Origin of the sequence: Neobacillus sp. DY30, from assembly GCF_030123065.1 — a bacterium.
In the GTDB taxonomy this organism is placed as follows: domain Bacteria; phylum Bacillota; class Bacilli; order Bacillales; family Cytobacillaceae; genus Neobacillus.
Map to the genome: position 1 here is coordinate 6096541 of NZ_CP126093.1, position 43171 is coordinate 6139711.

Annotated in this window: 41 protein-coding genes, 4 tRNA genes and 1 pseudogene (1 of these 46 cut by a window edge); 7 read left to right on the forward strand and 39 right to left on the reverse strand. The window is 38.1% G+C overall.

Translation table 11 applies throughout. The features are described 5' to 3' along the window. On the reverse strand, positions 1 to 487 hold the 5' portion of the coding sequence (locus QNH29_RS30050) for a helix-turn-helix transcriptional regulator (protein ID WP_283862887.1). Its footprint begins 476 nt before the window's first position; the window shows 487 of its 963 coding nt (coding positions 1-487); it begins with the start codon at positions 485 to 487; its stop codon lies beyond the left edge, outside the window. A 108-nt stretch (positions 488 to 595) separates the two neighbouring features. On the opposite strand from QNH29_RS30050, the gene QNH29_RS30055 reads away from it, so the two are divergent. From QNH29_RS30055 to QNH29_RS30075, 5 genes are all read left to right on the forward strand, one after another. After that, entirely contained in the window at positions 596 to 1075 is a 480-nt protein-coding gene (locus QNH29_RS30055) for a GyrI-like domain-containing protein (protein WP_283862888.1), read from the forward strand. A gap of 19 nt (positions 1076 to 1094) precedes the next feature. Beyond that, positions 1095 to 1562: a DUF8821 family protein gene (locus tag QNH29_RS30060; RefSeq protein WP_283862889.1), complete on the forward strand. Its 468-nt coding sequence runs from the start codon at positions 1095 to 1097 to the stop codon at positions 1560 to 1562. A gap of 241 nt (positions 1563 to 1803) precedes the next feature. Further along, positions 1804 to 2424: a DUF2238 domain-containing protein gene (locus QNH29_RS30065; RefSeq protein ID WP_283862890.1), complete on the forward strand. Its 621-nt coding sequence runs from the start codon at positions 1804 to 1806 to the stop codon at positions 2422 to 2424. A gap of 199 nt (positions 2425 to 2623) precedes the next feature. After that, positions 2624 to 3475, forward strand: coding sequence for an alpha/beta fold hydrolase (locus QNH29_RS30070; RefSeq protein WP_283862891.1), 852 nt, complete (start codon positions 2624 to 2626; stop codon positions 3473 to 3475). Then, positions 3475 to 4683 carry a SpoIIE family protein phosphatase gene (locus tag QNH29_RS30075; RefSeq protein WP_283862892.1) on the forward strand — a complete coding sequence of 403 codons (1209 nt, stop codon included), beginning with the start codon at positions 3475 to 3477 and terminating at the stop codon, positions 4681 to 4683. The genes QNH29_RS30070 and QNH29_RS30075 overlap by 1 nt, the downstream gene beginning before the upstream one ends. 179 nt (positions 4684 to 4862) lie before the next feature. Here the strand turns inward: QNH29_RS30075 and QNH29_RS30080 are convergent, their stop codons facing one another. The 16 genes and pseudogenes from QNH29_RS30080 to QNH29_RS30155 form a co-directional block, all read right to left on the reverse strand. After that, positions 4863 to 5666 carry a fumarylacetoacetate hydrolase family protein gene (locus tag QNH29_RS30080; protein WP_283862893.1) on the reverse strand — a complete coding sequence of 268 codons (804 nt, stop codon included), beginning with the start codon at positions 5664 to 5666 and terminating at the stop codon, positions 4863 to 4865. Between the two features lie 33 nt (positions 5667 to 5699). Next, positions 5700 to 6737 (reverse strand): annotated as a pseudogene (locus QNH29_RS30085) (CitMHS family transporter); the annotation flags it as partial. Positions 6738 to 7442: 705 nt separating this feature from the next. Next, positions 7443 to 7922: a 23S rRNA (pseudouridine(1915)-N(3))-methyltransferase RlmH gene (gene rlmH / locus QNH29_RS30090; RefSeq protein ID WP_283862894.1), complete on the reverse strand. Its 480-nt coding sequence runs from the start codon at positions 7920 to 7922 to the stop codon at positions 7443 to 7445. Positions 7923 to 8022: 100 nt separating this feature from the next. Further along, positions 8023 to 8181, reverse strand: coding sequence for a CxxH/CxxC protein (locus QNH29_RS30095; protein WP_283862895.1), 159 nt, complete (start codon positions 8179 to 8181; stop codon positions 8023 to 8025). 123 nt (positions 8182 to 8304) lie between these two features. Next, complete coding sequence (locus QNH29_RS30100; protein ID WP_283862896.1) at positions 8305 to 9537, reverse strand: S1C family serine protease; 1233 nt, start codon at positions 9535 to 9537, stop codon at positions 8305 to 8307. A gap of 162 nt (positions 9538 to 9699) precedes the next feature. Further along, positions 9700 to 10494, reverse strand: a complete 795-nt coding sequence (locus QNH29_RS30105; protein WP_283862897.1) for an MBL fold metallo-hydrolase — start codon at positions 10492 to 10494, stop codon at positions 9700 to 9702. A gap of 17 nt (positions 10495 to 10511) precedes the next feature. Further along, the gene (locus QNH29_RS30110) at positions 10512 to 11297 is read right to left on the reverse strand and encodes a two-component system regulatory protein YycI (RefSeq protein ID WP_283862898.1); all 786 of its coding nucleotides are present in this window, start codon (positions 11295 to 11297) and stop codon (positions 10512 to 10514) included. After that, complete coding sequence (locus QNH29_RS30115) at positions 11284 to 12606, reverse strand: YycH family regulatory protein (protein WP_283862899.1); 1323 nt, start codon at positions 12604 to 12606, stop codon at positions 11284 to 11286. The genes QNH29_RS30110 and QNH29_RS30115 overlap by 14 nt, the downstream gene beginning before the upstream one ends. Further along, positions 12603 to 14426, reverse strand: coding sequence for a cell wall metabolism sensor histidine kinase WalK (gene walK, locus QNH29_RS30120; RefSeq protein ID WP_283862900.1), 1824 nt, complete (start codon positions 14424 to 14426; stop codon positions 12603 to 12605). Before walK ends, QNH29_RS30115 begins: the two co-directional genes overlap by 4 nt. Before the next feature lie 8 nt (positions 14427 to 14434). Continuing rightward, the gene (gene yycF / locus QNH29_RS30125; protein ID WP_179598945.1) at positions 14435 to 15145 is read right to left on the reverse strand and encodes a response regulator YycF; all 711 of its coding nucleotides are present in this window, start codon (positions 15143 to 15145) and stop codon (positions 14435 to 14437) included. Between the two features lie 157 nt (positions 15146 to 15302). After that, positions 15303 to 16763, reverse strand: coding sequence for a M23 family metallopeptidase (locus QNH29_RS30130; protein WP_283862901.1), 1461 nt, complete (start codon positions 16761 to 16763; stop codon positions 15303 to 15305). A gap of 393 nt (positions 16764 to 17156) precedes the next feature. After that, a tRNA-Phe gene (locus QNH29_RS30135) sits at positions 17157 to 17229 on the reverse strand. Between the two features lie 7 nt (positions 17230 to 17236). Next, positions 17237 to 17313, reverse strand: a tRNA-Asp gene (locus QNH29_RS30140). Positions 17314 to 17379: 66 nt separating this feature from the next. Next, positions 17380 to 17451 (reverse strand) — tRNA-Glu (locus tag QNH29_RS30145). Positions 17452 to 17496: 45 nt separating this feature from the next. After that, positions 17497 to 17572: transfer RNA gene (locus QNH29_RS30150), tRNA-Lys, on the reverse strand. A 127-nt stretch (positions 17573 to 17699) separates the two neighbouring features. Further along, entirely contained in the window at positions 17700 to 18992 is a 1293-nt protein-coding gene (locus QNH29_RS30155; protein WP_283862902.1) for an adenylosuccinate synthase, read from the reverse strand. 213 nt (positions 18993 to 19205) lie between these two features. Between QNH29_RS30155 and QNH29_RS30160 the strand changes: the two genes are divergently transcribed. Then, entirely contained in the window at positions 19206 to 20114 is a 909-nt protein-coding gene (locus QNH29_RS30160; protein WP_283862903.1) for a nuclease-related domain-containing protein, read from the forward strand. Between the two features lie 225 nt (positions 20115 to 20339). Here the strand turns inward: QNH29_RS30160 and dnaB are convergent, their stop codons facing one another. The 11 genes from dnaB to QNH29_RS30215 all read right to left on the reverse strand — a co-directional run bounded on the left by dnaB (position 20340) and on the right by QNH29_RS30215 (position 31164). Further along, complete coding sequence (dnaB, locus tag QNH29_RS30165) at positions 20340 to 21689, reverse strand: replicative DNA helicase (RefSeq protein ID WP_283862904.1); 1350 nt, start codon at positions 21687 to 21689, stop codon at positions 20340 to 20342. A 173-nt stretch (positions 21690 to 21862) separates the two neighbouring features. Then, positions 21863 to 22312, reverse strand: coding sequence for a 50S ribosomal protein L9 (rplI, locus tag QNH29_RS30170; protein WP_283862905.1), 450 nt, complete (start codon positions 22310 to 22312; stop codon positions 21863 to 21865). Beyond that, positions 22309 to 24282 carry a DHH family phosphoesterase gene (locus tag QNH29_RS30175; protein WP_283862906.1) on the reverse strand — a complete coding sequence of 658 codons (1974 nt, stop codon included), beginning with the start codon at positions 24280 to 24282 and terminating at the stop codon, positions 22309 to 22311. The genes rplI and QNH29_RS30175 overlap by 4 nt, the downstream gene beginning before the upstream one ends. A 25-nt stretch (positions 24283 to 24307) precedes the next feature. After that, positions 24308 to 25252 carry a YybS family protein gene (locus QNH29_RS30180; RefSeq protein ID WP_283862907.1) on the reverse strand — a complete coding sequence of 315 codons (945 nt, stop codon included), beginning with the start codon at positions 25250 to 25252 and terminating at the stop codon, positions 24308 to 24310. A 164-nt stretch (positions 25253 to 25416) separates the two neighbouring features. Then, positions 25417 to 25659: a 30S ribosomal protein S18 gene (rpsR, locus tag QNH29_RS30185; protein WP_063255175.1), complete on the reverse strand. Its 243-nt coding sequence runs from the start codon at positions 25657 to 25659 to the stop codon at positions 25417 to 25419. A 46-nt stretch (positions 25660 to 25705) separates the two neighbouring features. After that, positions 25706 to 26233: a single-stranded DNA-binding protein gene (ssb, locus tag QNH29_RS30190; protein ID WP_283862908.1), complete on the reverse strand. Its 528-nt coding sequence runs from the start codon at positions 26231 to 26233 to the stop codon at positions 25706 to 25708. A gap of 66 nt (positions 26234 to 26299) precedes the next feature. Continuing rightward, the gene (gene rpsF, locus QNH29_RS30195) at positions 26300 to 26587 is read right to left on the reverse strand and encodes a 30S ribosomal protein S6 (protein ID WP_192654794.1); all 288 of its coding nucleotides are present in this window, start codon (positions 26585 to 26587) and stop codon (positions 26300 to 26302) included. Between the two features lie 179 nt (positions 26588 to 26766). Next, positions 26767 to 27867, reverse strand: coding sequence for a redox-regulated ATPase YchF (gene ychF / locus QNH29_RS30200; protein ID WP_283862909.1), 1101 nt, complete (start codon positions 27865 to 27867; stop codon positions 26767 to 26769). 131 nt (positions 27868 to 27998) lie between these two features. Continuing rightward, positions 27999 to 29996 (reverse strand): molybdopterin-dependent oxidoreductase, encoded by a 1998-nt coding sequence (locus QNH29_RS30205; protein ID WP_283862910.1) that lies wholly within the window; start codon positions 29994 to 29996, stop codon positions 27999 to 28001. 70 nt (positions 29997 to 30066) lie between these two features. Continuing rightward, entirely contained in the window at positions 30067 to 30264 is a 198-nt protein-coding gene (locus tag QNH29_RS30210; RefSeq protein WP_045519309.1) for a DUF951 domain-containing protein, read from the reverse strand. 15 nt (positions 30265 to 30279) lie between these two features. Continuing rightward, positions 30280 to 31164 carry a mechanosensitive ion channel family protein gene (locus QNH29_RS30215; RefSeq protein WP_283862911.1) on the reverse strand — a complete coding sequence of 295 codons (885 nt, stop codon included), beginning with the start codon at positions 31162 to 31164 and terminating at the stop codon, positions 30280 to 30282. 182 nt (positions 31165 to 31346) lie between these two features. On the opposite strand from QNH29_RS30215, the gene yyaC reads away from it, so the two are divergent. Continuing rightward, complete coding sequence (gene yyaC, locus QNH29_RS30220) at positions 31347 to 31964, forward strand: spore protease YyaC (protein WP_283862912.1); 618 nt, start codon at positions 31347 to 31349, stop codon at positions 31962 to 31964. A 57-nt stretch (positions 31965 to 32021) separates the two neighbouring features. On the opposite strand, the gene QNH29_RS30225 is transcribed toward yyaC, so the two are convergent. From QNH29_RS30225 to rpmH, 11 genes are all read right to left on the reverse strand, one after another. Further along, entirely contained in the window at positions 32022 to 32750 is a 729-nt protein-coding gene (locus QNH29_RS30225) for a DUF554 domain-containing protein (protein WP_283862913.1), read from the reverse strand. Between the two features lie 197 nt (positions 32751 to 32947). Next, on the reverse strand, positions 32948 to 33805 hold the full coding sequence (locus tag QNH29_RS30230; protein WP_283862914.1) for a ParB/RepB/Spo0J family partition protein: 858 nt from the start codon (positions 33803 to 33805) through the stop codon (positions 32948 to 32950). After that, positions 33798 to 34559 (reverse strand): ParA family protein, encoded by a 762-nt coding sequence (locus QNH29_RS30235; RefSeq protein ID WP_283862915.1) that lies wholly within the window; start codon positions 34557 to 34559, stop codon positions 33798 to 33800. The genes QNH29_RS30230 and QNH29_RS30235 overlap by 8 nt, the downstream gene beginning before the upstream one ends. A gap of 287 nt (positions 34560 to 34846) precedes the next feature. Continuing rightward, positions 34847 to 35731 (reverse strand): nucleoid occlusion protein, encoded by an 885-nt coding sequence (gene noc / locus QNH29_RS30240; RefSeq protein ID WP_283862916.1) that lies wholly within the window; start codon positions 35729 to 35731, stop codon positions 34847 to 34849. A gap of 100 nt (positions 35732 to 35831) precedes the next feature. Next, positions 35832 to 36548, reverse strand: coding sequence for a 16S rRNA (guanine(527)-N(7))-methyltransferase RsmG (gene rsmG / locus QNH29_RS30245; protein ID WP_283862917.1), 717 nt, complete (start codon positions 36546 to 36548; stop codon positions 35832 to 35834). Between the two features lie 126 nt (positions 36549 to 36674). Then, positions 36675 to 38564: a tRNA uridine-5-carboxymethylaminomethyl(34) synthesis enzyme MnmG gene (mnmG, locus tag QNH29_RS30250; RefSeq protein ID WP_283862918.1), complete on the reverse strand. Its 1890-nt coding sequence runs from the start codon at positions 38562 to 38564 to the stop codon at positions 36675 to 36677. 149 nt (positions 38565 to 38713) lie between these two features. Next, entirely contained in the window at positions 38714 to 40099 is a 1386-nt protein-coding gene (mnmE, locus tag QNH29_RS30255) for a tRNA uridine-5-carboxymethylaminomethyl(34) synthesis GTPase MnmE (RefSeq protein ID WP_283865786.1), read from the reverse strand. Between the two features lie 274 nt (positions 40100 to 40373). Then, positions 40374 to 40994 (reverse strand): RNA-binding cell elongation regulator Jag/EloR, encoded by a 621-nt coding sequence (gene jag / locus QNH29_RS30260; protein ID WP_283862919.1) that lies wholly within the window; start codon positions 40992 to 40994, stop codon positions 40374 to 40376. After that, positions 40991 to 41767 (reverse strand): YidC family membrane integrase SpoIIIJ, encoded by a 777-nt coding sequence (spoIIIJ, locus tag QNH29_RS30265; RefSeq protein WP_283862920.1) that lies wholly within the window; start codon positions 41765 to 41767, stop codon positions 40991 to 40993. The genes jag and spoIIIJ overlap by 4 nt, the downstream gene beginning before the upstream one ends. Positions 41768 to 41917: 150 nt before the next feature. After that, entirely contained in the window at positions 41918 to 42262 is a 345-nt protein-coding gene (rnpA, locus tag QNH29_RS30270; RefSeq protein ID WP_283862921.1) for a ribonuclease P protein component, read from the reverse strand. A 67-nt stretch (positions 42263 to 42329) separates the two neighbouring features. After that, positions 42330 to 42464, reverse strand: a complete 135-nt coding sequence (rpmH, locus tag QNH29_RS30275; protein ID WP_063255153.1) for a 50S ribosomal protein L34 — start codon at positions 42462 to 42464, stop codon at positions 42330 to 42332. Positions 42465 to 43171: the final 707 nt, after the last annotated feature.

A 43171-nucleotide genomic window follows, 5' to 3' on the forward strand; every position in this document is an offset into this window, starting at 1 on the left:
TTAATAAATAGCGGTCCACAAGAAGGAGTTCGATGAGTGTTTCTAACATGGGATGGGGGAGGTCTGAAAGCTCAAGAAGATCGGGATTATTGGGGTTGGTCCCTTCAAAAAGCAAGATTTGATTTAAAAGAACAAGGTCATCTTGCTGATTTTCTGAAATGAGGCCCAGTAATTTTTCAGCTAAAGACTGACGACTCTTTAGATAAGGGAGTTGTAGATTTCGTGTGGCCATAAACGCAATAAATAGAGCTTTGACTTCATTATCGGTAAAGCGAACAGTGGGCAGGACAGAGTTATTCATGACAAAATACCCCCCATCCCTTCCAACTTCAGCGACAAGCGGCATCCCCATTGCTTCAATTTCTCTGATATCTCTAATAGCAGTCGAACGAGAGATATTAAATTCCCGCATGATTTCAGTAATTGTAAAGTGGGCACGGTTGTTAATATACCGCATGATAGTATTAATCCGTTCAACTTTTTTCATCGGGACCTCCTAAACAGTATCACTTTTTGACATGATTTAAGGCTATTATAAACTCATCAAGTGAAAAAACAAATCATTTGATTAATTAAAAAAAGGATGGGATTGAATATGGCAGATTATTTACTGGAAGAAAAAGATAGCTTTACCGTTTTAGGTATTGGAACTGAGCTTATGAGTCATTACACAGACTATACTGGCATAAACAAGGAAAAGTCAGACTTTTGGGAAGCCGTTAAACAAGATGGAAGGCTTGACAAGTTAAAAGCCGTTGCCGCAAATGACTACATTTTTGTAGTGAATGAAGCAGTGAATAACAAGATGATGCATTATGCTGGCGTCATGACAGAGGCTTCATTACCAGAGGCATCCAGATTGATTCAATTTCCTAAGGGAGAATACCTAGTTGTAAAAGGGAAAGCAGAGACAGATGAAGCGTTGAGTAATCTGGTTACTGGCATTGCCTTTGGACAAGTACTGCCGGAAGCAAAGGATTTTGCCTATGTTGGCGGTCCAAATACAGCGGTTATAATGGGGCAACGAAACGGATTAGTATTTGGTGAAATGTGGATTCCTGTTGTTAGGAAGTAAATAGATAAGGGGGATGGAAATGTCCTATATCGTTGATTTCAAAAATGTATCTACGGTCGGTTTAGAATCCTCACCCGTAGCTGAAGCTCTTGCTGGGTTGCGTGCAAATGAAGCCCGTTACTTTATGAACAAATACAAGCATGAATTTACCGTTGTACCAGCAAGCGAGTCATGCGAGACCCTTGATTATGTGAAGCGAGTTTTAAAAGAAGAACGTGATATTGAGTTTGCGGCAAAACCTTTAGAAACATCGCGTTTTCAAGTGGAAAATATCAATTGGACTTACGTCTTTTATGAGGATGGCCTTTCAGTTAACGTCTTGTATACGCTTGATGGCCCTAAGCCGAAGCGCGCTGTTGGTTTTAAACTTTCTGAGGGGATGGAGGTACCAAAGGAGTTAGAAGGGAAATTTAAGTTTGCTAGGCAGAAGTCAAAGTTAGCTGGAACCATTCGAGGCTCATTTTTTGTAATTAAAGGTGAATATTAATAACAGAACAGCACCCCTTCACAAATTGGAGGTGCTGCTGATTTTTTGTAAACCTCATTTACTTAAGATACGGTTCACCGTGTCTAATTAAAATGAGGTTTTTTATTTAGTAGTAGGAAAGCTTATCATCATAATTTTCTGAAATTATTTGGCAAATGACACCCAAAAAAATCAGGTGGTCTATATTTTTTTAATATTAACAAATACTATATTCATCTTGTCTTCTGATGGAGTGATTTGAGTGATACGTAAAAAAGCTAATTCGATACATTTTTTCTTGTTAATTGTTGTTGTGCTTATTCTTATTTGGTCCCTGATTAAACCTGAGGAAGGTTATAAGGTCTGGTTGATGGAGGTTTCACCTTCATTATTAGTTTTAATAATTTTGATCTCAAGATACAATCATTTTCGCCTTACCACTGTTTCCTATTGTCTTATTACCCTTCTCGTCATTTTAACGTTTATAGGCGGGCATTATTCTTATTCCAAAGTTCCTCTCTTTACATGGATCAAAGATTATTTTGATTTAAAAAGAAACCACTATGATCGGTTCGGTCATTTCCTTAAGGGTTCTATGGTCATAGTTATACTAGAGATTTTATTAAGGAAAACAGCTTTATTGAAAAGTAAAACAACAAATTTTATTGCTCTATGTATAACACTAGCAATTGGGGCTTTCTACGAAATCACCGAGTGGGCAAGTACTAAAATAGGGAAAGAAGGGAAAGCGACAAAAGATTTTTTAGGCATGCAAGGAGACATATGGGACGCCCAGTTGGATATGACATTTTTATTGGCAGGATCCATTCTTTCGCTTTTTTTCACAAAGATTCTATATAAAGGATTGGAAAAGCCTAGATAATGAGTTGGTATCTAGGCTTTTTTATTAAAACTTTACCGGTTTTGTCTTGAGCCTTGTACTCTTTAAATTGGTATACAATTATTAAAATGCTAAGATAACACTTTTTTAAAGTGAGGTCATAAGTACTACAAGAGAAAACCCCATTTTTTGGATGTAAGTGATATGATAGATATATATAATAATAGAAAGGAGCATCAGGATGGATCAGGAAATTCTATTTCGGAATAATGTGAACATTAAAGGCAAAGGTAAACAATCAATCATTTTTGCTCCTGGCTTTGGCTGTGACCAAACTGTTTGGAAATCAGTTACGGAAGCATTCGAAAAAGATTACCAAGTCATTTTATTCGATTACGTAGGTTTGGGTCGTTCAGACATACATGCTTATGACTCAAAACGATACAGTAGTCTTGCAGGCTACGCACAAGATGTACTTGATGTTTGTAAAGCCCTAGATTTAAAAGATACTATATTTGTTGGCCACTCTGTGGGGAGCATGATTGGGATGCTAGCATCATTGAGTCATCCTGAGTACTTCTCTCGTCTCGTTATGATTGGCCCTTCTCCATGCTACCTAAATGATCCTCCGCATTATTACGGCGGCTTTGAAAAAGAGGAGCTTTTAGGCTTGATTGATATGATGGAGAAAAATTACATAGGCTGGGCAAATATTTTTGCTCAGGCGGCCACCAATAATCCGGAGATGCCAGAGGTTAAACTTCAACTGGAAGAACGTTTTTGTTCCACTGACCCTATTATTGCACGTGAATTTGCAGAGGCAGCTTTTTTCGCCGATAACCGCTCCGATTTAAAAAAAGTAACAGTACCAGCACTTATTTTACAGTGTTCTAATGATATTATTGCTCCATTAGCAGTAGGTGAGTATATGCATCAGTATCTTCCTACTAGTATGCTAAAAATAATGGAGGCAACGGGACATTGTCCTCATATGAGCCATCCCGAGGAAACTATTCGCCTAATCACCCAATATCTGAACGAAGCCTGTGTATCTGAAGAAGGCAGCCCAGTTGCTAGAGGAGCTAATCTTTAATGGACGAACAGTTAAATCATGCACCTTGTGGATTTCTCACGCTGTCAGAAGATGGTTTTATTTTAGAAATGAATCAAACGTTGCTCAAGATACTCAATTACAGCCATGATTCCTTAATAGGACAACATGTCAATTCTATCCTCACTGTCCCTGCCCGTCTGTTTTCACAGTTTTATTTTTTCCCGCTTGTAAAACTTGAACATCGGGTAGAGGAAATGTATATTTCACTAGAGACAAGTAAGGAAGAAGAGATTCCCGTTCTTATTAATGCTCTCCAAAAGAGGGTAAAAGAGAGTACGGTATTGGATTGTATTATTATCCCAATGCGTAAAAGAAATGAGTATGAAACTGAACTGCTTCTAGCAAAAAAGGAAACCGAAGAAGCGTTAAAAGCAAAACATAAAGCAATCGAGGAATTAGAGACTACCCTAAAAAAGCTGGAGATCCAAAAACAAGAATTACTTGAACTGAACCAACAAAATCAAAAATATAAAATAGAAACAAAGAAAGAGTTAGAACTGGCTAGAATCATTCAGGAAATATCCTTAACACACCCGATTAACAACGATAAAGTTCAAATGGAAGTTTTCTATAATGCCTCTGGTGAATTATCCGGTGATATCTACGGGATCTATCAAATTGACCAATATCGCTATGGAATCATTCTGCTTGATGTGATGGGTCATGGTATTTCTTCAGCGTTAATCACAATGACTCTTCATTCTCTGTTTCAAAGATTAATCTCAGCAGGATTTGCAGTTGAACTAGTAATGAGAGAATTGGATAGCCACCTTCACAAGTTGTTTCATAATAATGAGGAGGCTAGGCATTATTCCACCGCCATTTATCTTTTAATTGATACAGATAAACAAAAAATCGATTATATCAATGCAGGTCATCCACCTGCTATATGGCAGAACCCCGACGGAACACAATATGAATTATGTTCTACAGTCCCGCCACTTGGAACATTTGAGGGTATTGTATTTAAAACAAATACTTTTACCTACAAAAAGGGAGGCAGACTACTCCTTTATACAGATGGTGTTGATCCTCTTATTTCAAACTATCTAGCTCCGTTAGTAAGGAAAACCATTTCATTACCTTTATTTAAACTGAAAGAGGAAATTTTACAGTGCCTAAATTATGAAAAAAATTTAGACCATAAGAGTGATGATCAAACCTTTATTCTTATTGACATAAATTAATAATTACATATTTACTTAACCAAAAGAAAAGATTACGCGTGTGAAATATTCATACTTCTCACTCAGAACCAATGGGGTTTTTAAATAATAATAAAAAGCTAAAAAAACTACCTGAATACTCCAAAGGTAGGTTTTTTACGTTCTATAATATTTGGTTCAAGAACCTTTTCGTACGCACTCTATTTTACATAATTACGCAGTTTACCGATATTCTCAACTTCCACAGAAACCACGTCTCCTGACTTCATAGGACAACTGCCAGAAGGTGAACCAGTAGCTAAAACATCCCCTGGCTCTAATGTCATAACCTGTGAAATCCAACTGATCAGGTAAGGAATCGAAAGGGACATCTGATTCGTATTGCCATCTTGTACGACTTTACCGTTTAAAGTTGTAACGATTCTTAGATTAGTTGGATCTAAACCTGTCACAATCCATGGACCCAGTGGTCCAAATGTATCAAAACCTTTGCCCCGTGTAAATTGAGGATCAGTTTTTGTCAGATCTCTAGCCGTTACATCATTAAATATTGTACAGCCAAAAACATAATCCAATGCCTCTTTTTCCTTGATATTTTTCCCGCGTTTCCCAATAATAAGTGCCACTTCACCTTCCATTTCCACCTGATTCGTTAAACTAAGAGAGGGAAGAATGATTTTCCCCTCGTTAGGAATCAAGGAAGATGTAGGTTTTAAAAACAAAAAGGGTTCTTTGAGATTAGCCTTTCCCCCGGTCTCTTGTGCGTGTGCGGCATATGTCCAGCCAAAGTTAATCACTTTTTGTGGTCTTACAGGCTCCAATATTTTCACATCTTCAACTTTTGCTCTTATACCATCAAATTTTAACTCATCGTTTATAATTTCGTTAAAGGTACTGGTTAGTTGCAAAATTTCCCCATCTTCAACAATCCCGTAGTATACTTGACCGTTTTGATTTTGATACCGAACTATCGTTTGCGTTCTTTGCAATAACTTCACTGTCATACCAAACACACCCTCTTTATTCATTACACTTAGTTAAACATTTATTATCCCCATAAGTATAGCAATAGCTATTAAGACAAGACTTATTCCCCACAGCCAAAATAGAGAGTAGCGTATGTGACGTCCCATTTCCAAACCAGATAAACCTAGAGCCAGCCATACTGCCGGAGCCAAAGGACTGACAAATTTACCTACAATATTGCCAATAACCATTGAATAAGCTGTCGATACAGAATCGACTCCAAATCCTGCTGCTATTTGTTCGACAACGGGTAACAATGCAAAGTAATAAGCATCTGTACTTAATAGTAAATCAAATGGTACACCTAAAAATCCAACAATTATATGCAAATAAGGAGCAATCGTTCCCGGAAGGATACTTACGATATCATTTGCAATCGCAGTCAACATTCCTGTCCCTTCTAGGATTCCTAAAAACAGACCTGCTGCTAGGATAATAGATGCCATTGTTAAGGCATTTGGTGCATGTTCTCGAATTCTTCCCATCTGTTCCTTAACACTTGGATAATTTATTGGCAATGCTAGACTCACACCCATCATAAAGGCCAAGCCTGCGGGAATAATACCTGAAATAAGAACACCTATTACTGCTAAAGCGAGAATAGCATTTATCCATAGTAATTTGGGACGAACTAAGCTGTTATCCTTGTTAGTGGTTTCTAAATCTTTTATATCATTTTCAGTTAATGCATATTCGGCTGTAGCAGCAATTTCTAAAGAACCATATTCTTTAAAAATGCGGCGTTTTTCCCTCATACCAAGGAAAACGGCTAGAATTAACATGATAACTAACCCTATAATTTGAATTGGAATAAGAGGTTTCCATAATTCGGTTACATCCATTTCAAGAACAGAAGCTGTCCGCCCGAGAGGCCCAGCCCATGGAAGCATGTTAATCATACCTGCACTTCCAGCTACCAATAAAAGCAACAAATATGGATTCATTTTCAAACGATTATAAACTGGAAGAAGAGCTGGAATTGTTATTAAAAACGTAGAAGCGCCCGATCCATCTAATTGGGCAACAGCCGCTATAAGAACAGTTACTATACGATATCATTTTTAGCTTTAAGTTAAATTTCACTACTGGATATAATCCTAGTTTCCTTTTGTTTTGGAAAGTATTATCCATAATATTTTCTCACCTAACCCCTAGAATTAGAAAAACTGCTTCTATTTGTGATACGGGTTCAACGTATCAGTCTAAGTAGCAGTTTTGTAAAAACAATATGTTCTTCTGACTAAGAGAACCTTACAGTATGCCCAATTACAACAACTCACTATTTATCTCCAAAATATTCCATATAATAGTTTTTTATATGATAGTATATTTATTTTGCATTTTATTTATTTTCATTATTGCACTATGATTGGTCTGTAGCAATTGATAATTTCTTCCTTCAAACTTGGATTTAAAATTTGTGAAGCAAGCTTTGACGGAGAAAATTGATAGAAGTCTTGTCTGCAGGGCAGAATTTATTTAACAATAGGAAGAGGAATGAATTTTTATGTGGATTATAACTTGTTATTTAGATTCAAATATTTCTATGTTTGAATTTAATACAAAACAAGAAGCAAAAGATCAACTAAAAGACATGAAGGGCTATAAAATTCTTTCTGAAGTTGTATACTTCAATGATCCTTGTTTTCAGCAGGAATTGAGTTAAGATATACCATAACGAAAAAGCCAATGTTTTTCAACATTGGCTTTTTCGTTATAAAGGTGCTACCACCCGAATTTTGCCAAAACAGCTCCTATTTATGGTAAGGTTCACCCCTGTTAATTCGGTATGCCCGATAAATCTGCTCGACAAGAATCAACTTCATCAATTGATGCGGAAAGGTCATTTTTGAAAAAGAGAGCTGTTCGTTCGCTCGTTTTAATACTTCTTCACTTAACCCTAAAGACCCGCCGATCACAAAGGCAATTTTACTTTTTCCGTACGTTGCCAGTTTGTCTAATGTATCCGCGAGTTCCTCTGAAGACTGCATTTTTCCATTGATCGCCAGAGCAATTACATATGTATCCTGGCTAATCTTAGCTAAAATTCGTTCCCCTTCTTTTTGCTTGACCTGAACCATTTCAGACTCACTTAAAACTTCAGGTGCTTTTTCATCCGCCACCTCAATGACTTCAATTTTTGCATACGCATTTAACCGCTTTAAATATTCGTCAATTCCCATTTTTAAATATTTTTCTTTTAATTTGCCAACCGTAATAATTGAGATATTCACAATCCACAACCCTCTTTTTTATGTTACAAACAGTTTACAAACAACTTATCAACAGAAGTTATCCACATGTCCACATTTTTTATCCACATCTTGTATGGAATCATTTGTTCGCCACAATATATACAGCTCTATTTTGACAATATTCACAACCTGTTGATAAGTTATCCCCACCGACTTTCGATAAAACTGGAAAGGTTTCATACTCATCCACTACACTATCTAGTGCCAGGTCTACATGTTCCTCACAGCAATAAATCAATTTGGACACCTCCATCTCGTATAACTTTTACATTTATTATTTACTAACGAAACGGCTTCATTCAATCAACCACTATACCATAAAAAAGCAGAAAGGTGCGACCACACCTCTCTGCTTTCCCATTTAAGGCTTATCTTCCGCTAAAGTAATCTTGGTTGTTTGCAGCTTGCCTTCTCGATAATATTTAATCTCCATTTGGTCGCCAATTTTTGTTTCTTGATATAAATGCTTTCTCAGATCAATCACGTCATGAATCGTTTTGCCGTCCATTTCCACAATAACATCCAGCTCTCGTAATCCAGCCTGTGCAGCTGGTGAATTTGGTACAACTTGACGAAGAGCTACTCCATAGGTGATATCCCGTGGTAATTTTAAAGCTTCTTCTTGATAATAACCAGGGATTTCAGCAACTGATTTTAAGTCGACACCCATATAGGGCCGTTTGACTTCTCCAAATTGTTCTAGGTCATTAATAATTGGTCTCGCATAGTTAATCGGAATCGATAATCCAATCCCTTCGACGGCATTTTGAGCAATTTTCATCGAGTTAATCCCGATCAACTGTCCTGCTATATTAATTAAGGCACCACCGCTGTTACCAGGGTTAATTGCAGCGTCTGTTTGTAATACCTCTGCTTGCCAATCCATAATTCCATCTTGGTTGATATCAACAGGGATAGTTCGATTTATCCCTGAAATAATGCCTTGCGTTACAGAACCAGAGAAGGTAGCGCCTAATGGATTCCCAATGGCCATTACCGGTTCACCCATCTTTAAGGCATCTGAATTACCAAACTCGGCAATTTTTTTAATGTTGCCTGCATCAATTTCAAGAACAGCTAAGTCCGTCCAAACATCTCCACCAAGAAGTTTAGCAGGGATTTTCGTGCCGTCATTTAACGTTACCTCTAAATGTGTAGCACCTTCAACCACATGCTGATTTGTCACGACATACGCTTTATTTCCAGCCTTTTTATAAATGACGCCTGACCCTGTTCCCGCTGGTCCTTCGTCATCTCCACCTTCGTCGTACCAAAAGTTAGATGTTTGTATATTATTAATTCCAACTACCGCATCTGCTGCCTTATCAATTGCCTTTGTCGTATCCGTATTTACTTCGTATGATATCTGCTGCTGTACAAAATTCTCTTCATTATTGTCATCTGTTCCTGCTGGTTGAGTTTGATTAGGCTGTACGTTATAGGGGAGGAAGCCTTGATTCGATAATGCTGGAATCGAAATGACAACCAGCATTGCTCCGAGTATCGCACCTACTATGCTTGCAAGCAAAAAACTGCCTCTGTTCCTACTCGTCTTTTGGTTACGCCCTTGTGAATGATCATCATAGTAACCCATTTTCACCACGTCTCCCTTTCATAAGCAACTAATTTATATTTTGGCTTATAGTTACAATTATACTCTGTCCAAATCTATTTTATAAAAAAAAGAACAAAGATACCAAATACAAGGTATCTTTGTTCTTTGATTGGTCAAGCTTTAGTATCGAGGCGCTTTCTTTTAAACCGCTGTTAATATAGTTGGCACTTTAGGGTCAGTATCATAGAGATCAAACCCCTCACCAACAATTAGCCCCTGGCTTTGAAGTGTCTGTGCTACTGACATTCTTGCCAAGTCCTTCATATTGTTGTCGAGGCTTAAGTGAGCCAGGTATACTCGTTTTGTATTATCTCCAATCACTTCACTTAAAGCGACCGCTGCGTCTTCATTTGATACATGCCCAAGGTCGCTAAGAATCCTTCGTTTTATATTCCAAGGATATCTTCCCATTCTTAACATTTGCACATCGTGATTGGACTCAAAAATATAGGCATCGGCATTTGAGATAATGCCTTTCATCCTGTCGCTCACATACCCTGTATCAGTTATCAGGACCAATTTCTTACCTGAATGATGGAATACATAAAACATGGGTTCTGCTGCGTCGTGCGATACTCCAAAAGATTCAATATCTGTTGCTCCAAAGCTTTTTACACTTTCAGTACTAAAAATCATCTTTTGTTCGGCAGGTATCTCTCCAACTAACCGCTCCATAGCACGCCATGTATTTTCGTTTGCATAAACTGGCAGCTGATACTTACGAGCCAGCACGCCTATTCCTTTTATATGGTCGCTGTGTTCATGAGTGACAAAGATTCCTGATAACTTACTTATATCACGATCTATATGTTGAAAAAAGGCCTCCATTTGCTTGCCGCTGAATCCGGCATCTACTAGAAAGGAATGCTCGTCTGATTCAACATAAAGCGAATTCCCCGTACTTCCGCTCGCTAAAATGCTATAACGTAATGACATATGATTTCACTCCACATCTAATTTCCATCGCTGTTAAATTCTATAATCTGTCCTTCTAGCGCATTAACAAAAAGACTTTCATGATTATCCACCACAAAATGCCATGTCGGCGCTAACGCTTGCGAAGCAGACAACTGAATTAAAGATGAATAGCCGAGTTCAACTTTTGTAATTTTGCTTTTTGGCTTCAACATTCCTTTTTGGTGCAAGGTTTCAAGTGCTTTTAAAGGAGGGAGAATTTCCTCCTTTTCCGTCATTTTTTCAATACCTTCTAAATACGTTTGTTCATATGAAACAATTTGTTTTTTTTCGTCTATATGAAACGTAATCATGCCGCTTAAATTTTCATACAAAGTCATATTTTCATAATGTTGAGAGTAGGTGATGGTGTTTTTCTTATCATCTTTCTTCCAAAATTGATAATGGTCACCATAAAGAACATTATTCTTTATAAAATTAGTTATATCTGCGGCCTCAAATTTTTCGTTTAAAGGAATTGGTTTATCTAATTTAACCTGCAGAGAAGTGCTAGGTTCCTTTAAATCGGTTGTTTGTCCCTTTAGTTTTGTAATATCATCCTTCGTAAACATCTTTGGCTTAGCACTTAGATATTGATCCTTAAATGGACCCTTTGGCAGTTCTTTATAGCTGATTTCATCTATCTTCAGCATTTCTTGAATGGAGGTTGGTGCAATATATTCGTATTTATTAGCGTCCCGAATTTTCATAAATTGAAATAAGAGATAGACGTCTAAAATCAAAAACGTAATGATAAAAATTGTTTTTATTTTACTCCAATCCACGCAGCAAACCCCCTAGGTCTTCCTTCGTGATTTGTCCCCATGTCTGGTTATATCGATAAAACCATGCCGGCTCTAGGAGGATCAGTTTATTTTCGCTTATGTCCTTAGACATCCGATATCCTAAAACGAGTTGTTCCAATAATTCCGGTTTAAAATTCTTCCGGCTTTTGAGAAATTCTAATGCAGAAGTTCCTGATGGAAGAGTTACCTTTACCATTTCTGTTGTTAATGGGAGCTCTAAAGATATATTAGGTCTAACATATTTCGTTATTTCATCTCTGCCCCATACTTCTTGAATTTCTGACATACCCCCTTCATTAAAGACAGGATAGCCGTCGATACTATACAAGCGGAAATTAACAGATTTCCTTTTTTCACTCATCGCAACATAACGATAAGGGTCTGTCCAGCCTCCATGTCCGTTAATAAAATCAATACTTCTCTTCAATAAATCATAAGAGGTACCAACATAATTAGACTCTCCAGTAGGATTAACATAGAGCAGCATATTCGTATCATTATTAACCGTCATCTTACTTGAAACATCACTAAATTCTTCTACCCCTGCAACAGTGCCCCTTTGTACAAAGTTAGGATCACTAAACAATGCCGCTTTGAAGGCCTCTGAGTTCAGGACGACAGGTAAATATGTGAATTCCATCATTTCCAGCTTTCCATCAGGGATAAAGACCGTCCGCTGTTCTGTAGCCTCAAAGGAAAAATAAGGCTGATATTGAGCCGCATTTTTAAAAAAGTCCCGGTTAAATTCGTTTAATAAACTAGGTGAAATATGACTGATATAAACCTGCTGATAATCGGAGGAAACAAAGTAAACCGTACCGTTTCCCTTTTCCGAGTTCTCAACATTTATAACAATACGGTTAAAATTGAAAGCAGGAATTTTCTTCTCCTCAAATTTTAATACACTTCGGTAAATTTCGATAGGAACATCTGCTGGAAATACGAGTTCAGCATTACCATTTCCATGAACTAGATCTTTAATATCCTCTACATTTTCTGAATAATCTTTTATATCATAAATAGACCATTGCCTGATTTCAGTCATGATCTTATCAAGGTCAATTGCATTTGTCGTTCCAAAATGCTGACCATTTCGATGAAAAAGAATAAGGTCAGGACTAATAATCTGATGAAGTTCCCGTTTTTCTTTTAACGTTACTTCTTCAACATAATTACCATTTTCCATGATGTCAAAATTGGGCTGGTACGTCCAAAGATTCCAGGTTAAAACAATACTAACCAGAACGAGAAATGTTAAGATCGCTGATTTGATATTTTCATATTTCATGACCATTCATCCTCTTCCGTTTGCTCATATGGCAGTGAGAAAGAAATTTTTGTTCCTTTTCCCTCTTCACTTACAGCCCAAATCACACCGCCATGAACATTTACCATTTCTTTTGCAATGGCCAATCCTAATCCTGTACCGCCCAACTTCCTCGTCCTTGCTTTATCAACTCGGTAAAAACGGTCAAATATTTTGCCGATATTCTCCTTTGGAATCCCTACACCTTGATCAGAAACACTGACAATAATTTTTTCATCTTCCTCTTTTATTGAGAAAGTTATTAGACCGCCTTCTGGAGAATATTTCATTGCATTCGAGATGATATTGTAAAGAACCTGGGTCATTTTATCCTCATCAATTTCTACAAAGATAGGATGAACCGGCAGTTCCCTTTTGAAGCTAACATTTTGCTGCTTCGCCATTTCAAAACGATCAATAATTCGATCATAAAAATCAACAAAATTGACCCATTCTTTATTGAGTCGATAATCCGTGCTATCCAACTTGGAGAGTTGAAGAAGGTCATTGACTAACCGAATCATTCTTTCTGTTTCGGTTCTCGTTACTTCTAGGAAATTGGGAGCAATTTCTTCATCCTTCCATGCACCATCTGCCAGCGCTTCTAAATAACTTCTCATCGTTGTAAGCGGAGTTCGTAATTCATGTGATACATTAGCTACAAACTCTCTTCTCTCCGCATCGATTTTTTCCTGGTCCGTAATATCATGAAGAACTGCAATCAAACCGTTCACAAAACCAGTTTCTTTTTGAATGACTGAAAAATTGGCACGGAGGATGTAATGTTCCTTTTTCGTACTATAATCAAGAATTAATGATTCTTTTTCCTCTAATAAATCTTCGAATGTGTTGGTATCTGTTAAGCCTAATAAAGAAACGATTGGCTGCGAAAGAACTGTTTCACGTGAAACATTCAGCATCTCTGCCGCAGGATCGTTAATTAATATCACTCTGCCCTTACGATCTGTGGCAATAACTCCATCTGTCATATACGATAAAACAGAAGAAAGCTTTCTTCTTTCTCCTTCTGTCATCGCCTGTGCTTCCTGCAGCTTTTTCGTTAAGTTATTAAACGTAACGGCTAAAGTACCAATTTCATCCTGGCCATACACTCTAACTTTTCGTGAAAAGTTACCCTTCGCCATCGCCAATGCCTGCTTTCTCATATCAACAATTGGTCTGGTAATCGTCTGGGCTAGAAGTATCCCTAATATCGCTGTGATCGCTAAAGCAATCCCGGTACCTGTAGCAAATATCCCATTAATGGTTTTCATTTGGGTAAAAACATTTTCTATTTTTGCCACAAGATAGATGGCACCAATGACTTGATCCCCCGACTTAATTGGAGTAGATAGGACCCAAATGCGATGAAGATTATGCGGCTCAATTCGAATATTGCTTTGATCTTCCTCTAAATTAAGGGATTGTGTGATAAGGAGTTCCGTGGTCCGTTGTCCTACGACACCCTGATTCTGACCTGAGGTTCCGATAATCTTTCGAGTCTTCCCTTCAATTACACTAACTTCGGATATATCTGCTGATTCAAAATCGCGCAGTATTTTCCTAATTTCTTCTTCAAGGGTAGGGTCTTCAGGAGTTCTTTTCTTTTCCATCTCTTCGACCACATTATAGGCAAGTAAATTGACACGTTCCTTTAAGGAGTTTTGAAAATTCGTCCTTAATGTATCTTCCAGCTGCCTAACAAAATAAACGCCGATGATCTGCATTGCTACTAAGATAAGCAGAACATAAATAATGACGAATTTTACGTGTATAGAACGAAAAAAACTAACCTTGTTCATGTAGGGCATTACTCCTGATCAGGGTTACGCAAATAGTAGCCCACTCCTCTGCGGGTAACAATCCATGTAGGGTGGCTCGGATTATCTTCAATCTTCTCACGCAAACGGCGAACGGTTACGTCTACAGTTCGAACATCACCATAATAATCATAGCCCCAGACGGTTTGCAGAAGGTGTTCCCTTGTCATAACCTGTCCGATGTGTTTAGCCAAATAGTAGAGAAGTTCAAATTCACGGTGCGTGAGTTCAATTGTTTCACCACGTTTTGAAACTACATATGCATTTGGATGAATGGTAAGGGAACCAATTTCAATTTCATTTGTTTCCACTTCTTCATCTGCCTGAGAGACAACAACTTGATGACGGCGTAAATTTGCCTTTACCCTTGCAATCAATTCTCTTGTGCTGAATGGCTTTGTCACATAATCATCTGCGCCGAGTTCAAGACCTAATACTTTGTCGATTTCTGAATCTTTGGCCGTTAACATAATAATCGGCATATCGTATTTTTTACGTACTTCACGGCAAACTTCCATTCCATCCTTTAATGGAAGCATAATATCTAACAAAATTAAATCTGGCTGTACCTCTTCTACCATAACCAGAGCTTCATTTCCATCATAAGCACTATATACATCGTAACCTTCTTTTTTTAGGTTAAACTGCAATATATCCGCAATCGGTTTTTCATCATCAACTACGAGAATTTTCTTTTCCATACCCATTGCTCCTTTGTTTTTAAAATCTAGCGAATAAGTTAAATGGCATTTCTACTCTAGTTTACTTTACCATGGTTTTAGCAGTAATTCATCTATTAGTAGTATTTGACACCAAAAGAGCCTCTAGTACGCTAGAGACTCTTTTATGATAAATGCATTACTTTAAATAACTCATTGGATTTTGAAGTGCTCCATTTTTGTATACTTCAAAATGCAAATGTACTCCCGTTGAATTTCCAGTTGAACCCATTATGCCAATAGCTGAACCTTGTGAAACAGTTTGTCCTGCACTTACACTGATAGAGGCAAGATGAGCATAGACCGTACGCAGGCCATTTTGATGATCAATAACAATTTTGTTACCGTAGCCGCCGTTATCATAACCTGCTGATACAACCTTGCCATTATCAGCAGCCTTTATGGTTCGATCACTAGGTCTAGCAATATCAATACCTTTGTGAGCTCTGCCCCATCTTTGGCCTTGCTGGCTGGATACGTAGCCTCCAACTGTCGGCCATGCAAGATTTCCAGTACCGCGTGAAGGAATCACCTTAGTTCCTTTTACGACAATGTGAGGAACCGGGTCTGCAAGTACAGTCTCACTTGTGACCACACTGCTGATGACTGTTCCGTTTTGTGTTGAAACCCGATAGTTTACAGAGCGTTCTCCATTTTTACCTTCCTGCTGTACTTTTGTTTCACCTTTAGGCATGTTACCGTCTTCTACTACTTGATTTACAAATGGAATAGCTTCTTTTCGATTCTCTTCTTTCTCCACAATAATTTCAAGATATGGCTTTAAAACCGTCACATTAACCTCTTGGCCAATATTTACAACAGAATCCTCTGTAAGCCCTGGGTTTAATGCAAGAAAGTCAGCTAAAGTTAATCCATGATTATTGGCAATTGTTCCTAGAACATCACCCGGTTGAGCTGCATATTTCTTTTCTTCTAACGTACCCTTTTGTAAGAAGGTAACTGCTTCTTCAGCCGACATAATTTTGTCTGGCGTTACTTTTTGTGAATCAAATGAAACATCTTTCGATACTTTTACGTCTAGTATACGAGATTCATTTTCTTTCAATGCAGGAAGCTCAGGTATAGATGCAACTTTTTTAGCTTCTAATTCATCAAGTTGAGCTTGATTTACATATTTAAGTTTAAGTTGATTAATGACATCTTCTGCTGTTTCTTGATTTTCTAAAAATGCAACCGGCTGACCATCAATGACGATGACGGAGGCTTCAGCTTGAAGCTGGATCGCACTCTCAAGATTTTGAATGGTTTCTGTATCATTTGCTGTTGAATGAAAAACTTGTTCCTTTATGTACTCAATATCAGAATCAAACTCTACGGTTAAATCCTTAGTTGATTCTTGGAACAGATTTGCTTTTTCTTCGACAATTTTTTCAACAACCTCTTTATTTGAAACAGTGCCTATATATTCTTGATTATGATATACATGGTATACCGTTGTTAATTTAATTGATCCGGCAGCACTAGCAGAAAAGCTGCTAAACAATAATGTGGAAGCTGTAAACGCTGCCATTACAGCAGTTTTCAAGGATTGTTTTATCGCTAATTTACTTGATTTACTTCCTTTATTAAAAAATAACATTGGAATCCTCCTAAATCACGGAAACAACTCTCTTAATCTAGTACTTTATAACCACAAAAGAAATTTCCCTCTTTTTCTACTTTATAACTTTACCATAATTTTTTAGTAAATAACGATTAGTCTTTATAATGTAACAAAATTGTATAATAGCTGACATTTTACTACACGCATAGGAGTTGTAATAATAGGTTTTTATCAGTGTCATTTCTCCTATATTAGTAGGTAAAAGTTAATATACCAGCGTTTTGGTAAAGTATTATTGTATGACCATATTTTACAAATAGAGACAAACTTCGCTGAACCACTGGAAATATTTGGTCATTATATTACAAAAGCATTAAGATTATTACAAATAAAAAAGAAGCTTACAATTTGCAAGCTTCTCTCTTATAATGGCTCAGGACGGAATCGAACCGCCGACACAAGGATTTTCAGTCCTTTGCTCTACCGACTGAGCTACTGAGCCATATGTATGGCGGTCTGGACGGGACTCGAACCCGCGACCTCCTGCGTGACAGGCAGGCATTCTAACCAACTGAACTACCAAACCATTTTTTTAATTGATCGTCAGCAAGGTAACCGGACTTGCCAGTCGCTTGCCAACAATCAAATACCATGACCCCTACGGGATTCGAACCCGTGTTACCGCCGTGAAAGGGCGGTGTCTTAACCGCTTGACCAAGGGGCCATATTTTTAAAATAGAAAGTTATTTTCGCTTTCGCGAAAAAACTTTGGTGAGCCATGAAGGACTCGAACCTTCGACCCTCTGATTAAAAGTCAGATGCTCTACCAACTGAGCTAATGGCTCGTACTAATATGTCTCGTTCGTGACGACGCTTTTTATATTATCATGGTTTATACATATAGTGCAATACTTTTTCTAAAAAAGTTTTAAAAAAAATTAAAGCCCTCGAATGATGAGGGCTTTTTCAAGATTAAATTTGTCTCCAAGGGCTGCGAACAACATTTGTTTGATTGCGATCTGGTCCTACAGAGAAAGTTGTTAATGGTATACCAGTAAGCTGGGTTACACGCTCAACATAATGGCGCGCATTAACTGGCAATTCATCTAATGATTTTACACCCGTAATATCCTCAGGCCAGCCTGGAAGCTCTTCATAAACAGGCTCACATTCGCTTAATACCTTTAAGCTCGCAGGATATTCAGTAATTAATTCCCCTTTATAACTGTATGCTGTACAAATCTTCAATGTTTCAATTCCTGATAACACATCAATTGAATTCAAGGATAGATCGGTTAAACCGCTGACACGGCGTGCATGGCGGACAACTACACTGTCAAACCAGCCGATACGGCGTGGACGTCCTGTCGTTGTACCATATTCCCGGCCTACTTCACGGATTTGATTTCCAATTTCATCATGTAATTCAGTTGGGAATGGTCCGTCACCTACACGAGAGGTATAGGCCTTACAAACTCCCACAACATGAGTAATTTTTGATGGACCAACACCAGAACCAATCGTTACGCCGCCTGCAACTGGATTCGAAGAAGTTACAAATGGGTACGTACCTTGGTCAATATCCAGCATAACGCCCTGAGCACCTTCAAATAAAACTCGTTTTCCTTCATCTAGTGCGTCGTTTAATACGACAGATGTATCACAAACATATTGTTTAATTTGCTGTCCATATTCAAAATACTCGTCTAAAATTTCTTCTTTTGTAAAACCAGTCGTCTCATAAATACGCTCAAATAAACGATTTTTTTCAGCTAGGTTACGTTCAAGCTTTTCTTCAAAAACATCACGCTCAAGAAGGTCAGCGATTCTGATTCCAACACGTGCTGCCTTATCCATATAAGCAGGACCGATTCCTTTTTTAGTGGTTCCAATTTTATTGGCACCCTTACTTTCTTCCTCAACAACATCCAGCTTTAAATGGTAAGGAAGGATTACATGTGCACGGTTGCTGATACGAAGGTTATCGGTTGTAATTCCCTTTTCATGCAAGTAAGCAAGTTCTGCTACAAGCGCCTTCGGATCCACAACCATTCCATTTCCAATGACACAAATTTTTTCCTTATAAAAAATTCCTGATGGAATCAGGTGTAATTTATAGGTTTCACCGTTGAACTTGATCGTATGACCAGCATTATTTCCACCTTGATAACGAGCGATTGCTTCTGCATTTTCAGAAAGGAAATCGGTAATTTTACCTTTTCCTTCATCTCCCCATTGTGTACCAACTACCACTACTGATGTCATAAAGGCACCTCCAAATTATATACGCATTTCTTTTTCCCACACACAAGTTTAACAATATATACGACCAAAAGTCAACAAAACACGAACGATTTATATTAACTTATAAAAATATGTTCGTAAAATATTAATTTACGAATCTATCTTGTATTGGATGATGGATTTCCATAAAATAGGTAGTAAAACTTTTTTAAAATAATAAAGAGGAAGTGTTATATGTTATTTAGACCGCGGCCAGAAAAGCTAGAATTAATCTTATTAAGATATTTAAAGCCACGAATGGAGTTCTCCTATGATCAGGCGTTAAATTACACCAACCTTGTAAAAGGGTATGAAGGGGAGTTAAAAAGCGATATTTGGCTCAAAGGATTAACAGGTGAGTGGCTGGTTCTCCATGATTTATTATTTGAATATCATGGTTCAAAATTTCAAATTGATACCTTGATTATCACTTTCGAGAAAATTTACCTTTTAGATGTTAAATATTTTGAGGGAGATTACTCGATCAAAGATGATAAATGGTATAACCCCGCAGGTACCCTCCAAAAGAACCCATTACACCAGCTTGAACGTTGTGAGACTTTACTTACAAAATTACTGCTCAAATTAGGACATCATTATGAGATTGAATCCTATCTAATCTTCAACAACCCCGAGTTTCACTTAAACACGACCTCAATAAATCCTGCTTTTATTTTTCCAACACAGCTTAACCGCTTTTTGAAAAAACTAAACATGAAGCCTGTTAAACTCCATAAAAAACACTATCAATTAGCGAAACAATTAGTAGACCATAACCAAGAAGAGTCCCCTTATTCGCGTTTACCGCAATACTCCTTCGAAAAGTTAAAAAAGGGAATAATCTGCTCAAATAACTGTAATACCTTTTACTCAGATGAGCAGCTGATATGTAAGAAGTGCGGGTGCAAAGAGGAAGTAGATGCAGCAGTTTTAAGGAGTGTGGAGGAATTTTCGTTACTATTTCCGGATAGAAAGATTACAACAGAAGGTATCCATGATTGGTGTGGAATAATAAAGTCCAAAAAAACTATTAGGCGTATTTTAAGGAAGTACCTCACACTGCACAGACATAGCAGATCATCTTATTACAGCTTTAAAGAGTAGTTATTTCTATTCGTTACCGCCTATCCGCTTTCTGAGCGAAATTGGGCATGAATATTTGATATTCGTTACCGCAAACTCCCTTTTTTAGTATGAGCGGGCACGAATAGATTCTATTCGTTACCGCTAATCCCACTTTTCAAGGGGAATGGGCACAAATACCTTTTTGGGACCAAAAACCCTATAAAAAAACCCAGCCAAATATTTGGCTGAGCTCTCTCTAAAAAACTACGCGCTCGGATCATATCGCGTCTCCAAGTTTACGAATTTATTATATTCCTTTACAAAGGCTAGTGAGACGGTGCCGGTTGGACCGTTACGCTGCTTAGCAATAATAATTTCGATGATGTTTTTATTCTCGGACTCTTTATCATAGTAATCATCACGGTATAAGAAGGCAACGATGTCGGCATCCTGCTCAATCGAACCAGATTCACGGATATCGGACATCATTGGACGTTTGTCCTGACGCTGCTCGACACCACGGGAAAGCTGAGACAGGGCAATAACTGGCACCTGAAGCTCACGGGCTAATTGCTTTAGGGAACGGGAAATTTCCGATACTTCCTGCTGACGGTTTTCGCCAGCACGTCCGCTGCCTAAGATAAGCTGCAAGTAATCAATCAAAATCATCCCTAGACCGTGCTCTTGTTTTAAGCGGCGGCACTTGGAACGAATATCACTAATTCTTACCCCCGGTGTATCATCAATGAAGATACCTGAGTTTGAAAGACTGCCCATTGCCATTGTCAGTTTGCCCCAGTCATCATCTGTCAGAGTACCGGTACGAAGCCTTTGGGCATCGATATTTCCCTCGGCACAAAGAAGACGCATGACAAGCTGTTCAGCACCCATCTCAAGACTAAAAATAGCAATATTTTCACCTGTTTTGTGCGCTACGTTTTGAGCAATATTTAAGGCGAAGGCTGTTTTACCCACCGAAGGACGGGCACCCACGATAATTAAGTCATTGCGCTGGAATCCTGCTGTCATTCGATCAAGCTCAATAAAGCCTGTCTCAAGCCCGGTAATCTCCCCGGCACGCTGGTGCATTTGCTCAATATTGTCATACGTACGAACCAGGACATCTTTAATATTGTGGAATGCTCCCGCATTTTTACGCTGGGCAACGGCAAGGATATTTTTTTCAGCCTCGCTTAATAGTGCTTCCACTTCGTCTTCACGAGAATAGCCATCTGAGGCAATCTCGGTTGCTGTCCGAATTAAACGTCTTAGCAAAGACTTTTCTTCTACGATTCTCGCATAATATTCAATATTAGCTGCGGTTGGTACTGAGCTTGCCAGTTCACTTAAGTAACTTACTCCGCCTGTATCTTCAATTAGCTTTGCTGCCGCTAATTCCTCTGTTACCGTTACAAGGTCAACCACCTTACCCTCGTCGTTAAGCTTCAGCATGGCATTAAAGATCTTTTGGTGTGAGGCACGATAGAAATCCTCAGGGATTAAGATCTCAGAAGCCACAGTTAACGCAGAGGGTTCTAAGAAAATTGCACCTAAGACAGCTTGTTCAGCCTCTATATTTTGGGGTGGGAGACGATCTGCATATAAATCATTCATCTATCAAAAAACCTCCTATTTTGAAGAGGATAAATTATATAGTAATAGTTTTAAGCGGAAATATGTCCATAATGAAGAAAAGTGACCAGTCTCGACCGATCACATCACTTTTGAAAAGTTTCCTGATTAACTTTTATTATTTTAACATGTTTATCTAAAATTTGAACTGGAAATTACTTTACTTCTTTTACATGAACTGTTAACGTGGCCATTACTTCATGGTGAAGCTTTACAGGAACCTTTGTATGTCCCAGAGTACGAATCGCATCTTCTAATTCCATTTTACGTTTATCAATCTTGATTCCGTGTTTCTTTTGAAGCTCTTCAGCAATTTGCTTTGTCGTAATAGAACCAAATAGACGGCCGCCTTCACCAGCTTTTGCTGATAACTCAACCGTTATTTTATCTAACTGCTCACCAAGTTTTTTCGCTTCAGCAAGCTCTTCAGCAGCGCGTTTGTCTTCCTTTTTCTTTTGACCTTCTAATGTGCTGATGTTTGCACTATTCGCTTCGATAGCCAGGCCTTGCTTAATCAAAAAATTATGCGCATAGCCGTCTGCCACATTCTTGATTTCACCTTTTTTGCCTTTGCCTTTTACATCTTTTAGAAAAATTACCTTCATTCCTTTTTCCCACCTTCAAAATAGTCTTCAATTGCCAGCTTTAATTGTCTTTCTGCTTCTGTTATGGAAACCCCGATCAGCTGGGTAGCTGCATTTGTAAGATGTCCGCCGCCTTGAAGCTTTTCCATGATTACTTGAACATTCACATTGCCGAGAGATCTGGCACTAATTCCAATCATTCCCTCATTGCGTTTTGCAATAACAAACGATGCTCCTACCCCATCCATCGTCAGGAGTGTATCAGCTGCCTGTGCAAGAAGGACTTGATCATGAAGCTCATTTTCTTCACCTTTGGCAATGGCAATTCCATCGCGGAAAAAAGCAACCGATTCAATTAATTTGGCCCTTTTAATATAGGTATTTAAGCTCTCTTTTAAAAACTTCTGAACAAGAATGGTATCCGCTCCTTGACCTCTTAAATAAGAAGCCGCATCAAAGGTTCTTGCACCGGTTCTTAAGGTAAAACTTTTTGTATCCACTACGATTCCTGCGAGCAGTGCCGTTGCTTCTATCATTTCTATTTTACCGCGTTTTGGCTGGTATTCAAGAAATTCGGTAACAAGTTCTGCTGTAGAAGAAGCGTATGGCTCCATATAAACAAGAACTGGATTTTCAATAAACTCTTCCCCGCGGCGATGATGATCGATAACAACAACATTATCAATTTTGTTTAGCAGCCGTTCTTCAATCACTAGTGCAGGTTTATGAGTATCTACAATCACCAGTAGTGTTTTATCTGTTGTAATTTCCAATGCTTCTTCTGGACCAATAAAACGAGAGAATAATTGCTCTTGATGGCGGATTTCATCCATCAGCCTATGGACTGCACCGTCCATTTCTTGGAAATTCAATACAATGTAGGCATCCTTTTGGTTCATCTGAGCAACCTTGTAAATACCAATAGAGGAACCAATGGAATCCATATCAGGATTTTTATGTCCCATAATAATAACCTTATCACTTGCTGTAATTAAATCCTTTAGTGCATGAGAAATGACTCGGGCACGAACTCTTGTCCGTTTTTCAACCGGATTTGTTTTTCCGCCAAAAAACTTTACCTTGCCATTTGGATGTTTTATAGCGACCTGGTCACCGCCTCTCCCTAGGGCCAGATCCAAACTTGATTGTGCCAATACGCCCAGCTCAGGCAGAGAAGGAGTCCCAGCACCTACACCAATACTTAATGTAAAGGCGATATTTTGCTTAGAGTTCATTTCTCTTACTTCATCAAGTACAGTAAATTTACCTTTCTCCAGCAGCTGTAGAATGGCTTCATTGAAAACAGCGATAAATCGTTCAGAAGAGATTCTTTTAAGAAAAATACCATTATCCTGAGCCCATTTATTTAAGGTTGAAGTAACCATGTTGTTAATGCTTCCGCGCATCTGGTCATCCATACCTTGTGTTAACTCATCGTAATTATCTAAAAAGATTATTGCGATTACCGTGCGCTCGTCATGGTACATTTTTTCGATTTCTTTTTGTTCTGTTACATCAAAGAAGTAAAGGAGCTTTTCCTCACTTTTAAGAATGACTCGAAATTTTCGTTCATGAAGAGTAATAATTTCAGTTTCTACTTCTTGCTTAATTAATGGTATCAACGTATCAGCTATTTCGTAGAGTGATTTACCAACAAGGGTATCTTCATCAAAATAGGAGGAAAGAAAAGGATTTGTCCACTCAATTGAGTATTCATCATTGATCAGCATAATCCCAATCGGCATTTCCATCAGTGCTTCTTCGCCAACTCTTTTGACACGGTAAGATAGGGTTGAGATATAGTCTTCCATTTCTTTTCTTTGGCTGGATTCGATGACTAACATATAGTACAGCGGAGGGATGATGAGTAATAACCCCACCAAGCTAAGTATCCAATTATAGTAGCCCAGGACAATGAGCAGCACCACTGTAATGCCTATCAGCCCGTAAAAAGGGTAGCGTATCGAGCGTTTTTCAATAAATGCAGGCAATTTTTTCAGCTCCTAACAGTAGTCATCACTCTTTTTTTCTTAAGCCTTTTCGTAAATCAAAGCCTAAATCAATTATACCTAATATCCCTACAATATAAAGGAAAATTGGAATGAGAAAGGAGACAATCGCTATTGTAATAGAAATAGCTTTCGAAAAACCTTTTTTGTCGAAATAATAAAAGATAAAGGTATATCCCTGCAGGATCATCAGAAATTGAAGGATATAGGTCATATTAATAATGGCCATATACCAAAAGGTGCCTTCTTCAGGCTTCATAAACATACTTAATAGCAAAGTGAACAAAAAGTAATATAATATACTTTTTGGTAAGGATATCTCTTTAAAGCTTTTCCACTTCTCCACCTTTACCCCGAATCTCTTAATGATTGGGAAGGATATAAGCTGCATTATGAATACGATAAAAAATGAAGTCACTACAAATAAAGTTGGCATTAAGGTTTTAATAAGGTTTAACCCATTATTAAATTGATCCATTACCTTTTTAGTGTCTTCTGGATTTCCAAAATTCTTTAGCAGGTCAGCTGAAGTATTAAGTGATTCCCGCATCATATCAATCATTTCAGTAATCATATTCACATTAAATAAAACAATGCTTGTCACATAAATAATAATTAAATTGATTAGAAAGACAAGGGATCCGCTGATGAATAATATCCCCATATTCTTTTGTTTTTGAATTAAGTACCCGATTACAACACCTGTTGTCCCATATGCCAGCGTTAATGGTAATGACATAATGGTTCCTACAATGAACGAGAGGAGCAGGGACGCAATAATAAAAACAAAGATACTCTTCACGTCATTCTTTGCTGCAAAAAGCATGAATGGCACTGCTAAAAATAAGTTTACAATCATCCCAAGAAACGGGACATAAATCGTTAATAATAATAAGACCGCAAAGGCAGCTAACAGTATAGCTCCTTCAGTAAGTTTCCGAACATTCTTCACTACTTCACCTCAATTATTTCAAAAGCCTATTCCTTAATTTTAGCCAGTTACGCTCTCCTATTCAACAAATCTGCAAAGATAAAATAAAAAGACAGCTGGGAAACCCCAGCTGCCTTTCACGAAATATTATTCTAGCTTAAGCGCCTAGGGGCGCCTACGCTTTATTATTCACCTGCAACGAATGGTAATAATGCCATTTGACGTGCACGTTTGATTGCAACAGTTAGTTTACGCTGATATTTAGCGCTTGTACCAGTTACACGACGTGGTAAAATCTTTCCACGCTCAGAGATGAATTTTTTAAGTAAATCTACATCTTTATAATCGATGCGTGAGATGCCATTTGCTGTGAAATAGCACACTTTACGGCGCTTCGCGCGTCCGCCTTTACGTCCTCCACCTGCCATGAAAATTCCCTCCTTTATGAATGATTAACGATCATGAAAGGTTATATTAAAATGGTAGATCATCATCGGAGATGTCTATCTGACCGTTACCTGCGAACGGATCATCATCCACTTTTGTAAAACCTTTATTATTGTTATTGTTTTGGTATTGTCGTTGATTCTGATTGCCGCCGCCATAAGGGTTTCCTTGAGGTTCCCTTGGTGGTGCACCGAAGTAATCATTGTCGCTTCTTCCGCCACCGCCGCCAGATGCATTTTTCGGTTCAAGAAACTGAACACTTTCTGCCTGAACTTCAGTAACGTAAACACGCTTACCATCTTGTCCTTCATAGTTGCGGGTTTGAATGCGGCCATCTACTCCTGCAAGACTACCTTTTTTCAAGAAGTTTGCCACATTTTCAGCAGGTTTTCGCCAAACAACACAATTGATAAAGTCTGCTTCACGCTCACCTGCCTGACTAGAAAACGGGCGGTTAACTGCTAAAGTAAAGGTAGCTACAGGAACCCCATTTGGTGTATAACGCAAATCAGGATCTTTTGTTAAACGGCCAACAAGCACGACACGATTCATCATCAGAATCAACTCCTTTTCTTCTGGAGAATGTTTCATGTGAAACATTCTGACCAAAATATATTTATATTAAGCTTCTTCTTTAATTACGATATGGCGAATGATATCTTCGCTGATTTTCGCAAGACGAGAAAATTCTTGTACCGCGTCAGCTGAAGAGTTCGTTTTTACGATTTCGTAATAGCCATCACGGAAATCGTTGATTTCGTAAGCTAAACGACGCTTACCCCAATCTTTTGTTTCAGCAGTTTCCGCACCGTTTTCAAGAAGAATTCCGTTGAAACGCTCTACAAGAGCCTTTTTCGCTTCGTCTTCAATGTTTGGGCGGATGATGTACATGATTTCGTACTTATTCATCACAGTCACCTCCTTTTGGTCTAAACGGCCCAATTTTGGGCAAGGAGCAATTATTCATTACTCACAAGTTAAGATTTTATCATAGTTAATTACGAAAAGCAAGGCTGTTCACAATTTCTAGTTTTTCTTCCTAAAAGTCTTTCCATGTAAAAAGCCTTGCAAACGCAAGGCTAACCGTTTTATACATTGAAACGGAAGTGAATAACATCTCCATCTTTTACTACATACTCTTTTCCTTCTAAACGGACTTTCCCAGCCTCTTTAGCAGCATTATGGCTTCCTGCTGCTAGTAAATCATCATAAGACACCGTTTCGGCACGTATAAATCCACGTTCAAAATCAGAGTGAATAATACCCGCACATTGTGGAGCTTTCATGCCGTGTCTGAATGTCCATGCACGAACTTCCTGCACACCTGCAGTGAAATATGTTGCTAATCCAAGTAAGTTGTATGCAGCACGAATTAATTGATCAAGACCTGATTCTTCAATACCAAGCTCCTCAAGGAACATTTGCTTTTCTTCGCCTTCTAGCTCAGCAATTTCTTCCTCAATCTTTGCACAAACCACGATTACTTCTGCATTATCTGCTGCTGCAAATTCACGTACTTTTTGTACATATTCATTTCCGGATGGATCTGCAACATCATCCTCACCAACATTCGCTACATATAAAACAGGCTTAATGGTTAAAAGATGAAGCATTTTGGCAATTTTCATTTGTTCATCGGTAAATTCAACCGTACGAGCTGTCTTTTCAGCTTCAAAAGCTTCGCGTAGCATAGAAAGCACTTCAAATTCCGCTGCTGCTTCTTTATCTTTTTGCTTAGCTAACTTTTCTACACGGCTGATTCTTTTTTCAACAGACTCCATGTCAGCAAGAATTAACTCTAAGTTAATGACTTCAATATCAGAAATAGGATCTACTTTTCCTGATACGTGGGTAATGTTATCGTCTGCAAAACAGCGGACAACCTGACAAATGGCGTCTACTTGACGAATATGTGATAAGAATTTGTTTCCTAATCCCTCACCTTTACTTGCACCTTTTACAATCCCAGCAATATCGGTGAATTCAAAAGCTGTAGGAACTGTTTTTTTCGGTTGTACAAGTTCCGTTAATTTTGTTAAGCGGTGATCGGGTACTTCTACGATCCCTACGTTTGGGTCAATTGTACAGAATGGGTAGTTAGCAGATTCAGCCCCCGCCTGTGTAATTGCATTAAATAATGTAGACTTACCAACATTCGGCAAACCTACGATTCCAGCTGTTAATGCCATAAATTTCACTCCTCAAGACAAATATCTATTTATAAAAATAACGTCCAAAAATTATTAAAAAGCCTCTCACAATTATAGAGATAACGAGAGAAAAAGACAAGACAATCAAAAAACTGCCGCTCACACGACAGCTAGGTTATTTTTTCGAGATTAACAAGGCAATCATACAAGATACTGCCAAGACCATTATCAGATTCTCCGCTTGAGGTTAAGTTATTAACTGAGCCGCCAAACCTTTTCCAAATTCCTTCATCAATATTAATGGTGTTAGAATGGGACTTTGGCAGAATTGAAAGATATCCTTTCACTTCACCGCGATCATTCCAAACTCGAACAAAATCACCATCTTGCAGGTGATGCTCATCCGCAATATTTCGAGCAACTTCAATCTTCACTTGAGGAGCTTTAGTAAAAAGATGATAGTTTTGTGAATGGTTTGACCTTAGTGGGTGAATGGTTAATAAGTTATATGGATATTTCTCGGCTAGGACAGGATTACTCCATTTTGATTCTTCAGGTATAGCTAATTTCAACTCGCCCTTACCACCCTTACTTAGGGCTGTGAACTCATATTTTCCAGAAGGCGTTTTAAACTTAAAATCATTCCATGGTACTTGTTTCACTGGCAATTCTAAATGATACTCTTCCTTAATTCTCTCCAATGTCAAACCTTTTGCAGATAAGGAAGTTAGGGACATTTCCAGCCACTGTTCTCTTGAAAATTGAAAATCTGCACCAAAACCAAGCCTTTCAGCAAGTTGTGTCCATATCCATAAATCTGACTTAGCTTCTCCAGGAGCAGAAACTAGTTTCGGACCATAGTTAGCATAATGGTGATACATAGAGGAATAATAAACATCTTCTTCCTCAAAAGAAGTAGTAGTTGGCAGGATATAGTCTGCCAGTTGAGCTGTATCTGTCATAAATTGTTCAACAACAATAAGTGTAGAAACGGAGGAAAATGCTTTTTCTACGATGGATGTATCAGGGACCTGTGTTAACGGATTCCCACAAGTAACAATAATCATTTTTATCTCCGGATCAATGGAAGAAAGCACTTCCTCTGCCTGCTTCATAATGGAAAACTGACGGTGTTTTTCCTTCCGGCTGCTTAGTGTTAAATTAGAAATATCAAAGCTTTGTCCAACTTGAAGGTTAGCATAATTTGCACCGCCGCCGGGTATTCCAATATTGCCGCTTACTGCAGCAAGGGAGTCTATCAAACGGATTGTATTCCCGCCATTTTTATATCGCTGCAGACCAAGTCCCATAAAAGTAGAAGTCGGTTTATCAGCAAACACCTTTGCTAACAGGTGGATCTGTTCCAAGGATACTTCTGTCATCTCACTGATTTTTTCTAAAGAAATACTTTTAACCAGTTGTTCTAGATCTTCAAAGCCAAAAGAATGGTGTCGAATAAATTCACGATCTTCAAGCCCTAAACGCAGGATTTTCTTTATAATTCCTGCCGCCAGTAATCCATCCATTCCTGGTTTTACAGAAATATATTCATCTGCTATTTTCGCAGTTGCATTAAATAAAGGGTCAATAACATAAATCTTTGCTCCCTTTTTCTTTGCTTCTATGAGCTTTTCATAGAAATGCATGTTGGTACGTGCTACATTTCTTCCCCAAATAACAATATTGTTACTATTTAAAACATCATCTGGTTCATGCCCATAAGCGTCACCAAAGTCCCATTCTTGCGCCTCAATTCCAGCACCCCAACAGAGTGAACCATAAAGCTCTGTTACACCGCCATAGGCATTAAAGAATCGTTGATCTAGATTTTTTAACACTCCATTGTTCGCATAATCATGACTATGAAGTACAGCTGTAGAACCATACCGTTCTTTTATTTCTTTCAACTGTAAGGCAATTTCATCAAGTGCCTGATTCCATGAGATTTGCTTAAATTCTCCATTCACCTTTTTTAAGGGATAAAGTATTCTCTCCGGTGAGTTCGTCCTTGTTTCGAGCATTCTTCCTCTGCCGCAAATTTTTCCCTTAGTAATGGGGTGGGAAGGGTCACCATCAACTTTTATTACTTTATCGTTCTCTATCGTTACATGAAAACCACAGCTGTCCCAGCAATTCAATGGACATGCTGATTTCACAATATTTGCCACTGCTCCACCCCCAAAAAGATTTTACTTGTTAAATAGAATAATACAGTTAACCAAAAAAAAGAAGCATAAACTACTGTTCATGCTTCACCAATATTTTCTTCATTTTCCTTGAAAATTCGCGTCTTGGAATCATTACACTATGTTCGCAGCCTTCACATTTGATCCGAATGTCCATTCCCATACGAATGATTTTCCAGCGATTGGTACCGCATGGATGCTGCTTTTTCATTTCAACGACATCATTTAACCCAAATTCTTTTTCTTCCATTGAATACCTCTCCTTTTAAACACTAGGTTCATTGATATTTCCAGAATTCTTTGAGTACATGACCATACGCGGATATGGAATTTCTATTCCATGCTCATCTAAACATTGTTTGATATCCCGTTTTATGTTCCTAGATACAGCCGCATGTTTCATTGGCAATGTTTCCGCAACAATTCGCAATACAACTTCTGATGGTCCTAAGGTTTGAACGCCCAAAAGCTCAGGCGTCTTAGTTAAGGCTTCGTATTGTTCAGGCATTTTTTCAAGTAAATCCCTTATAATATTTTGCGTCTTTTCAATATCCTCTTCGTAAGCGACTGATATATCGATGATAGCAAGGCTATTGTTTAAAGAGAAATTAGTAACTTGAATGATACTTCCATTTGGTAAAATATGGACTTCTCCTGTCCAACTTTTTAACTTTGTTGTTCTTAAACCAATTGCTTGAACGGTTCCTTCAAATTGATCAATTCGCACATGATCCCCGACTGAAAATTGATCTTCAAAAATAATAAAGAAACCAGTAATTACATCTTTTACAAGACTCTGTGCACCAAACCCAACGGCAAGACCGACAACTCCTGCTCCTGCAATTAATGCCTTTACATCAATGGTTAGGACAGACAGAATCATCATAAACGCTATAAAATAGACAACATACGTAAGAACATTATCGAGCAGTTTTGCTAAAGTTTCTTCCCTTCGTTCTGATGTCTTTAAAGGTGATCGAGTTCTTAGTTTAAAAACGTTATCAATGGCCATACTTCCCAATTTAATTAAGATTTTAGTTACAATTAAAATAGCGATAATTTTAAGAAAACCTTCGCCAATAGCCAGCCATGTATCTTCATTTTGAAATTTGTCAACAAATCTTTGAATAATTCTTTCTGTTGAAGTCATTTAAACATCCTTTCCTCACCCTGATGACTCAAATTCATTTTATCAAGTTTTCCCTGTACTTTATAGTATTGTGATTTATTCCTTTTTTCAACTGGAATATCTTTGTCAACCTACGTATAGATTTTCAAAATTTTCCGTATACTGTTAAAAAAATAAACTGGTCACAATTAAGGAGTGTACTTATGAATCTGAAACCTAGTTTTTTTGATAGGAGGGCAAATACGGGGCGGATACCTCATGATGATTTTCAGGCTGTTGAAAACTTAGCCATAGAATTGCTTAAGTTTCTGCCACGGGCACGCAATCGCCCCATCGTATTTGTTTGTATTGGAACAGACCGCTCAACTGGAGATTCATTAGGACCACTTGTTGGATCACTTTTAGAGGAGAAGGATGTTCCATCATTTCATGTTTATGGCACATTAGATGAACCGATTCATGCCGTCAATTTAAGTGAACGTTTGCAAGAAATAACATTAAAGCATCTTGACCCTTACATTATTGGTATCGACGCATGTTTAGGAAGAATGAAAAATGTTGGAATAATCCAGGTAGCTGATGGACCTGTTAAACCTGGAGCAGGTGTAAACAAAGAGCTTCCCGCAGTCGGTGATATCCACATAACGGGAATTGTTAACGTAAGTGGCTTTATGGAATTTTTTGTGTTACAAAATACTCGATTAAATCTAGTGATGAAAATGGCAAAAACGATTGCAAATGGGATTTATCAAGCAAGTATTCTCCATTCCAAAGGAAGAATTCAGGAATTAATTCAAGAGGACCAAAAAAAGACCAATTAGAAGAGCAACAGGGAATCAACCTGGTTGCTCTTTTAATATTTACAAATGCTGTAATTTTCACAAAAATAAACGATATAAATAAAGAACAGTGACAATAATTCCTGTCACAACAATAGCAGGGAGGAGGTTGGCTACCTTTATTTTTACTAATCCTGTTAGATTTAAACCGATAGCAAAAATCATGACACCGCCTGTCGCCGTCATTTCGACAATGAATTGATCCATCAATACCTGTGGTATAAAGGTGTTAATTTGCGTGGCGAATAATGCAATCAACCCTTGATAGAGCATGACTGGAATAGCAGAAAAAATGACGCCTACTCCAAGGGTAGTGGTTAGGATAATGGATGTAAAACCATCAATAAGCCCTTTTGTATACAAGACATCGTGATCACCGCGAATACCACTGTCAAGTGCTCCAATAATGGCCATAGCTCCAATTACAAAGATTAAGGTTGCTGTTACAAAACCTTCAGCGATACTACCTTTTCCAGTTGAACCTATCCTGCTGGAACCCATTTTCTTTTCCAGCCAAAGACCCAGTTGATTAAGCTTTTCTTCCAACTGCATGAGTTCCCCAAGCACAGCTCCCATGACTAAACTTATGATTACAATAAGGAAATTTTCGCTCTTTAAGCCCATCTGCAATCCTAAAACGATTACCGATAATCCAATGGCATACATGACTGTTGTTTTCATGCTGTCAGGAATCCGGTTTAAAAGTTTTCCAATTAGTACACCGACAATAATTAATAACCCGTTTACAAGCGTTCCTAATAAAAACATCTGCTATTCACCTATTCTTCGATTCTCGAAATTTATAATAGTATTAAACTATCACTTTTTACTAGAGTTTGAAAGATATTTTTTTGTGAGGCTGTGTTAAATAGGGCTGTTGATTTGCGCTCCAATCAACAGGTTCTAAAAGCAACAGTCTTCATTAACACAGCCTTTTATAAAAAAATAAACCATCCAATGATGGTTTATAGTGATTCTTCTTGGCCAAGCATTTCTAGTATACGTTCTAGGTCTTCTTGGGAGAAAAATTCTATTTCTATTTTGCCTTTGTTTTTCGTCTGCTTGATGTTTACAGTTGTTCCGAACCGTTCACGAAGGGAGTGTTCCCGTTCCTGGATAAAGACATCCTTCTTCTTTTCAGGCTTTTTTGTTTCACGTGGAACATTTTCGTTTAGATGTTGAATAATTTTTTCCAATTGGCGTACATTCAATGATTCTTGAATAATTTTATCTACTAAGGCTGGCAGCTTTGCTTTTTGGCGAAGGCCCAAAAGCGCACGGCCGTGGCCCATGGAGATTTTCCCATTAGAAATGAGTTCTTGAATCTTAGGAGGCAGAGAAAGCAGCCTGATATGGTTTGCTACATGCGGCCGGCTTTTACCTAAACGCTTTGCTACTTCTTCTTGGGTAAATTTCAACTTTTCCATTAAAGTTTGGTAGGCTTGTCCTTCTTCAATAGGGTTTAAATCTTCCCGCTGCAGGTTTTCTAAAACCGCTAATTCCATCATTTGCTGTTCTGTTAAGTCTCTGACTACTGCAGGTACTGATTCCAGTTTTGCCTCTTTTGCTGCCCGAAAACGTCTCTCACCCACAACAATTTCATAGCCTTTAATACTTTTGCGTACGACAAGAGGCTGAAGAATTCCATGCTCTAAAATAGAGGCTTTTAATTCATCAATAGCTTCTTGTTGGAAGGTTTTCCTTGGCTGGTAAGGATTGGGCCGCAATTCTTTTAAACTAATTTCTTGGACAGTCTCTTCCTTACCGGCTTCGATAGTTGTAAAGAATGCATTAATGCCTTTTTTCCCTAGACCTTTAGCCATTTGAGACCACTTCCTTTGCTAGATCTAAATAAACTTCTGCGCCGCGTGATTTCGAATCATACGTAATAATTGGTTCTCCATGACTTGGAGCCTCACTTAGACGTACATTCCTAGGAATAATGGTTTTATATACTTTATCTTGAAAATACTTCTTCACTTCTTCAATTACTTGAATGCCTAAATTTGTTCGGGCATCGAGCATCGTTAATAAAACACCTTCTATTTTCAAGTCCTGGTTTAAATGTTTTTGTACCAGCCTAACAGTATTTAATAGCTGACTTAATCCTTCAAGAGCGTAATATTCACACTGAACTGGAATTAATACAGAGTCAGAAGCTGTTAAGGAGTTGAGCGTTAACAACCCAAGTGAAGGAGGACAATCGATAATAATATAATCAAATTGGTCTTTCACATCTTCAAGTGCACGCTTTAATCGTACCTCTCTCGAGATAGTAGGAACAAGCTCAATCTCTGCTCCTGCAAGCTGTATAGTAGCTGGTATTGCATATAAGTTTTCAACACATGTTGGTTTAATAACATCCTTTGCTTCTACATCGTCTACTAAAACATCATATATGCACTGTTGTACATCTGCCTTTTCGATACCAATTCCGCTCGTTGCATTCCCTTGTGGATCAATGTCTACTAATAAAACCTTTTTCCCAATGTATGCTAAGCAGGCGCCTAGATTGACAGAGGTAGTTGTCTTTCCAACCCCGCCTTTTTGATTCGCGATTGCAATCGTTTTGCCCACGGTGTCACCTACCTTGTTTCAAATAAAATACTTAACTTCTACTCATATAAACTAGTAAAACCTGTTATGTTAACAGGCAAAACTAATAAATTAAAATTTCCATGCTATTTATTTTAACATGAAACTGATTTGTTGTTATTTTTTTTCATAAAATAATAATGATGAATAAAAGTATTAACTGCCATAAATTAACAGGGTATCGAGAGGTCTATTGAGCTCTGCCCCAATTAAAGAGCGCAAAAATAAAAACCAAACTGCTTTTAGTCTGGTTCCATTATGTGAATATTTTATTTTTTCTTTGGTATTTTTATGGTAAATTGATAATACTCTTCAAATTCTTCTTCTTGTGAGTCGAGAGTGATACCGTTATCTGACACCATGGTTAATGATTGTCTAATGGTATTTACAGCAATTCTCATATCCTTGCTGAAGGCTTTTCTTTTTGGTTTTGGTTTTTGATTCTTTTCTTCTAGCAGGCGAGCCACTCGATCCTCTGTTTGCTTGACATTAAGATTTTTATCTATAATATCTTGTAGAAGCAATACCTGTTTCTCTGGATTTTTAAGTGGAATCAGTGCTCGGGCATGCCGTTCTGTTATTTCCTTATTTAACAAGGATTCTTGGATTGGCTGTGGCAGCTTCAGAAGACGGAGCTTATTGGCTACTGTCGATTGCCCTTTTCCAAGACGCTGAGCAAGCGCTTCTTGCGTTAAGTTATGCAGTTCGAGCAGTTTACCATAGGCGATAGCCTCTTCAATCGGTGACAGCTCTTCCCGTTGTAAATTTTCAATTAATGCGACAGAAGCCGTTTCTGTATCAGAATAACTTTTTATAATTGCTGGTACTTCTTCCCAGCCTAGCTTCTTCATGGCACGCCAGCGGCGTTCACCGGCAATAATTTCATAATTTCCATCAAACTGTCGGACCACAATTGGCTGAATGATTCCGTGTGTATGGATTGTTCGTGATAACTCCTCTATTTTTTCATCGTCGAATACGGTTCGAGGCTGAAAACGGTTAGGAACAATACTTTCAATCGGAATCTTTTTTATTTCTTCATTTTTTACAACATCTAGTTCTTGTTCTAGCTCTTTTTCAAGCTCTTTTTCTAACTCAACCTTTTGATCTCCCTTTTCGCCGAGGCCAAAAAAGCGTGAAAACGAATTCTTCATCCCCAACACCACCTTTACGAAACTCCCTATTACTTATTCTCTATTATACTGTTTTCTTCCTGCCAAACCTGTAGTTTTATTTATGCAAAAATTTCCTTTACTATTCGATTGGCATTTTACCAGGGGTTCCTGGTTTTCGCGGATATTTTTTCGGCGTTTGTTTTTCCTTTTTAATAACAAGTATATTTCTTTCACTTTCTTCCATAGGTAAAGTGAAAGTATGCATTTGCTCTAATCGTCCTCCAAGAGTCGTAATCGCTTTCTGACCCACGGTTAACTCATCGTTTGCATGAGCTGCTTTCATGGCAACAAAATGTCCTCCTACTTTTACAAGAGGAAGGCAAAGTTCGCTTAGAACAGACATTCTTGCAACTGCCCTTGCTGTTACGAGGTCATAAGACTCGCGATGAGCTGGATTGACACCAAATGTCTCAGCACGATCGTGGATAAAATGAACCTTTTCCAATTTTAATACATTGGCTAAATGATTTAAAAAGTTGATTCGTTTATTTAATGAATCCACTATTGTGACCTCTAAATGAGGAAAAGCAATTTTTAAAGGAATACTTGGAAATCCCGCACCTGCCCCTACATCACAAAGATGGAGGGGCTGCGTGAAGTCAAAGTAAAAAGCCGCAGAGATGGAATCATAGAAATGTTTTAAGTAGACATCCTCTTGATCAGTGATGGCAGTTAAGTTCATTTTTTCATTCCACTCCACTAAGGTGTGAAAGTATTTATTAAATTGGTCTAGCTGCTCATCGCTAAGGGGAATCCCCTTCTCAAGAAGCATAGCTTTGAATTGTTCGATGTTCATCAGCAAAACTTCCTCTTTTTGTAAATATTATGGACTTTGTTAAAAGGTTCTGTTGATTGGAGCTCCAGGCACTTCGCTCCAATCAACAGAGTGCCAAAATAAATTTTCAGCTTTAACATAGCCCAATTATAGGCTACTCGTTCTTGCAATTTTTCCTTGTTCTAAATAAACAAGCAGGATGGAGATGTCTGCTGGGTTTACGCCAGAGATTCTTGATGCTTGTGCAAGTGATAATGGTTTGATTTGCTTTAGCTTTTGCTTTGCTTCTGTTGCTAGTCCTGAAATAGAATCATAATCGATGTTTTCAGGAATCTTCTTATTTTCCATCTTCTTTAAGCGTTCAACTTGCTGAAGTGATTTTTCAATGTAGCCTTCATATTTAACTTGAATTTCAACCTGTTCTTTTATATCTTGATCTAATTTCACTTCACTAGGTGTCAGACTTTCGATATGTTCATAGGTCATTTCCGGCCGCTTCAATAAATCAGATGCAAGAATTCCATCCTTAAGCTCACTGCCGCCAGTGCTTCGAATAAGCTCCTGAACTTCGGCTGAAGGTTTTAATCTGATGGATGCAAGTCTTTCCTTTTCTGCTTCAACTGCTGCCTTTTTCGCTAAAAATCTTTGATAACGTTCTTCAGGTATAAGACCAATGGAATAACCAATGTCGGTTAATCGTAAATCTGCATTATCATGTCGTAATAGAAGACGATATTCGGCTCTGGAAGTGAGCAGACGATACGGTTCGTTTGTCCCTTTTGTAATCAAATCATCTATTAACACACCGATATAGGCATCTGAACGACTTAGGATTAACGGATCCTTTCCAAGTGCACTTAGACCAGCATTAATTCCTGCGATAATCCCCTGTCCCGCTGCTTCTTCATAACCCGAAGTTCCATTAATCTGACCAGCAGTAAACAGGTTTTTTACCACCTTTGTTTCAAGTGTCGGCCAGAGCTGAGTCGGATCAATGGCGTCATACTCAATTGCATATCCAGATCTCATCATTTGAACATTTTCTAAACCTGGTATGGTTTTGAGGATTTGCTGCTGAACATCTTCGGGTAAACTAGTCGACAAGCCCTGCACATAAACCTCTTGCGTTTTTCTTCCTTCAGGCTCAAGGAAAATTTGATGACGCGGCTTATCGTTAAAACGAACCACTTTATCTTCAATCGATGGACAATAACGCGGACCCGTTCCTTTTATCATTCCAGAATACATTGGTGAACGGTGAAGATTTTGGTCAATTAACTGATGAGTTTGCTCATTTGTATAGGTCAGCCAGCATGGAAGCTGGTCAGTAATATATTGAGTCGTTTCATATGAGAAAGCTCTTGGAACTTCATCGCCAGGTTGAATTTCGGTTTTACTGTAATCAATTGAATGACTATTAACCCGTGGCGGTGTTCCAGTCTTAAAACGAACGAGTTCAAATCCAAGCTCTTCCAAATGCTCTGATAACTTAATGGACGGCTGTTGGTTATTTGGACCGCTTGAATACTTCAGTTCACCGAGGATAATTTCGCCGCGAAGATAGGTACCAGTCGTTATTACAATTGTTTTGGCACGGTAAATCGCACCTGTTTTAGTAATAACCCCAACACAAACACCATCCTCAACGATTAGTCTTTCAACCATTCCCTGAAGTAGCGTCAAATTCGGTGTTTCTTCAATTGTTTTTTTCATTTCGTACTGGTAGTCAACTTTATCCGCTTGTGCCCGCAGTGCACGCACTGCCGGACCCTTCCCCGTATTCAACATTCTCATTTGAATGTGTGTTTTATCAATATTTCTTCCCATTTCACCGCCAAGTGCATCTATTTCCCGGACAACTATTCCTTTTGCCGGTCCGCCAATTGATGGATTACATGGCATAAAGGCCACCATATCAAGGTTAATGGTAATCATTAATGTTTTTGCACCCAAACGTGCCGCCGCGAGGCCTGCTTCACAGCCTGCATGGCCTGCCCCAATGACGACAACGTCAAAATTACCTGCTTCGTATGACATCTCTTTCCTCCTCTTTCTAATACTACTGTCTAGCTCCAGCGCCTAGCCCCTCGAGGTCGCTTCGGTCCATCCGAAGAAGTCAAAAAGCGCGACTTCTTCAGCTGGCCCTCCAGCGCTTGTCGGGGCTGAACGAGGCGCTTCCGCTTTTCTTATTTACCTAAACAGAACTGTGAAAATAACTGATCAATTAGGCTTTCGTGCACACTATCACCTATAATTTCCCCAAGAATCTCCCAAGTTCTTGTAACATCGATTTGAACGATATCAATTGGCGTTCCCATTTCTACTCCATTAATGGCTTCTTCTATGGTATGCAAACTTTGCCCAATCAAAGCAATATGGCGGCTGTTTGACAAATAGGTCATATCGCCAGCATCAATGGATCCGGCAAAGAATAAGGAGGATATCGCCTCTTCAAGCTCATCGACCCCGCGGTCTTCCAATAAGGAGGTCGTAACGATTTTATGCTCCGCTGCCAGTTCCTTTACACGTTCCATATCAATTTGCTGCGTAAGGTCTGTCTTATTAACGATGACAATAACATCCATCCCTTTAACAGCCTCAAAAAGATTTTCATCCTCTTTTGTGAATTGGTCAGCGTAATTTAACACTAACAATATTAAATCTGCTTCTTTTAAAACCTGTCTAGATTTTTCTACACCAATTCGTTCAACAATATCTTCCGTCTCTCTTATACCCGCAGTATCTAATAATCTAAGCGGTACACCGCGAACATTGACATACTCTTCAATTACATCACGGGTTGTCCCAGGAATATCCGTAACAATTGCCTTATTTTCTTGAACAAGACTATTCAATAAAGAAGATTTTCCGACATTTGGGCGCCCTACGATTACAGTAGAAAGACCTTCACGCAATATTTTTCCTTGCTGAGAAGTTTGCAGCAGTTTTCTTAACTCATCTCGAACATAAGTGGCTTTTTCCAACAACATAGTATGTGTCATTTCTTCAACATCGTCATATTCGGGATAATCTATATTTACTTCGACATGTGCGAGTATTTCTAGTATTTCCTGACGCAAGGCCCTAATTAACTTTGATAATCGACCTTCCATTTGTCCTAAGGCCACATTCATCGCACGATCCGTTTTGGCTCTGATTAAATCCATTACTGCTTCTGCTTGAGATAAATCAATCCTGCCATTTAAAAACGCCCGTTTTGTAAATTCACCTGGTTCAGCAAGTCTAGCACCATAGGATAGTACATGCTGCAATACCCGATTAACAGAAACAATCCCGCCGTGACAATTTATCTCAACTACATCTTCTTTCGTAAAAGTTTTTGGTCCCTTCATAACCGACACCATTACTTCCTCAATTACTTGGTCCTTCTTAGGATCAATTAAATGACCATAATGAATCGTATGAGTTGGTACCTCTGTTAACCTTTTACCGCCGACGCCTCTAAAAATTTGGTCAGCGATTTTAATGGAATCATCGCCACTCAACCGTACAATTGCAATTGCTCCCTCACCCATCGGCGTCGATATGGCAGCTATCGTATCAAATTCCACTACTTTCACCACTCTTTAATAAATTAATCTATATAAAAACGAAGTATTTTTACTCCAAATTATTAGAATACCACATCTGATCTGGTCTGAAAAACTAGAAATCCTAGTATTACTTTATCCACAACCCTTAAAATGTCTACCTATTATTTTAACTTATCCACATGTGAATAACAATAAAACAAGAGTTTTCATATAATTGCTATAAACAAATGTTTAAATTTAATTTTCGACAACAAAAAAAGACATCCTTCGAACAGGATGTCTTTAACTGATTTTATTTGACGGGTGAAATTACAATATGTCTATATGGATCTGAACCGTCAGAAAAAGTTTTCACTCGTTTATTCTCTGATAAAGCTGTGTGAATAACTTTACGCTCGTAAGAAGGCATTGGCTCCAAAGCAACATCCCTGCCAGTTTTAACCGCCTTAAGTGCAAGACGATGGGCAAGTTGGATCAGCGTATCATTTCTTCGATTTCGGTAATCCTCAGCATCTAAAATAACTGTTAAGTATTGGTTAGAAAAACGATTAATGATGAGCTGTGTTAAATACTGAAGTGAATTTAAAGTTTGTCCTCTTTTGCCAATTAGCAGAGCAATTTTTTCTCCAGTCATAACAAATAGAACTTGTTTTCCATCACGCTTAACCTCAATTTCAATAGGAGCTCCCATTTGTTCACTAACTTGAAGCAGAAATTTCTTAGCCTCTTCAATTGGATCAATAATGACTGTAACCTTTACGACAGCTGGGCGTGATCCAAAGATCCCAAAAATACCCTTTTTACCTTCATCAATAATAGCTACATCTGTGCGGTCTTTTGTTGTGTTTAACTGAGCTAAAGCTGATTCCACTGCTTCATCGACTGTTTGTCCGGTAGCAGTTACTTGTTTCACTTTTTTGCTCCTCCCGCTTTACCGGATTCTTGTGCCTTTTTTAAATCCGGTCCTTTTATGAAATAAGTTTGCACAATCATAAAAATATTACCCACTACCCAATACAAAGAAAGAGCTGCAGGGAAATTAAAAGCAAAAATGACAATCATGATCGGCATCATCCAAAGCATCATCGCCATTTGCGGATTATGCTCTTGTCCGGCCATCATCAATTTTTGCTGAATAAATGTAGTAATACCCGCAATAATCGGCAGGATATAAAACGGATCCTTATCACCAAGGTCGAACCACAGAAAACTATGATCTGCAATTTCCCTTGTTCTTGAGATAGCATGGTAAAATCCAATCAGAATTGGCATTTGTACAATTAGCGGGAAACATCCTGCCATTGGGTTTACACCGTGCTTTTGGAAAAGCGCCATCGTTTCCTGCTGTAATTTTTGCTGTGTTTTTTGATCTTTTGAACTATACTTCTCTCGAAGCGCCTTCATCTCTGGCTGCAATGCCTGCATTGCTTTAGAACTTCTTGTCTGCTTGATCATCAGCGGCAGTATCGCTAAACGAATCAGAATCGTAACGACAATTAGTGATAAACCAAAGCTTCCTCCCAAGATTTCCGCACCTTCCACGATCAACCAAGAAAGCGGGTAGACAATGTATTCATTCCAAAAGCCTGTACTTTCAGCATTAATTGGCTTATTAATTTCTGTACATCCTGAAAGAAAAAGAATAACAGAAACAACGCCAATTAAAAGTAATATTCGTTTTTTCAACCGAATTTTCCTCCTTGAACAATATATATATACTCCTTAAGTATCAATACCTTATATTAATAGAGCCATGGATATATTTCATAGGTATTTTACCATCTTTTAACTTAATTTGCTTCTTAATTTTATGATGAATACAACATTATTTTGAATCTACCTTCTTTTGAAAACCTTACCAACTTTAAAGACATGAGTTAAACTCTTTTTCACTTCAAAAAAGTCCATATCCGCCGCAGGCTTTCTAGCAATAATGACGTAATCGTTTCCTGGGACAATCTGATCTGATAGTTCAAAAACAGCTTGTCTTATGTATCTTTTTATTTGATTTCTAGTTACAGCATTTCCTATTTTCTTGCTGACAGAAAGACCGATCCGAAAATCCTCTTGATCCTCTTTCTTCAGACTATAGACAACAAACTGCCGATTAGCAAAGGATTGTCCTTTCTGGAATGCCTCTTGAAATTCTTTATTTTTCTTTACCCGTAATTCTTTCTTCATAGAAAACACCTTCCATCTACATTAGGAAAGATTTTATTAGAAAAAAGACCACTGATGTTTCAGTGGCCTAAGCTGATAATACTTTTCTTCCTTTTTGGCGACGGCGTGCTAGAACTTTACGTCCGTTTGCACTGCTCATACGACTACGGAAACCGTGAACTTTACTGTGTTTACGTTTATTTGGTTGATATGTTCTTTTCATATATGACACCTCCCTGAGGAATAGCTGTTAAAGACAGTCTAATTTATTATAAAGACGGACCTCTATATTGTCAACCTACCCTTAAAATATTGTTCCCGTGTTAATAAAATTATTTACCCCTAGTCCATATCGGAACCACTTTTATATTTAATCCTAACTTTTTGCAAAAAATTAATCTGTGGATATTTTTTTCGACTTTTTTTCAACCATTTCACAAGATATTGACAGTTTTTGCACAGGACACACTACTTGTGGACAAGTTTCAACCACATATTGTTACAGTTGTGGATAAACGGTTAAAAGGCATTGCACACCTGCCTTTTATCTGATATTATATTTGTGTTTTCACTCTGAATAACTTCGTCTCTTAATTCCGTTATCCACAATTTGTGGATAACATGTGGACAAGTTATTCTAGCATACTGCAGAAACTTGTCCACAAGCCGTGGATATTGTCGAAACTCCACTTTATTTCCTATAATATGTTTTTTCCACAACCATTGTTTCGTATATTTATAAATTAGTAGGTTGTACAGCTTGTATAACGTGTTTTTTCACGGAACTTTTGCCGAATTTGTTATTAGGTTGCAAAAAGGATACTTCAGAACTCTTTGTGAAAAAATATCTCTATATATGGAGTTTAGACAGAAACGAACCTGCAAATGCATTTGAATAAATAGATAGATAAAAAAAAGGAGGGACAACCG

What these genes read in the sequence shown, in the direction of transcription:
- yycF (WP_179598945.1), bottom strand. Translation starts at nt 15,145, where the DNA reads ATGGAAAAGAAAATTCTCGTAGTTGATGATGAAAAACCGATTGCGGAT.
- QNH29_RS30075 (WP_283862892.1), top strand. Translation starts at nt 3,475, where the DNA reads ATGGACGAACAGTTAAATCATGCACCTTGTGGATTTCTCACGCTGTCA.
- dnaB (WP_283862904.1), bottom strand. Translation starts at nt 21,689, where the DNA reads ATGAATGATTTATATGCAGATCGTCTCCCACCCCAAAATATAGAGGCT.
- QNH29_RS30210 (WP_045519309.1), bottom strand. Translation starts at nt 30,264, where the DNA reads ATGGAAGAAAAAGAATTTGGGTTAAATGATGTCGTTGAAATGAAAAAG.
- QNH29_RS30155 (WP_283862902.1), bottom strand. Translation starts at nt 18,992, where the DNA reads ATGACATCAGTAGTGGTAGTTGGTACACAATGGGGAGATGAAGGAAAA.
- rplI (WP_283862905.1), bottom strand. Translation starts at nt 22,312, where the DNA reads ATGAAGGTAATTTTTCTAAAAGATGTAAAAGGCAAAGGCAAAAAAGGT.
- QNH29_RS30215 (WP_283862911.1), bottom strand. Translation starts at nt 31,164, where the DNA reads ATGACTTCAACAGAAAGAATTATTCAAAGATTTGTTGACAAATTTCAA.
- QNH29_RS30160 (WP_283862903.1), top strand. Translation starts at nt 19,206, where the DNA reads ATGTTATTTAGACCGCGGCCAGAAAAGCTAGAATTAATCTTATTAAGA.
- QNH29_RS30060 (WP_283862889.1), top strand. Translation starts at nt 1,095, where the DNA reads ATGTCCTATATCGTTGATTTCAAAAATGTATCTACGGTCGGTTTAGAA.
- QNH29_RS30225 (WP_283862913.1), bottom strand. Translation starts at nt 32,750, where the DNA reads ATGTTTTTATTAGGAACGCTTGTAAACGGGTTATTAATTATTGTCGGT.
- rpsF (WP_192654794.1), bottom strand. Translation starts at nt 26,587, where the DNA reads ATGAATAAGTACGAAATCATGTACATCATCCGCCCAAACATTGAAGAC.
- ssb (WP_283862908.1), bottom strand. Translation starts at nt 26,233, where the DNA reads ATGATGAATCGTGTCGTGCTTGTTGGCCGTTTAACAAAAGATCCTGAT.
- QNH29_RS30115 (WP_283862899.1), bottom strand. Translation starts at nt 12,606, where the DNA reads ATGAAATATGAAAATATCAAATCAGCGATCTTAACATTTCTCGTTCTG.
- QNH29_RS30070 (WP_283862891.1), top strand. Translation starts at nt 2,624, where the DNA reads ATGGATCAGGAAATTCTATTTCGGAATAATGTGAACATTAAAGGCAAA.
- rpsR (WP_063255175.1), bottom strand. Translation starts at nt 25,659, where the DNA reads ATGGCAGGTGGAGGACGTAAAGGCGGACGCGCGAAGCGCCGTAAAGTG.
- QNH29_RS30080 (WP_283862893.1), bottom strand. Translation starts at nt 5,666, where the DNA reads ATGACAGTGAAGTTATTGCAAAGAACGCAAACGATAGTTCGGTATCAA.
- walK (WP_283862900.1), bottom strand. Translation starts at nt 14,426, where the DNA reads ATGAACAAGGTTAGTTTTTTTCGTTCTATACACGTAAAATTCGTCATT.
- noc (WP_283862916.1), bottom strand. Translation starts at nt 35,731, where the DNA reads ATGAAGAATTCGTTTTCACGCTTTTTTGGCCTCGGCGAAAAGGGAGAT.
- QNH29_RS30055 (WP_283862888.1), top strand. Translation starts at nt 596, where the DNA reads ATGGCAGATTATTTACTGGAAGAAAAAGATAGCTTTACCGTTTTAGGT.
- QNH29_RS30105 (WP_283862897.1), bottom strand. Translation starts at nt 10,494, where the DNA reads ATGTCATTACGTTATAGCATTTTAGCGAGCGGAAGTACGGGGAATTCG.
- mnmG (WP_283862918.1), bottom strand. Translation starts at nt 38,564, where the DNA reads ATGTCATACGAAGCAGGTAATTTTGACGTTGTCGTCATTGGGGCAGGC.
- QNH29_RS30100 (WP_283862896.1), bottom strand. Translation starts at nt 9,537, where the DNA reads ATGGGTTACTATGATGATCATTCACAAGGGCGTAACCAAAAGACGAGT.
- rpmH (WP_063255153.1), bottom strand. Translation starts at nt 42,464, where the DNA reads ATGAAAAGAACATATCAACCAAATAAACGTAAACACAGTAAAGTTCAC.
- rnpA (WP_283862921.1), bottom strand. Translation starts at nt 42,262, where the DNA reads ATGAAGAAAGAATTACGGGTAAAGAAAAATAAAGAATTTCAAGAGGCA.
- yyaC (WP_283862912.1), top strand. Translation starts at nt 31,347, where the DNA reads ATGAATCTGAAACCTAGTTTTTTTGATAGGAGGGCAAATACGGGGCGG.
- QNH29_RS30130 (WP_283862901.1), bottom strand. Translation starts at nt 16,763, where the DNA reads ATGTTATTTTTTAATAAAGGAAGTAAATCAAGTAAATTAGCGATAAAA.
- QNH29_RS30230 (WP_283862914.1), bottom strand. Translation starts at nt 33,805, where the DNA reads ATGGCTAAAGGTCTAGGGAAAAAAGGCATTAATGCATTCTTTACAACT.
- ychF (WP_283862909.1), bottom strand. Translation starts at nt 27,867, where the DNA reads ATGGCATTAACAGCTGGAATCGTAGGTTTGCCGAATGTTGGTAAGTCT.
- rsmG (WP_283862917.1), bottom strand. Translation starts at nt 36,548, where the DNA reads ATGAACATCGAACAATTCAAAGCTATGCTTCTTGAGAAGGGGATTCCC.